This is a genomic window from Paracoccus onubensis (assembly GCF_003591515.1).
In the GTDB taxonomy this organism is placed as follows: domain Bacteria; phylum Pseudomonadota; class Alphaproteobacteria; order Rhodobacterales; family Rhodobacteraceae; genus Paracoccus; species Paracoccus onubensis.
Genome location: NZ_QZCG01000017.1, coordinates 55,016 through 109,004, shown reverse-complemented (window position 1 = coordinate 109,004; position 53,989 = coordinate 55,016). Strand labels below are relative to the sequence as shown.

General features: G+C 61.7%; 56 protein-coding genes (1 of these 56 only partly in view). 17 read left to right on the top strand and 39 right to left on the bottom strand.

What is annotated here, in order from left to right; genetic code table 11:
- Positions 1–85: 85 nt before the first annotated feature.
- Positions 86–616, bottom strand: coding sequence for a DUF1697 domain-containing protein (locus D3P04_RS20810; RefSeq protein ID WP_119751785.1), 531 nt, complete (start codon positions 614–616; stop codon positions 86–88).
- A gap of 193 nt (positions 617–809) precedes the next feature.
- On the opposite strand from D3P04_RS20810, the gene D3P04_RS20805 reads away from it, so the two are divergent.
- From D3P04_RS20805 to D3P04_RS20795, 3 genes are all read left to right on the top strand, one after another.
- Entirely contained in the window at positions 810–1,712 is a 903-nt protein-coding gene (locus D3P04_RS20805) for a DMT family transporter (RefSeq protein WP_119751784.1), read from the top strand.
- Between the two features lie 84 nt (positions 1,713–1,796).
- Positions 1,797–2,675 carry a phosphoserine phosphatase SerB gene (gene serB / locus D3P04_RS20800; protein WP_119751802.1) on the top strand — a complete coding sequence of 293 codons (879 nt, stop codon included), beginning with the start codon at positions 1,797–1,799 and terminating at the stop codon, positions 2,673–2,675.
- Between the two features lie 171 nt (positions 2,676–2,846).
- Positions 2,847–3,605, top strand: coding sequence for a TSUP family transporter (locus D3P04_RS20795; RefSeq protein ID WP_119751783.1), 759 nt, complete (start codon positions 2,847–2,849; stop codon positions 3,603–3,605).
- Positions 3,606–3,732: 127 nt separating this feature from the next.
- On the opposite strand, the gene D3P04_RS20790 is transcribed toward D3P04_RS20795, so the two are convergent.
- Entirely contained in the window at positions 3,733–4,719 is a 987-nt protein-coding gene (locus tag D3P04_RS20790; RefSeq protein ID WP_119751782.1) for an asparaginase, read from the bottom strand.
- A gap of 151 nt (positions 4,720–4,870) precedes the next feature.
- On the opposite strand from D3P04_RS20790, the gene D3P04_RS20785 reads away from it, so the two are divergent.
- A complete protein-coding gene (locus D3P04_RS20785) occupies positions 4,871–5,395 on the top strand; it encodes an invasion associated locus B family protein (protein ID WP_182912953.1) in 525 nt (174 codons plus the stop codon).
- 181 nt (positions 5,396–5,576) lie between these two features.
- Entirely contained in the window at positions 5,577–6,749 is a 1,173-nt protein-coding gene (gene rlmN / locus D3P04_RS20780) for a 23S rRNA (adenine(2503)-C(2))-methyltransferase RlmN (RefSeq protein WP_119751781.1), read from the top strand.
- 142 nt (positions 6,750–6,891) lie between these two features.
- On the opposite strand, the gene D3P04_RS20775 is transcribed toward rlmN, so the two are convergent.
- A complete protein-coding gene (locus D3P04_RS20775) occupies positions 6,892–7,716 on the bottom strand; it encodes an LOG family protein (protein ID WP_119751800.1) in 825 nt (274 codons plus the stop codon).
- Positions 7,717–7,831: 115 nt separating this feature from the next.
- Between D3P04_RS20775 and dapD the strand changes: the two genes are divergently transcribed.
- Positions 7,832–8,653 (top strand): 2,3,4,5-tetrahydropyridine-2,6-dicarboxylate N-succinyltransferase, encoded by an 822-nt coding sequence (gene dapD / locus D3P04_RS20770; RefSeq protein WP_119751780.1) that lies wholly within the window; start codon positions 7,832–7,834, stop codon positions 8,651–8,653.
- A 119-nt stretch (positions 8,654–8,772) separates the two neighbouring features.
- Here dapD and D3P04_RS20765 read toward each other — a convergent pair whose 3' ends face one another.
- The 9 genes from D3P04_RS20765 to purC form a co-directional block, all read right to left on the bottom strand.
- The gene (locus tag D3P04_RS20765) at positions 8,773–9,402 is read right to left on the bottom strand and encodes a DsbA family protein (RefSeq protein WP_119751779.1); all 630 of its coding nucleotides are present in this window, start codon (positions 9,400–9,402) and stop codon (positions 8,773–8,775) included.
- A 198-nt stretch (positions 9,403–9,600) separates the two neighbouring features.
- Positions 9,601–11,256: an energy-dependent translational throttle protein EttA gene (ettA, locus tag D3P04_RS20760; protein ID WP_119751778.1), complete on the bottom strand. Its 1,656-nt coding sequence runs from the start codon at positions 11,254–11,256 to the stop codon at positions 9,601–9,603.
- 282 nt (positions 11,257–11,538) lie between these two features.
- Positions 11,539–12,873: a glutamine synthetase family protein gene (locus D3P04_RS20755; RefSeq protein ID WP_232845111.1), complete on the bottom strand. Its 1,335-nt coding sequence runs from the start codon at positions 12,871–12,873 to the stop codon at positions 11,539–11,541.
- Positions 12,874–13,698 carry an ABC transporter permease gene (locus D3P04_RS20750; protein ID WP_119751776.1) on the bottom strand — a complete coding sequence of 275 codons (825 nt, stop codon included), beginning with the start codon at positions 13,696–13,698 and terminating at the stop codon, positions 12,874–12,876.
- Positions 13,699–13,795: 97 nt separating this feature from the next.
- Positions 13,796–14,671: an ABC transporter permease gene (locus tag D3P04_RS20745; protein ID WP_119751775.1), complete on the bottom strand. Its 876-nt coding sequence runs from the start codon at positions 14,669–14,671 to the stop codon at positions 13,796–13,798.
- Positions 14,672–14,733: 62 nt separating this feature from the next.
- Positions 14,734–15,456, bottom strand: coding sequence for a transporter substrate-binding domain-containing protein (locus tag D3P04_RS20740; RefSeq protein ID WP_119751774.1), 723 nt, complete (start codon positions 15,454–15,456; stop codon positions 14,734–14,736).
- Positions 15,457–15,485: 29 nt separating this feature from the next.
- Positions 15,486–16,286 (bottom strand): ABC transporter ATP-binding protein, encoded by an 801-nt coding sequence (locus D3P04_RS20735; RefSeq protein WP_119751773.1) that lies wholly within the window; start codon positions 16,284–16,286, stop codon positions 15,486–15,488.
- Positions 16,287–16,418: 132 nt separating this feature from the next.
- On the bottom strand, positions 16,419–16,658 hold the full coding sequence (purS, locus tag D3P04_RS20730; protein ID WP_119751772.1) for a phosphoribosylformylglycinamidine synthase subunit PurS: 240 nt from the start codon (positions 16,656–16,658) through the stop codon (positions 16,419–16,421).
- 11 nt (positions 16,659–16,669) lie between these two features.
- Positions 16,670–17,431 (bottom strand): phosphoribosylaminoimidazolesuccinocarboxamide synthase, encoded by a 762-nt coding sequence (gene purC, locus D3P04_RS20725; RefSeq protein WP_119751771.1) that lies wholly within the window; start codon positions 17,429–17,431, stop codon positions 16,670–16,672.
- A 128-nt stretch (positions 17,432–17,559) separates the two neighbouring features.
- Here purC and D3P04_RS20720 point away from each other — a divergent pair, with 128 nt between their 5' ends.
- Positions 17,560–17,877, top strand: coding sequence for a DUF1476 domain-containing protein (locus D3P04_RS20720; RefSeq protein ID WP_119751770.1), 318 nt, complete (start codon positions 17,560–17,562; stop codon positions 17,875–17,877).
- Between the two features lie 54 nt (positions 17,878–17,931).
- Here D3P04_RS20720 and D3P04_RS20715 read toward each other — a convergent pair whose 3' ends face one another.
- The 5 genes from D3P04_RS20715 to fepB form a co-directional block, all read right to left on the bottom strand.
- Positions 17,932–19,221, bottom strand: a complete 1,290-nt coding sequence (locus D3P04_RS20715; protein ID WP_232845109.1) for an NtaA/DmoA family FMN-dependent monooxygenase — start codon at positions 19,219–19,221, stop codon at positions 17,932–17,934.
- 7 nt (positions 19,222–19,228) lie between these two features.
- Positions 19,229–21,316 carry a TonB-dependent receptor gene (locus tag D3P04_RS20710; protein ID WP_119751769.1) on the bottom strand — a complete coding sequence of 696 codons (2,088 nt, stop codon included), beginning with the start codon at positions 21,314–21,316 and terminating at the stop codon, positions 19,229–19,231.
- A 169-nt stretch (positions 21,317–21,485) separates the two neighbouring features.
- The gene (locus D3P04_RS20705) at positions 21,486–22,520 is read right to left on the bottom strand and encodes a FecCD family ABC transporter permease (RefSeq protein WP_119751768.1); all 1,035 of its coding nucleotides are present in this window, start codon (positions 22,518–22,520) and stop codon (positions 21,486–21,488) included.
- Positions 22,517–23,530 (bottom strand): FecCD family ABC transporter permease, encoded by a 1,014-nt coding sequence (locus tag D3P04_RS20700; protein WP_119751767.1) that lies wholly within the window; start codon positions 23,528–23,530, stop codon positions 22,517–22,519. Before D3P04_RS20700 ends, D3P04_RS20705 begins: the two co-directional genes overlap by 4 nt.
- 8 nt (positions 23,531–23,538) lie before the next feature.
- Complete coding sequence (fepB, locus tag D3P04_RS20695; RefSeq protein WP_232845108.1) at positions 23,539–24,561, bottom strand: Fe2+-enterobactin ABC transporter substrate-binding protein; 1,023 nt, start codon at positions 24,559–24,561, stop codon at positions 23,539–23,541.
- A 155-nt stretch (positions 24,562–24,716) separates the two neighbouring features.
- On the opposite strand from fepB, the gene D3P04_RS20690 reads away from it, so the two are divergent.
- Together D3P04_RS20690 and D3P04_RS20685 are read left to right on the top strand one after the other, a co-directional pair.
- Positions 24,717–25,502 carry an ABC transporter ATP-binding protein gene (locus D3P04_RS20690; protein WP_119751766.1) on the top strand — a complete coding sequence of 262 codons (786 nt, stop codon included), beginning with the start codon at positions 24,717–24,719 and terminating at the stop codon, positions 25,500–25,502.
- A 98-nt stretch (positions 25,503–25,600) separates the two neighbouring features.
- The gene (locus tag D3P04_RS20685; protein ID WP_119751765.1) at positions 25,601–26,887 is read left to right on the top strand and encodes an O-acetylhomoserine aminocarboxypropyltransferase/cysteine synthase family protein; all 1,287 of its coding nucleotides are present in this window, start codon (positions 25,601–25,603) and stop codon (positions 26,885–26,887) included.
- Between the two features lie 199 nt (positions 26,888–27,086).
- Here the strand turns inward: D3P04_RS20685 and D3P04_RS20680 are convergent, their stop codons facing one another.
- The 7 genes from D3P04_RS20680 to D3P04_RS20650 all read right to left on the bottom strand — a co-directional run bounded on the left by D3P04_RS20680 (position 27,087) and on the right by D3P04_RS20650 (position 35,199).
- Positions 27,087–27,530 carry an SRPBCC family protein gene (locus tag D3P04_RS20680; protein WP_119751764.1) on the bottom strand — a complete coding sequence of 148 codons (444 nt, stop codon included), beginning with the start codon at positions 27,528–27,530 and terminating at the stop codon, positions 27,087–27,089.
- A 304-nt stretch (positions 27,531–27,834) separates the two neighbouring features.
- Positions 27,835–28,155, bottom strand: coding sequence for a phage holin family protein (locus D3P04_RS20675; RefSeq protein ID WP_182912952.1), 321 nt, complete (start codon positions 28,153–28,155; stop codon positions 27,835–27,837).
- Positions 28,156–28,185: 30 nt separating this feature from the next.
- Positions 28,186–28,512 carry a DUF883 family protein gene (locus D3P04_RS20670; protein ID WP_119751762.1) on the bottom strand — a complete coding sequence of 109 codons (327 nt, stop codon included), beginning with the start codon at positions 28,510–28,512 and terminating at the stop codon, positions 28,186–28,188.
- Between the two features lie 155 nt (positions 28,513–28,667).
- Complete coding sequence (locus D3P04_RS20665) at positions 28,668–30,383, bottom strand: OFA family MFS transporter (protein ID WP_119751761.1); 1,716 nt, start codon at positions 30,381–30,383, stop codon at positions 28,668–28,670.
- Between the two features lie 226 nt (positions 30,384–30,609).
- Positions 30,610–32,577 carry a sensor histidine kinase gene (locus D3P04_RS20660; protein WP_119751760.1) on the bottom strand — a complete coding sequence of 656 codons (1,968 nt, stop codon included), beginning with the start codon at positions 32,575–32,577 and terminating at the stop codon, positions 30,610–30,612.
- Between the two features lie 3 nt (positions 32,578–32,580).
- Complete coding sequence (locus D3P04_RS20655; protein WP_119751759.1) at positions 32,581–33,933, bottom strand: sigma-54-dependent transcriptional regulator; 1,353 nt, start codon at positions 33,931–33,933, stop codon at positions 32,581–32,583.
- Positions 33,934–34,056: 123 nt separating this feature from the next.
- Positions 34,057–35,199, bottom strand: coding sequence for an alpha-D-ribose 1-methylphosphonate 5-triphosphate diphosphatase (locus tag D3P04_RS20650; protein WP_119751797.1), 1,143 nt, complete (start codon positions 35,197–35,199; stop codon positions 34,057–34,059).
- A gap of 49 nt (positions 35,200–35,248) precedes the next feature.
- On the opposite strand from D3P04_RS20650, the gene D3P04_RS20645 reads away from it, so the two are divergent.
- A complete protein-coding gene (locus D3P04_RS20645; protein ID WP_119751758.1) occupies positions 35,249–35,923 on the top strand; it encodes a DUF1045 domain-containing protein in 675 nt (224 codons plus the stop codon).
- Here D3P04_RS20645 and phnN read toward each other — a convergent pair.
- Genes phnN through phnG form a run of 7 tightly spaced genes read right to left on the bottom strand, consistent with a single transcriptional unit; the run spans position 35,905 to position 40,874 of the window.
- Entirely contained in the window at positions 35,905–36,447 is a 543-nt protein-coding gene (phnN, locus tag D3P04_RS20640) for a phosphonate metabolism protein/1,5-bisphosphokinase (PRPP-forming) PhnN (RefSeq protein WP_119751757.1), read from the bottom strand. The two genes, D3P04_RS20645 and phnN, sit on opposite strands and share 19 nt — an antisense overlap.
- The gene (gene phnL, locus D3P04_RS20635) at positions 36,447–37,130 is read right to left on the bottom strand and encodes a phosphonate C-P lyase system protein PhnL (RefSeq protein ID WP_119751756.1); all 684 of its coding nucleotides are present in this window, start codon (positions 37,128–37,130) and stop codon (positions 36,447–36,449) included. Before phnL ends, phnN begins: the two co-directional genes overlap by 1 nt.
- A gap of 1 nt (position 37,131) precedes the next feature.
- Complete coding sequence (gene phnK, locus D3P04_RS20630) at positions 37,132–37,902, bottom strand: phosphonate C-P lyase system protein PhnK (protein ID WP_119751755.1); 771 nt, start codon at positions 37,900–37,902, stop codon at positions 37,132–37,134.
- Positions 37,899–38,759 (bottom strand): alpha-D-ribose 1-methylphosphonate 5-phosphate C-P-lyase PhnJ, encoded by an 861-nt coding sequence (locus D3P04_RS20625; protein ID WP_119751754.1) that lies wholly within the window; start codon positions 38,757–38,759, stop codon positions 37,899–37,901. Before D3P04_RS20625 ends, phnK begins: the two co-directional genes overlap by 4 nt.
- A complete protein-coding gene (locus tag D3P04_RS20620) occupies positions 38,756–39,853 on the bottom strand; it encodes a carbon-phosphorus lyase complex subunit PhnI (RefSeq protein WP_119751753.1) in 1,098 nt (365 codons plus the stop codon). Before D3P04_RS20620 ends, D3P04_RS20625 begins: the two co-directional genes overlap by 4 nt.
- Positions 39,853–40,416 (bottom strand): phosphonate C-P lyase system protein PhnH, encoded by a 564-nt coding sequence (gene phnH / locus D3P04_RS20615; RefSeq protein WP_119751752.1) that lies wholly within the window; start codon positions 40,414–40,416, stop codon positions 39,853–39,855. Before phnH ends, D3P04_RS20620 begins: the two co-directional genes overlap by 1 nt.
- A 2-nt stretch (positions 40,417–40,418) precedes the next feature.
- Complete coding sequence (phnG, locus tag D3P04_RS20610; protein WP_119751751.1) at positions 40,419–40,874, bottom strand: phosphonate C-P lyase system protein PhnG; 456 nt, start codon at positions 40,872–40,874, stop codon at positions 40,419–40,421.
- 83 nt (positions 40,875–40,957) lie between these two features.
- On the opposite strand from phnG, the gene phnF reads away from it, so the two are divergent.
- The gene (gene phnF / locus D3P04_RS20605) at positions 40,958–41,689 is read left to right on the top strand and encodes a phosphonate metabolism transcriptional regulator PhnF (protein ID WP_232845107.1); all 732 of its coding nucleotides are present in this window, start codon (positions 40,958–40,960) and stop codon (positions 41,687–41,689) included.
- Positions 41,690–41,767: 78 nt separating this feature from the next.
- Here the strand turns inward: phnF and D3P04_RS20600 are convergent, their stop codons facing one another.
- Positions 41,768–42,355, bottom strand: a complete 588-nt coding sequence (locus D3P04_RS20600; RefSeq protein ID WP_119751750.1) for a hypothetical protein — start codon at positions 42,353–42,355, stop codon at positions 41,768–41,770.
- 200 nt (positions 42,356–42,555) lie between these two features.
- Between D3P04_RS20600 and D3P04_RS20595 the strand changes: the two genes are divergently transcribed.
- The 3 genes from D3P04_RS20595 (at position 42,556) to D3P04_RS20585 (ending at position 45,136) form a co-directional block, all read left to right on the top strand.
- Complete coding sequence (locus D3P04_RS20595) at positions 42,556–43,308, top strand: response regulator (RefSeq protein ID WP_119751749.1); 753 nt, start codon at positions 42,556–42,558, stop codon at positions 43,306–43,308.
- Entirely contained in the window at positions 43,305–44,666 is a 1,362-nt protein-coding gene (locus tag D3P04_RS20590) for an ATP-binding protein (protein ID WP_182912951.1), read from the top strand. Before D3P04_RS20595 ends, D3P04_RS20590 begins: the two co-directional genes overlap by 4 nt.
- Positions 44,667–44,749: 83 nt before the next feature.
- Entirely contained in the window at positions 44,750–45,136 is a 387-nt protein-coding gene (locus D3P04_RS20585) for a DUF6157 family protein (protein WP_220475382.1), read from the top strand.
- Between the two features lie 157 nt (positions 45,137–45,293).
- On the opposite strand, the gene D3P04_RS20580 is transcribed toward D3P04_RS20585, so the two are convergent.
- The 6 genes from D3P04_RS20580 to D3P04_RS20555 all read right to left on the bottom strand — a co-directional run bounded on the left by D3P04_RS20580 (position 45,294) and on the right by D3P04_RS20555 (position 50,818).
- The gene (locus tag D3P04_RS20580; RefSeq protein ID WP_119751747.1) at positions 45,294–45,893 is read right to left on the bottom strand and encodes a superoxide dismutase; all 600 of its coding nucleotides are present in this window, start codon (positions 45,891–45,893) and stop codon (positions 45,294–45,296) included.
- A 414-nt stretch (positions 45,894–46,307) separates the two neighbouring features.
- Positions 46,308–47,009 carry an ABC transporter ATP-binding protein gene (locus D3P04_RS20575; RefSeq protein ID WP_119751746.1) on the bottom strand — a complete coding sequence of 234 codons (702 nt, stop codon included), beginning with the start codon at positions 47,007–47,009 and terminating at the stop codon, positions 46,308–46,310.
- A complete protein-coding gene (locus D3P04_RS20570) occupies positions 46,996–47,781 on the bottom strand; it encodes an ABC transporter ATP-binding protein (RefSeq protein ID WP_119751745.1) in 786 nt (261 codons plus the stop codon). The genes D3P04_RS20575 and D3P04_RS20570 overlap by 14 nt, the downstream gene beginning before the upstream one ends.
- The gene (locus D3P04_RS20565; protein ID WP_119751744.1) at positions 47,778–48,737 is read right to left on the bottom strand and encodes a branched-chain amino acid ABC transporter permease; all 960 of its coding nucleotides are present in this window, start codon (positions 48,735–48,737) and stop codon (positions 47,778–47,780) included. The genes D3P04_RS20570 and D3P04_RS20565 overlap by 4 nt, the downstream gene beginning before the upstream one ends.
- Positions 48,734–49,606, bottom strand: coding sequence for a branched-chain amino acid ABC transporter permease (locus tag D3P04_RS20560; protein WP_119751743.1), 873 nt, complete (start codon positions 49,604–49,606; stop codon positions 48,734–48,736). Before D3P04_RS20560 ends, D3P04_RS20565 begins: the two co-directional genes overlap by 4 nt.
- A gap of 66 nt (positions 49,607–49,672) precedes the next feature.
- Positions 49,673–50,818: an ABC transporter substrate-binding protein gene (locus D3P04_RS20555; RefSeq protein WP_119751742.1), complete on the bottom strand. Its 1,146-nt coding sequence runs from the start codon at positions 50,816–50,818 to the stop codon at positions 49,673–49,675.
- Between the two features lie 460 nt (positions 50,819–51,278).
- On the opposite strand from D3P04_RS20555, the gene paaI reads away from it, so the two are divergent.
- From paaI to D3P04_RS20535, 3 genes are all read left to right on the top strand, one after another.
- Entirely contained in the window at positions 51,279–51,719 is a 441-nt protein-coding gene (gene paaI, locus D3P04_RS20545; RefSeq protein ID WP_119751794.1) for a hydroxyphenylacetyl-CoA thioesterase PaaI, read from the top strand.
- 24 nt (positions 51,720–51,743) lie between these two features.
- Positions 51,744–53,051: a phenylacetate--CoA ligase PaaK gene (gene paaK, locus D3P04_RS20540; protein ID WP_119751793.1), complete on the top strand. Its 1,308-nt coding sequence runs from the start codon at positions 51,744–51,746 to the stop codon at positions 53,049–53,051.
- A 96-nt stretch (positions 53,052–53,147) separates the two neighbouring features.
- On the top strand, positions 53,148–53,747 hold the full coding sequence (locus tag D3P04_RS20535; RefSeq protein ID WP_119751740.1) for a TetR/AcrR family transcriptional regulator: 600 nt from the start codon (positions 53,148–53,150) through the stop codon (positions 53,745–53,747).
- A 130-nt stretch (positions 53,748–53,877) separates the two neighbouring features.
- Here D3P04_RS20535 and D3P04_RS20530 read toward each other — a convergent pair whose 3' ends face one another.
- Positions 53,878–53,989, bottom strand: partial view of a PhoX family protein gene (locus D3P04_RS20530; RefSeq protein WP_119751739.1) — the end only. It continues 1,883 nt past the right edge of the window; 112 of the gene's 1,995 nt are visible here — the last part of the coding sequence; the start codon falls outside the window, past its right edge; the stop codon is at positions 53,878–53,880.

Genomic DNA, 53,989 nt, shown 5'->3' with positions numbered 1-53,989 from the left:
CCCTTCTTCTTTGCGGTAAATACCTCGGGGGTCCGGGGGCAGCGCCCCCGGCCATCGCGGGACGCAATTAACCGGCGTTTCCGATTCAGCGCGACAGGCTCCGGGCATCCTCGGACGCCATCGCCGCAAGTTTCGCGACCGTATTCAGATTGCGGGCGGTTCCCTCATTCATGGCCGGCAATCCAAGCCGGGACCGTCCCATGCCGGATGGGTAATGGATAAAGATCTCGGCCCCGCTCGGAACGATCTCTTCGTCGGCCAGTCGTTTGGCGGTAGCGGCGATCCTGTCCGGCGCGGTGTGATCAAGGAAAAGAACCGAAACCTTATTGGGCGCCGCATCGGGAAATGGGTTACGCTCAAGGATGCTGCGCATCTGCGCGCTATCCCGGATCATGACGCCGACCGGTTTTCCCATATGCTCGGCCAGCCGCCGCTCAAGCTTGGACTTTACGGTTCCGTCCGGCAGATTGGTATCGAAAACGACATTCCCGGACTGGATATAGGTCCGTACATTCCCGAAACCGGCTTGCTCACAGATCATGCGCAGGGCGGCCATCGGAAGCTTGCCGGTTCCTCCGACATTTACGGCGCGAAGCAGGGCAACAAGCGTCTTCATGAGGGGAGCTTAAACCAGACCGTTTTCGCCGACCATAGCCGTCATCTTCGAATCGCCGGACAGGAAGGATCGCTTCAGCCGGCATGCCCCGCTTCCGGCCCGCGCCCCTCGCGGATACCCGGCGTGTTTTACGCCTTCCTGCACTCTTCATGATCTGCTAGCCGTTCTGCATTATCTGCAGGAAAGGCCGGTCATGGATATTCGCGCGATCCTGATGGGGGTTAGCTTCGCGGTCATGTGGGCCTCGGCCTTCACCACCACGCGGATGATCGTCACCGAAGCGCCGCCGCTTCTTGCCCTGTCGCTGCGCTTTGCGATTTCCGGCGTGATCGGCATTGCGGTCGCGTGGCTCATGGGCGAGACATGGCGCAATCTCAGCCGGGTTCAGTGGCGCGCCGTGATCGTGCTGGGACTGTGCCAGAACGCGATTTATCTGGGGCTGAACTGGATCGCCATGCAATGGATCGAGGCCGGGCTTGCCTCGATCATCGCCGCGACCATGCCGCTGATGGTGGCGGCAATGGGATGGGTCTTCATGAAGGAACGGTTGCCGCCAATCGGATTCGCAGGGCTGCTGTTGGGGCTGATCGGGGTGGTTATCATCATGGGCGCAAGACTTCAGGGCGGCAGCGACCCGCTTGGGATCGTCCTTGGCTTCATGGCGGCCTTTGCGCTTGCGGTGGCGACACTCTCGGTTCGTGGCGCAAGTTCGGGCGGCAATGTAATGATGATCGTCGGGTTGCAGATGCTGGTCGGCGCCCTGATGCTTGCCATCATCGCCCCGTTCTTCGAAAACTGGAATGTCACACCCGACGGGCGGCTGATCTGGGCCTTTCTTTACACCATTCTTGTTCCGGGGCTGGCCGCGACCTGGATCTGGTTTCTGCTGGTCAAGCGGATCGGAGCGGTTCGCGCCGCGACATTCCATTTCCTCTCGCCGTTTTTCGGAGTCATGATCGGTGCTCTGGTGCTGGGCGAGAAACTCGGCGCAAGCGATGTGTTGGGCGTCGGCATCATCATGGTGGGAATCCTTGCCGTTCAGCTTTCCAAGGCGCCGGCGAAACTGCCGCAGGTCAAGCGGCCGCCCCCTGCCTGATCACTCGCCGGTTAGGAGGCATAACGGATTCCCTTCCTTGCCGATCTGGTCTAAAGCATGTCGGGAATGCTGTGGAGGCTTGCCATGTTTACTGTTTCCTTGATCGCCGCTCCGAGACTCGCCAATCTGCACGAGGAATTGCTGGATGAATTGGCAAGCCGGTGGAAAGGCGCGCATCTGAAATGGCTTAATCCCGGCATCGCGGGCGAATTCGAGATTCCCGCCATTCCCGAAGATTTCGATCAGGTCCGGACGGATTTGCAGACCATCCAGCTTGATCTGACTTTCCAGCCTGCCGAGGGGCGGCGCAAGGCCGTTCTTCTGGCCGATATGGACTCGACCATGATCGAGCAGGAATGCGTCGATGAACTGGCCGAAATGGCAGGTGTCGGCACAAGGGTGGCCGAGATTACCGAACGCGCGATGAACGGCGAGCTGAATTTCCACGAGGCGCTGGTCGAACGGGTCGGACTTCTGGCCGGGCTGAAGGAAAGCGTTATCGGCGAGGTTCTGAAAACCCGGATCACGCTGGCGCCGGGCGGGCGGGAACTGGTGGCGACAATGCGGGCAAACGGCGCTTATACCGCCCTGGTTTCGGGCGGTTTCACGGCCTTTACGCAGGTTGTGGCGGAATGGCTGGGCTTTGACGAGAACCGGGCGAATACGCTGCTGGTTGAAGACGGTCTTCTGACCGGCCGTGTCGCCCTACCCATTCTGGGGCGCGAGGCAAAGGTCGAGGCATTGGAACAGATCACCACCGAACGCGGGATTGCCTTTGCCGATGTCATCGCGGTCGGGGATGGCGCGAATGATCTGGGCATGCTGCAGATCGCCGGCGCAGGGGTCGCCCTGCATGCGAAACCCGCAGTCGCCGAGCAGGCGAAACTGCGCATCAATCACGGCGATCTGACCGCGCTTCTGTATCTTCAGGGCTATTCCGTCGAGGAATTCGTCACGGGCTGATCGCGCCCACGGGTAACGCCCGGGAAACACAGGCCCGGGATCAGGCGCCGTGCCATATGCAAGAGACCATGGCGCTTTACATCGCCCCGGCAAAAGCGCATTGCCGTGGCGGCCGCGTTTTCGGTCAACCGCCGATAACCGCGCCGCCATTCACCTTTGCCGGAATATCCGATGTTCGAGATAAGTCTTGATCTTGTGCTGATCCTGATTGCCGCGGGTTTCGCGGCAGGTTTTATCGACGCCATTGCCGGGGGCGGAGGGCTGATCACGGTGCCTGCACTGATGCTGGCCGGTGTCTCGCCTGCGCAGGCATTGGCGACCAACAAGGTGCAAGCCGTCTTCGGTACGGCAACGGCGATCATCAGCTATGCCCGACGCGGGCTGGTCGATCCCAGGACACAGTGGCGGGCGGCGCTGGTTGCCGGAGCGGGCGGCGTTCTTGGGGCGGCACTGGTCAGCTATCTGCCGACCGACAAGTTGCGGCTGATCCTGCCCGTGATCCTGATCGGCGTTGCCGCTTTCTTCGCCTTGAAACCCGGCCTGAACGATCTGGACCGGCGGCAAAGGATCGTTCCGGCGATTTTCACCGCCTGTATCGTGCCCTTCATCGGCTTCTATGACGGCCTTCTCGGACCGGGGGCCGGATCATTCTACATGATCGCCTTTGTCACGCTTGCCGGTTACGGCGTGCTCAAGGCGACCGCGCATACCAAGCTGCTGAATCTGTTTTCCAATCTGGGCGGCCTGCTGAGCTTTGCACTGATCGGGCACCCCCTGTGGCTATTGGGCGTGACGATGGGAGCGGCGCAAATTCTGGGCGCCGCACTGGGCGCAAGACTGGCCGCACGGATCGGCGCAAGGCTGATCAAGCCGCTTCTGGTCGGGACATCCACCATACTTGCGCTGCGTCTGCTTTGGGACATGTTCTGAAGCCGTTTGCGGGCCGACACCCGCTCTGCCAAGGGGTGTCGGCCGAACGGTAATACAGAGGGTCGATTGGGGGCGTGGCCCTCTCAGCCGTTATCAAAACAGAAAATTGCGTCGGATTCGTGACGAATCAGTCGGGGAACCCCTTCGCGGTCCGCATTTCCCCGGTCACGATCCCGCGCCAGTTCCGCACTGGCCCCGTCAGCAGGGCTGAAACCACCGGATCCTTCGCGTCCAGAACTCCCAGATGCACCAGCAGCGCGGTAATCGCCGCCTCGCTGGCACGGGTGGCGCCGTCCAGCGCCTTGACCGCAACGCCCAGTCCCTGCTCGGGCAGAATGGCGACGAACACGCCCTCGGCCCCGGTCTTGACGGCGACGCGGCCCCGCATTGCCCGCATGAGCGTGGTGCAGGCCCGCCCCTCGCCCGCGACCATCTCGGGATATTTCCGCATCGCCTCGACCAGCCGCCGCATCGCCTGCCCACGCCGGTCGCCGCCCGGATCGGCGAAACGGGCCATGCCACGAGCCAGCCCCTGAAGACTGCATGCGTGATTGGGCGCCGAGCAGCCATCGATGCCAAAACCCGGACTGGTTTCACCCGTCACCTCTTCAAAAGCGGCTTTCGCGGCGATCTGGACCGGGTGATCCACCTCGACATATTCCGCGCCGCCGCCCAGATGCCGGTTCAGCGTCAGGAAGCCCGCATGTTTACCCGAACAATTATTATGCCTCTGATCCGGCTCGGTATCCGAACAGGTCAACCGTCGGTTCTCATCCTTGTCTCTCGGCATGTGACAGCCACAGCGCAGATCCTCCTCGCCCAAATCCAACGCCTTCAGCCAGTCGCCGACGGCCTCGACATGCATGGCGGCCCCGCTATGACTTGCGCAGGCCAGTGCAAGTTGCCGCTCGGACAGCCCCGCTGCATCCGCCGCGCCGCTTTCGACAAGAGGCAGAGCCTGCACCATCTTGCAGGACGATCGGGGGAAGATCACCTCGTTCGGCGCCCCCCACGCCTCGACGACGCCATCCGTATCGCAAACCACGGCATGGCCGAAATGAAGGCTTTCACAGCGTCCACCGCGCCAGATTTCGATCATTTCCGCTGCCTGCATCGATTTTCTCCCTGACAATTGCGCGATTTTACGCATGCTCCCCTTTTTCATGCCGCGTTTTTCGGTATCCTGTCCACAGAAGGTTGAAAAGGCCGACGCAATCAGCAAAAACGTCGAACCAAGCGGCGAGAGTATGGCAGGAGATCAGAGCATGGGAAAATTCACGCTACGCGGGATGACCGCAGTTGCGCTCCTGATGGCCGGGCTGGGGACAGCGGGCGCACAGGAATCCAACAATGTCGTGGCAACCGAAGGGGACTGGACGGTATTCGCAGCCGACAATCCCAAGGAATGCTGGGCGGTATCACCCCCGAAATCGACGGTGAACGCCGATAGCGAGGGCAACGAGAAAGAGGTGACCCGGGGCGATATCCGCCTTTATGTCGCCTATCGCCCGGGAAATAACGGCGAAGCCTCCTTTACCGGCGGCTATCCTTTCGCACCCGACTCAACAGTCGAAGTCGATGTGGGTGGACAGAAATTCAATCTGTTCACCGAGGGTGAAAACGCCTGGACCGGCAGCCCGGACGAAGATCAGAAGCTGATCGCGGCGCTGCGCGCAGGATCCGAGGTCGTGATCACCGGCCGCTCCTCGCGCGGGACGGTCACCAAGGATACGTTCAGCCTGTCGGGCATCACGGCAGCCACGAATACCGCGAAAGAGCGTTGCCAGTAGCGATCGGCGACGCTTGATCCTTGCCATCATGGTGCGAAGGCTGATGCTTTCGTGCCATAGTGGCGTTTTAACACACAATGTCACAGGCGCCCCGACAATCGCGGGACTCCTGCGTGAGCGGTTGATTTACGGCCTGGCTTCGCTTATGTCCGGGCCTTCAATCAATTCTCCGGTGCCCCTCATGTCTGCTCCGATCACGCAGGATGTTCTGACCATCCCACGAAAACTTCCCGAAACCGGGCGGACGAATATCGTCGGCCTGACGCGCGGGCAATTGCGCGAGGCATTGATCGCCGCCGGCACGGCCGAGAAACAGGCGAAGATGCGCGTCGGGCAGATCTGGCAATGGATCTATCACTGGGGCCTGCGCGATTTTGCGCAGATGACCAATCTGGCCAAGGATTACCGCGCCCTGCTGGCCGAGCATTTCGAGATTTCACTGCCCGAGATCGTCTCGCGGCAGGTCAGTGCCGATGGCACGCGCAAATATCTGCTGCGGATCGCTGGCGGGCATGAGGTCGAGGCGGTCTATATCCCCGAGGAAGGCCGCGGCACATTATGCGTTTCATCGCAGGTCGGCTGTACGCTGACCTGTTCCTTCTGCCATACCGGCACGCAGAAGCTGGTGCGCAACCTGACCCCGGGCGAAATCGTCGGGCAGGTGATGGTGGCGCGGGACGATCTGGGCGAATGGCCGGTTCCGGGCGCGCCCAGGGATGAAACCCGGCTGATCAGCAATGTCGTCCTGATGGGCATGGGCGAACCCCTGTATAATTTCGACAATGTGCGCGATGCGATGAAGGTGGTGATGGATAACGAGGGGCTTAGCCTGTCGCGCCGCCGGATCACGCTTTCGACCAGCGGCGTCGTTCCCGAAATCGCCCGCACCGCCGAAGAAATCGGCTGCCTGCTGGCGGTCAGTTTCCATGCCACCACCGACGAGGTGCGCAATACATTGGTACCGATCAACCGCCGCTGGAATATTCAGGCATTGCTGGACGCGCTGCGCGAATATCCGCGCCTGTCCAACAGCGAGCGGATCACCTTTGAATATGTGATGCTGGACGGCGTGAACGACAGCGATGAGGATGCCCGCCGTCTGGTCCGCCTGATTCGCGGCATCCCGGCCAAGATCAACCTGATCCCCTTCAACGAATGGCCCGGTGCGCCCTATAAACGTTCAGGCTGGGACCGGATTCAGGCTTTCGCGGATATCGTCCACAAGGCTGGCTATGCCAGCCCGATCCGCACCCCGCGCGGAGAGGATATCATGGCCGCCTGCGGCCAGCTTAAATCCGCGACCGAGCGTGGCCGCAAGAACCGCGCACAGATTGCAGCGGAAGCTGCCGGGTAAGGCGGCGCTACGGATTTCGTGAAAAGCGGGGGCGCTGCCCGTCGCCGGCCGGTCTCTTGAACCAGTGGCGCGACCCGCAAACAGCCTCCGGAATATTTGAGTGAAGAAGAAGGGGCATTGGCCGGGCCGGGCCGGGCCTGTTTCAACCCGCCTCGTCCCATTCGTCGATGATCTTCACGGCCTCATCGGCGGTTTCGACATAGCGGAACAGATCCAGATCCGAATCGCTGATGGTGCCTGCCCGCGCCAGTGCCTTCCAATTGATGACCTCATCCCAGAATTCACGGCCGAACAACAGGATCGGAATGCGTTTCATCCGTCCGGTCTGGATCAGGGTCAGCGTTTCGAACAGCTCGTCCATCGTTCCGAAACCGCCGGGGAAGACGGTGACCGCGCGGGCGCGCATCAGGAAATGCATCTTGCGGATGGCGAAATAATGGAAATTGAAACACAGCGCCGGGGTGACATAGGCATTCGGCGCCTGCTCATGCGGTAGCACGATGGACAGGCCGATGGACTGGCCGCCGGCCTCTTCGGCGCCCTTGTTACCGGCCTCCATCACGCCGGGGCCGCCGCCGGTGCAGATCACATATTCGCGCCCATAAGTCTGCATGCTGCGCTCTGTCATGATATGGGCGAAACGGCGGGCCTGTTCGTAATATTTAGCCAGTTCACCCAGGATCGGGGTTCGCGCCTCATCCGCATGTTCAGGCGCGGGAATCCTTGCGCCGCCGAACAGGACCACAGTGGACTCGATCCCGCGTTCATCCATGATCATCTCGGGCTTCAGCAATTCAAGCTGCAAGCGCACCGGCCGCAATTCCTTGCGCAGAAGAAACTCCCGATCCATATAGGCCAGCCGATAGGCCGGAGCCCGGGTCTGGGGCGTATCGGGAATACGTTCCGCGCGGGCCGCATCTTCATCGCTATGGGGCATGGAATGGGTAGTGTCTTCCTTGTCGGTCATCTGGTCCTCGTGACGGGAATGGCGGCCGCTGCGCATTGCACAGGGCTTTTCCTACGCTTATAGCCGTGAAGGAACAGTTTCCACCCGAAGCCGACAGATCAGGAAAATCGCCGACATGACCCAAGCTCTGGAAAAAGCCATCGAAGCCGCATGGGAAAAGCGCGCAGATATCACCCCCGCCACGCAAGGGGAAGCCCGCGAGGCCGTGGAAGAGGCGCTTAACCGGCTGGATAACGGCGCATTGCGGGTTGCCGAAAAGCGCGGCAATGACTGGCATGTGAACCAATGGGCGAAGAAAGCCGTTTTGCTGTCCTTCCGGCTGAAGGATATGGAAGAAATGGCCGGTGGCCCGCAGGGCGCGAACTGGTGGGACAAGGTCGACAGCAAGTTCAAGGACTGGGGCGACAACCAGTGGCGCGCCGCCGGTTTCCGCGCGGTGCCGGGCGCGATCGTGCGCCGCAGCGCATTCATCGGTAAGGGCGCGGTGCTGATGCCATCCTTCGTCAATCTTGGCGCAAATGTGGGCGAGGGCACGATGGTCGATACCTGGGCCACGGTGGGGTCATGCGCGCAGATCGGCAAGAATGTGCATCTGTCCGGCGGCGTCGGCATCGGCGGTGTGCTTGAGCCCCTGCAGGCCGGACCGACCATCATCGAGGATGATTGCTTCATCGGCGCCCGCTCCGAGGTGGTCGAGGGCTGCATCGTCCGCGAAGGCTCGGTTCTGGGCATGGGCGTCTATATCGGCCAGTCCACCAAGATCGTGGATCGGGAAACCGGCGAGATCATGTATGGCGAGGTGCCCGCCGGTTCGGTAGTGGTGTCGGGTTCGCTGCCATCGAAGAACGGCGTGAACCTGTATTGCGCGGTGATCGTGAAGCGAGTGGATGCGAAGACCCGGGCCAAGACCTCGGTCAACGAATTGCTGCGCGACTAGGGCGCGGCGCATACCAACCTGCGGCGCTTCGGCATTCGGTTGAAGCGCAGGGGCGCCGCGATCCATCCGTTGAGGGAAAGCAGACGCTATTGCGTCCGCACTCGCCCCACCGGGGGAATTTATCCCAGCGTCTTGCGGCCCCGGGCAACGAGTTCCTGCATCTCCTTCAGGGTCATTTCACCGAACATGCCTTCGTCGCCGATGATGAAAGTCGGCGTCCCCATCAACCCCATATGTTCGGCAAGTTCGCTGCTGTTCCGGATATGCTTTTCCACTTCGGGCAATTTCATATCGGCCCGCAGTTTGTCCTCGTCCAGGCCGACCTTGCGCGCGGTACGCATCACGGTCGCCTCGACCGCACGTTCTTTCAGGCCCATGAGCGCGGCGTGAAACTGCCAGTATTTCCCCTGTTTCAGCGAGGCCAGCGATGCCTGCGCCGCGAAATACGATCCCTCGCCGAAAACCGGCCATTCACGGTAAACCACCCGCAATTGCGGATCGGAAGAGATCAGCTTCTGCACCGTGCCAACCATCTTGCGGCAGAACGGGCAGTTATAATCGAAAAATTCGGTCAGGGTGATATCGCCCTTGGGATTGCCCAATACCGGCGCGGTCGGATCGCGTTCCAGATCCTTGCGCAATTCCTCGGGCATGGGATTGGGGCGATCGGCGGATTGCGCGAAAGCCGAAACCGGCCCCAGACCGGCAAAGGCGGCTGCACTGACAAGAAAAAGACGGCGGCTTGGCATCGGTAATCCTTTCACACGATCAACGCGAAATCCTTTTCAGGATAGAGGAGGCCGAATACTGGCGGCCAATCACGCTCTTGTGGGGCGGGCGGAATATATGGCCAGGTGATGCCAAAATGTCCGCCCCCCGCCCCTTTTCCGGGCGCCAGAGGGCGCGGGTATGGGAAGCCGTCACCCCGCGCCCGCGATATCCCGGCCTCAGCGGGTGAATTTCTTGTACTTCACCCGTTTCGGCTCGATCGAATCCGGTCCAAGGCGGCGGATCTTGTCTTCCTCATAGGCCTCGAAATTGCCCTCGAACCATTCGACATGCGCATCGCCCTCGAAGGCAAGGATATGGGTACAAAGACGGTCAAGGAAGAAACGGTCGTGGCTGATGATCACCGCGCAGCCCGCGAAATCGTCCAGCGCGGCCTCCATGGCCTGCAGGGTCTCGACATCCAGATCGTTGGTCGGTTCGTCCAGCAGCAGCACATTGCCGCCGGTTTTCAGAAGCTTGGCCATATGCACCCGGTTGCGCTCACCGCCTGAAAGCTGGCCGACCTTTTTCTGCTGATCGCCGCCCTTGAAATTGAAGGCGGAAGCATAGGCGCGGCTGTTCATCTGCACGTCGCCAAGCTCGATCTGCTCGGCCCCGCCGCTGATTTCCTCCCACACGGTCTTGTCCCCGGCAAGCGCGTCGCGCGACTGATCGACATAGGAAAGCTGTACGGTATCGCCATAGGTGATCTCGCCCTCGTCGGGTTTTTCCTGCCCGGTCAGCATCCGGAACAGGGTCGATTTACCCGCGCCGTTCGGGCCGATCACGCCAACGATGCCGCCGGGCGGCAGGCTGAAATCAAGCCCCTCGATAAGAAGTTTGTCCCCCATCGCCTTTTTCAGGCCCGAGACCTCGATCACCTTGTTGCCCAAACGCTCGCCATTCGGAATGATGATCTGGGCACGCGACAGCTTTTCGCGCTCGGATTGGCTGGCCATTTCGTTATAGGCATTGATCCGCGCTTTCTGCTTTGCCTGACGCGCCTTGGCGCCGGCCCGGATCCATTCGAGTTCGCGTTCCAGCGTCTTTTGCCTGGCCTTGTCCTCGCGGCCTTCCTGCTCCAGCCGCTTGGCCTTCTGTTCCAGCCATGCGGAATAATTGCCCTCGTAAGGGATGCCCCGGCCGCGGTCGAGTTCCAGGATCCAGCTGGTGATGTCATCAAGGAAATAACGGTCATGGGTGACGGTCAGGATCGTGCCGGAATATTCGATCAGGTGCTTTTGCAGCCATGCGATCGTCTCGGCGTCCAGGTGGTTGGTCGGTTCGTCCAGCAGCAGCATGTCTGGCGCTTCAAGCAACAGCTTGCACAGCGCCACCCGGCGTCGTTCGCCGCCCGAAAGCGTCTCGACATCGGCATCGTCGGGGGGGCAGCGCAGGGCCTCCATCGCGACATCGATCTGGCTGTCCAGATCCCACAGGTTCTGGGCGTCGATCTCGTCCTGAAGCGCGGCCATCTCATCGGCGGTTTCGTCCGAATAGTTCATCGCCAGTTCGTTATAGCGATCAAGCTTGGCCTTCTTGGCTGCCACGCCCAGCATGACATTCTCGCGGACATTCAGCGAAGGATCGAGTTGAGGCTCCTGCGGCAGATAACCCACGGTCGCCCCTTTGGCCGCCCATGCCTCACCGCTGAAATCCTTGTCCAGCCCGGCCATGACCCGCAGCAGCGTGGATTTACCGGCGCCGTTCACGCCGACAACGCCGATCTTGACGCCGGGAAGAAAGTTCAGGCGGATATTCTCGAACACTTTCTTGCCGCCGGGATAGGTCTTGGACACGCCGTCCATGTGATACACGAACTGATAGGACGCCATCGGAATCTCCTGCTGGTTTTGCCGCTATGTAGGATATTGGGACGGCGCTTGAAAGGGTGCTTGCTTATTGATCCGTGCAATCCCTTCCTGACAAGAGCCGGGCAAGTGCCCGACCGCGGGTGGGCGCACCGGCATCTGTGGATCGCACTTTCTGGTGCAACGCCGCACGACGCTTGACCCGCAGGACAACTCCGCCAAAGCGCCCATAGGGGCGGTCGGGCACTTGCCCAGCGGGCCTTTCAGGCCCTTGATTCCGGTCGGGGGTTTAGGCGACAGCCCTGATTACACCGTATCGAGATACAGCTCCACCGTTTCCTCATCGGTCAATTCCGCCATGTAATGCAGTTCCTGACGCTTGGTCATCAGGTAATTCTCGATCAGGTGATCGGGAAAGATGCGGCGCATATCGCTGCATTTGTCGAATGCGTCGATCGCCGCGCCCCAATCGGTGGGAAGCTGGTCGAGATTCTTGTCATAGGCATTGCCCTTGAACGGAGCGGGTGGATCGATGCGGTCCTCTATCCCGTTAAGAGCCGCGCCCAGAATGGCTGCCACTGTCAGATAGGGATTCACGTCCCCACCCGCCACGCGATGCTCGATCCGCCGCGCCTTGGGGGAAGAGGACGGGATACGGATCGCCGCCGTCCGGTTCTCATAGGCCCAGCCGATCCCTGTGGGAGCATGGGCATTCGGCACCAGCCGGTCATATGAATTCTCGTGCGGCGCGAACAGCAAGGTCGAGCCGGGCATGGCGCGCAGGCAACCCGCCACGGCATGGCGCATCACATCGGTGCCCGCTTCCCCGCCATCATCGAAGATATTGCGCCCATCCCCGGTCAGGATCGAGAAATGCATATGCATCCCGCTGCCCGGCCAGGCGTCATAGGGCTTGGCCATGAAACTGGCCGCAAAGCCGTAGGAGCGCGCCACGCCCTTGACCAGCATCTTGAACAGCCATGTGTCATCGGCGGCCTTCATCGGATCGGCCTGATGCATCAGGTTGATTTCGAACTGCCCCGGCCCGGCCTCGGAAATAGAGGTATCGGCGGGGATATCCATCATCTCGCAAGCATCATAAAGCGCCGAAAAGAACTGATCGAACGCATCGAGGGCGCGCAGGCTGAGGACCTCTCCGCCGGTGCGCCGCTTGCCCGAGCGGGGGCTTGGCGCGACGCGAAGCTGGCGGCCGGAATCGTCGATCAGGAAGAATTCCAGCTCGGTCGCCACCACCGGCACCAGACCTGCCGCCTTGTAGCGTTCGACCACGCGGGCCAATGCCTGCCGCGGATCGCCCGCATAGGGGCTGCCATCGGGATGGAACATCCATAGTGGCAGAAGCGCGGTCGGCGCATCCAGCCACGGCATGGGCAGAAAGCCGCGCTCGGTCGGCAGCAGAAGCCCGTCGGGATCGCCGGATTCGAACACCAGCGGGCTGTCATCGATATCCTCGCCCCAGATATCGAGATTCAGCACCGAATAGGGAAACTTGGTCCCTTCCTCCATCAGTTTCTGGGCAAAGCGGGCCGGCATCCTCTTGCCCCGCGCCACGCCATTCAGATCGGCCGCGGCCACGCGGATGGTCTTGACGTCGGGATGCTGTCGCAGCCATTCCATGATTTATCTCATAAGTTGCGGACGATAGCGCAGCCGTCTTGCCGCTCCCGGCAGGTGCCGGTTCAGATAGCGGTTCACGATGCCGAACAGTCCGATCAGGATCAATGTGCAGATAATGAAATACCCTGCAACGATGGGATAGGCCACAAACGGGTTGAAGGTCTTGTCCGCGAAATAATTGGCGTAATAGAGACTGTCGCCATTTTGCCGGAATGCCGGGAAGCTTGAAAAGAAAACCAGCGTCGTGGCATGGAACAGAAAGATCGCCTCATTCGTATAGGATGGCCATGCCAGTCGCATCATGGTGGGCCAGATCACCCGGCGGAATCTGGACCAGCCGGCAAGACCATAGGCATCCGCGGCCTCGATATCGCCTCTGGGGACCGACATGAGCGCGCCATGAAAGATTTGCGCCGCATAGGCCGTGGTGTTCAGGGTCAGCACGATCAATGCCCCGGCCCATGCCTTGGTCAGCCAGCTTGTCTCGACGGTAAATCCGAAGATTTCGATCCCGGCCCGGGGCAGCATCACCAAAGCCTGATAGGCCAGAAACAGCTGGATGAATAACGGGCTTCCCCGGAACAGGAAGATGAACCATTCCGCAGGTTTGCGCAGCCACGGATTCCGGCTTGCCTTGGCCAGGGCAAGCCCGTTGGCAAGGAAGAAGCCGAAGAAAAGCGCAAGAAAGGCGAAATACAGATTCCAGATCAGGCCCGAACCGATCAGTGTGAATTGCTGACACAGGGTGAAATCGGTTCGCGGCAGCAACCGCTCGCCAAAGCCGATCGACCGCAGGGCATAATCAGCTATGGTTTGCGCGCAGCTCATGCGGTTCCTCTCGGCGGCATGCCGGTAGCGGGATGGTCGCTGCTTGCCCTCCGGGCGGCGATCCTAGCAATTTGTGGCATCCCGAAACGCATTCCCGTCACGCTCCCTTGCGGATTGCTTCGCCGCCCAAGGTCGCCTGCCCGCGCGACAGCCGCCAGGTCAGACGGGCAAGGATTTTCTCCGAGCACCATGTCATCAGCAGATAGAAAACAAGGATCACAAGGAAATAATACAGCCGCCAATCGGAATGCGGATAGGTGAAGGCGCTTGACTTGGCGCCGCCCAGCTCGCGCGCCCAATACACGATATCCTCGACTCCCAGCAGAAACAGCAATGGCGTCGCCTTGATCAGGATCATCCACAGATTGGACAGGCCGGGCAGTGCATAGACCCACATCTGCGGGATCAGGATGCGCCGCGTCACCTGCCGGGAATTCATCCCGTAGGCTTCGGCGGTTTCAAGTTGCGCGTGGGGCACGGCCTGCATCGCGCCATAAAGGACATTGGCGGCAAAGGCGCCGAACACGATGGCAAAGGCCACGACAGCCAGTATGAAGCCATAGGTATCATGCACCCAGCCCGGGCTGGAGGACAGCGGCAGCTTGGCCGCCGCGCAGACGATAAACTCGTTGCCCTGCCTGACCGGAGCGTCACTGTCGCAATAAACCTGATGCCGCAGCCATTCCAGCCCCTGATCGAGCGCGATAGGCACGAACAGGAAGAAAATGATATCCGGCACGCCCCGCACCATCGAGGTATAGATCTTGCCGAACCACCTGAGTGGCGGAATGCGGGAACGGGATGCGACCGCTCCGCCGAAGCCGAACAGCAAAGCGATCGGTGCGGTAATCGCCAGCAGGGCCAGCACCGTCAGGAAACTGCCATAAAACAGCATATGCTTGCCCGATGTGAGATAACACATCAGCCAGGAAAGCCCCTGAAGCGAGCCGGGTTCAGCACATTGCGCAAGCATATCCGCCACCGAATAGCCGCCTCCGACCGGACGTTTAAGTCAGGCCGGAGACAGAGATCACATCATTCCCAGGTCCGCGCATCCTCGCCGAACCATTTGACGATCAGTTCATTCAGCTTGCCGTCTTCCTTGACGGCGGCGATGGCGGTGTTGAATTTCTCACGCAGCTCATTGTCGGACTGACGGACACCGATGCCGATGCCTTCGTCCAGCTCGACCTGCTCGCCCACGAACATCAGATCGTCACCCTCATCGACATAGGGCTTCACGACCTCATGGTCGCCAAAGGCGGCGTCGGCTTCGCCATTGCGAACGGCGGCCAGAACTTCGTCGATATTGGCGAATTCCAACAATGTCGCGCCGCTTTCGGCGACATAAGAAGATTGCACCGTGCTGGTCTGCGCGGCAATCACCCCACCTTCCAGATCAACGCCTTCCTCAAGCGCGACATAGGATGACGGCGCGGGCGGCAGATAGGGATCGGTAAAGGCGATGACCTTCTTGCGCTCGTCATTGATGCTCATCGCGGCAAGGATCGTGTCGTAATTGCCCGAGACGAGGTTCGGAATGATCGAGTCCCAGTCATTCGTGACCCATGTGCATTCCAATTCGGCACGCTTGCACAATTCGTCGCCCAGTTCACGCTCGAACCCGCCGACCTCGCCCTTGTCGTCGATCAGGTTATACGGAGGATAGGCGCCTTCGGTCCCCATCCGGACAGTATCGGCCCAGCCCATTCCGGCGGTCAGGGCCAGAGCGGCCGCAGTCAAGATCAGTTTTTTCATTTTACTCTCCTGTTGGATAGTTACATGGCCTATGCGGCCATCGTGGCACTAAGGAACTGGCGCAACCTTTCGGTCTGCGGGTCGCCGAACAGCCGGGCTGGCGGGCCTTCTTCGCAGATCACGCCCTGATGCAGGAAGATCACGTGATCGCTGACATCCGCGGCAAGGCGCATGTCATGGGTGACGATGATCATCGTCCGATGCTCTGCCGCCAGGGTCTTGATGACGCGCACGACCTCTTGCTGCAATTCTGGATCAAGCGCGCTTGTCGGTTCATCGAACAAAAGCGCGCGCGGCTGCATGCACAGTGCGCGGGCAATCGCCGCACGTTGCTGCTGGCCGCCCGAAAGCTGCGCAGGCCATGCATCCGCCTTGTCGCCGATGCCGACCTTGGCCAGAAGCCCCCGCGCCCTTTCCTCAACCTGCGCCCGGCTCTCGCCCAGAACGGTGACGGGGGCTTCGCAGACATTCTGCAGAATCGACATATGCGACCACAGGTTGAACTGCTGGAACACCATCGACAGATTGGTGCGGAACCGCGTCACCTGCGCCCGATCGGCAGGTTGCCGGCTCGCCCCCTGCCCTTTCCACCTGACCGCCTCGCCATCGAAAAGGATGTCGCCCTGCTGGCTGTTCTCCAGCAGGTTGCAGCAGCGCAGAAGCGTGGATTTTCCCGACCCGGACGATCCGATCAGGCTGATCACATGACCCCGTGGCGCCGTCATCGAAACGCCTTTCAGCACTTCGAGATCGCCATAGGCCTTGTGCAACCCCGAAATCTGGATGACGGGAGGAGCATCTGCAGATGAAGGATCAATCTGGCTATTCATACATCCATTGGGCGACAATTATGCGGCGAATGCAACGGGGCACGCACTCAAACCATCAAGATTATGGATGAATCGTGATGGTCGTCCCGTTGCGATTCCCGGTGGACCGGATCACAACCGCCGCAAACGCGCTCAAACGATCTCGATCGAATATTTTTCGATCACGGTATTGGCCAGAAGCCCCTCGCACATCTTCACCACTTCGGCCTGCGCGGCATCGGTATCGGTGGCGTCCAGATCCAGTTCGATCAGCTTGCCCTGACGCACGCCGCCGACACCCTTGTGCCCCAGCCCGCCAAGCGCGTGGCGGATCGCCTCGCCCTGGGGATCAAGGACCCCGTCTTTCAGCATGATGGTGACACGGGCTTTCATGGGTTAACCTTTCAGTTGATCGCGGTCGGTTTCAAGCTGGTGGTATTCGCGGGCATCAGGCCAAGACGCCGCGCGACCTCGGTATAGGCATCCGTCAGGTTGCCCAGATCGCGGCGGAACACATCCTTGTCCAGCTTCTGCCCGGTTTTCGTGTCCCACAGCCGGCAGGAATCGGGACTGATCTCGTCGGCGACGATCAGGCGCATGAAATCATTGTCCCAGACCCGGCCGATCTCGATCTTGAAATCGATCAGCTTGATGCCGACGGCAAAGAAAACGCCCGACAGGAAATCGTTCACCCGCAGGGCAAGGCTGACCATATCGTCCAGATCCTGCTGGCTGGCCCAGCCGAACGCGGCGATATATTCCTCGGAGACCATCGGATCGCCCAGTTCGTCATTCTTGAAACTGTATTCAATGATCGGACGCGGCAGCAGCGTCCCTTCCTCGATCCCCAGCCGCTTGGACAGCGAACCGGCAGCGAAATTGCGCACGATCACCTCAAGCGGGATGATCTCGACCTGCCGGATCAGTTGCTCGCGCATATTGATGCGGCGGATGAAATGGGTCGGCACGCCGATATTCGTCAGCCCGGTCATGAAGAATTCGCTCAGGCGGTTGTTCAGGACGCCTTTTCCCTCGATCACCGCCTTCTTCTGGGCGTTGAACGCGGTTGCGTCATCCTTGAAATACTGAACCAGTGTTCCCGGCTCTGTGCCTTCATAAAGGATCTTGGCCTTGCCTTCGTAAACTTTCTTGCGCCGCGGAGCCATGATGGACCGTCCTTTCGCCTTCTGACTGCACGCCCTTAGCGCAGAAAGGCATCCGGGGGCAATAAGTCTTGCGGTGCGGGACGGCGATGGGCATATCATAAACCATAGCAAAACAGGGAGGCCGAAGAATGACCACCTTTGACGACCGTGAACACGCCCACGAGGCCAAGTTCGCCCTTGATGCAGATCTGCGTTTCAAAGCCGAGGCCCGTCGCAACCGTCTTCTGGGCGAATGGGCGGCCGAGTTGCTGGGAAAGACAGGTGACGGCATAAAAATCTATGCTCAGGCCGTCGTGGCATCGGATTTCGCGGAACCGGGCGAAGAGGACGTGTTCCGCAAACTTGCCGGCGATCTGGAGGGGCAGGTGGATGCCACAACGATTCGCGCAAAAATGGCCGAACTGATGGGTGAGGCGAGGCGGCAGGTGATCGACGAAGGCAGGTAAATCGGGCCTTAACCTTATCGCAAGCCGGGCGGAAAGGCCGCCATTCCGCCCACGTCACACGATCCCAAGATGTCCGCGCAATGTTGTGCTGTCATAAGCCGCGCGGAACAGCTTGCGGGTGGCAAGTTTCGGCATCAGTTCATCGAAGAACAGCCGCATCGACTCTGTCGATCCTCCGGGCAAGGCGATAAAACCGTCGATTGCTTCGGCATCGAACCAGCGGATGATATCGGCCAGCACATCATCCACCGTCCCGACCGACACCCAATGCGCCGAACCCACGACCTCGGGACGGGCCAGAAGAACGCGCAATGACGGCTGATTCTGGGCGATGTAGCGGCGCAGCAGATCCGCATGGGTCCGGCTGCGCACCGGCTGATCGCCATCCGGCAGCATGGCCGGAACGACAGTTTCATCATCCCGCATCGCGGACAGATCGGCGCCAAGGATCGCCCTGACCTTGTCCAGCCGCGTTTCGCGGCTCAGATGTTCATGGGCGCGGCGATGCAATGCCCATGCCTCTTCCCGGGTCCGGGCGATGAAGAAATAGAGCCCCGGCAGCACCCTTACGGCATCGGGCGCGCGGCTGGCATCAACCGCCCTGCGCCGCAGATCGGCCCGCAATTCCCGCGCCGCCGCCATATCCGGCGTTGCCGCGAATATCGCATCGGCCACAGAAGCGGCAAAGCCGCGCCCCTCATCCGAGGCGCCGGCCTGAAACAGGGGGATCTCGCCCGCGGGATGTTCCGGGATATTCAGCGGACCCCTGACCTGAAAGAACTCTCCGGCGTGACCGACCGGCTGCAGCTCTGCTCCGTCGGCTGAACCGGGCGCAGGATGGCTGCGCCATAACCGGCGCACGGTTTCGGTGAACTCGACGGCCTTGCGATAGCGGGTCGCAGGGTCGGGCATCCCCTGCTGCCCGAAATTCTCGGCCCCCTCGATCGAGGTGACGATATTCCAGCCGGCGCGGCCATTGCTGACCCAATGCAGCGATTGCAATTGCCTTGCCGTCACGAAAGGCGGATTGAAGCTGGTCGATACGGTCGTCACCAACCCGATCCGTTCGGTTTGCAGCGCGACTGCCGTCAGGGCGATGGTCGGATCAAGCTGGGCCATGCCTCTGGCCTGCGCAGCCGGCGGCACCGACAGCGTATCCGGCTTGAATACGAAATCCAGCCCGGCACGCTCGGCCATCTGCGACAAACCGACATCGAAACTCACCGGATTCGCCGTGATATCGCCCGCCCGGGACCGGCCCTTCAGCCAAGTCGCCGTCAGGCTGAGCCCGATGACCAGATGACGCTTCGGCGGCGCATCGGCATCTGCTTCTTCCACCGTCACGAGCGTCTCAGAACGTCATCTTCATGCCGACGCCGATCTCGCGCGGCTCGACCACGGTGGCTTCATATCCGCCGACCGAGGCCGAAGGCCGTACGAAAGTCACGGAATCGTCGTCGAAGATATTGTTCACATAGGCGAATATTTCCATATCGTCGCGCGGCGTGTAAGCGGCGCGGGCGTTAACGATCGTATAGCTGCCCACCTTGCGATCACTGGAATTCGCGTCATCCGAATAATAGCCATCCGTATGACGCACATCACCGCTCAGCCGGAGTTTCGGGGTCACATCCCAATCCGCCCCCAATGTTAGCGTATGGCTGGGCGCGCGGGCGAAATCGGTGCCCTCGTAATCGCCAAGCGCGTCCGAGAATTCGGTGATCTCGGTGCGCAGCAAACCTGCGCCGGCCTTCAAACGCAGATTATCCGTAACGCGATAATCCATCGCCAGTTCCAGCCCGTAGGATTTCGCCTTTTCCGCATTGATCGTATAGGATGACCAGTCGCCGCTGCCCGCGATCTCGGCGAAGACATAACGCTGCGCATCGCGGAAATCGCTGTAGAACAGATTGCCCGACAGGAACAGCCGGTCATCCATCAGATGGGTCCGGGCGAACAGTTCGTAATTCCAGACTTTCTCGGCGTCATAGGTCTTGTATTCGCCGGTATTGAGATTCAGAGAAACACCGCCGGGATTATAGCCCTTGCTGACCAATGCGCCGATGGTGGTGTCCGGCGTGACCTCATAGGCCAGCGACAGCTTGGGCAGCCATGCATCGAATTCCTCGTCGTAATCCAGTGGCGTCGGAGACAGGTTCGACTCGCCCTGCCGCTGAATATGATCACGCTGATAACGCAACCCCGCCGACAGGGTCCAGCGATCCGCGAAACGCCAGTTGACCTCCGAGAAGATGCCAAGGCTGTCTTTCTCGTCATCATAGGTGGTGGTGCCACGCTGATACAGGATCTCGTCGGATTTCGTATGCGACGCATAGATCCCGACGACACCGCTGATTGGATCGCCCTCTTCGCCGAATGTCGCGCGGGTCTCGTTCGACAGGTTCTCCTGATCCAGTATGGCGGTGCCCAGATCTGCGGGATTCGTATCGCGGAATGTATGCATGTCGGAATATTGAAGCTGATTGGTCAACACGACACCATTACCCATGTCATAGCGCAGATCAGCCACCGCGACATTGCTGCGCTGCGACCATGCCGGATTTGAGATGGTCATGCTTTCCATATCCTCGAACGGCTTGGTCGTCGCTTCCCAGGTGGGGCGGTTCGTGTTCAGATGCGAATAGGTCAGCTTGGCCGAGAAGCCCGGCAGGTCAGCGGGTTCCCATAACAGCTTGAACCGGGCGTTCTTGCTTTCATAATCCTCGCCGGTCGCGGTCGGGGCGAATGCCGGATTGGTGTAGTCGATGAACGTGTCCCGGGCGGAATAATCCAGCGCCACCCGCGCCGCCAGATCCGTGGCCACCGGGCCGGAGGCCATCAGCGAGACCCGCCGTTTCGACCGGCTGCCATATTCAAGCTGCACCGCGCCTTCGGGCTGGAAGGTCGGATCCTTGGTGTTCACGATGATTGCGCCCGCGATCGAATTGGCGCCCTGCGTCACGGTCTGGGGACCGCGGAACACCTCGATACTTTCGACATCCCAAAGCGAGGAAGCACTGAAGACCAGTTCGTTATAGCTCAGGTAATGGCCATCCAGATTGATCGAGGTTCGCGGTTGCGTGCCGCCGAAAAATGCGGTTGCGCCGGAATTCGGACCTTCGCTGTCCTGCCCCCGGATCGTCGGCGCACCGCCCAGCCCGCCCTGATTGGCATAGCTGATATTAGGCACGTTCGAGATCGCTTCCGAAATGGTTTCCGTCTGCGGATTGTCCTCGATATCGCTTGTGGTGACGACCGCGGCGGATGACGCCGTCTGGTCAAGGCTGCGCGCGGTCTTTTCCCCGGTCAGAATGATTTCCTTCAGCAGGGTGGTTTCCTGAGTGCCGGCATCCTGCGCCGCTGCCGGAATGGCCCCGGTGACCGTGAAGGCCGCAAGGGCCACGCTGCCCAGTAGATATCCCGTAAAACGCCCGTTCATATGCATCTTCCTGACCATGCTGATGGTTTGCGCTGGCGGAAGTGCTGGCGGTTGAGATCAATGCTGCATCACCAGGACCGGGATGCAGTCAGTTTGACCCGCTATTACAGCATATCGCCTGTTTTTCAAGGGGCAGGAAAGAGGAAACCCGCCTTGTGGTCCAATTGTATCACCGTCTGGTCAGCAGCCACAGCATATACAGCCCGCCAAGCATTCCGGTGGTCAGACCGATGGGCATGTTCAGCCTGAAGGGCGCATTCTGGCTGACCAGATCGGCGGCCAGCAGCAGCACCCCGCCCATCAGGGCGCCCGACAATAGCGGTAATGCCGGCGCGCGCGTCAGGCGGCGCGCCAGTTGCGGCGCGGCCAGGGCGATGAAGGCGATCGGACCGGCGGCAGCCGTGGCGATCGAGGTCAGCCCGACAGCCGCCAGAACCGTGACCAGCCGCGTCATCTCGACCCGGATGCCAAGCTGACGGGCGATATCGTCGCCCATCTCCATCAACGCAAGGCGGCGGGCATGCCAGAATGCAACCGGTGCGATCATGGCCAGACCGCAAGCGGCGGGCAGGACGTGCCACCATGTCCTTGTATTCAACGACCCCGCCAGCCAGACCTGCGCCGACATGGCCTGATCCAGATCGCCCTTGACCAGAAGAACGGTGTTCACCCCCGACATGATCGCTCCGAAACCGATCCCCACGAGAATCAGCCGGTATCCCCCGCCGGCCCCGCGTTTGCGCGACAACAGAAACACCGCAGCCGCCGTTCCCATGCCGGCGATCACCGCGCCAAGCGCGGTCTCCAGCGGTCCGGCATTGAACAGCACGATCTGCGCGATCGCCCCGGTCGCGGCGCCGGTGGTGAAGCCGATCACATCGGGCGAGCCAAGCGGGTTGCGCGAAATCGACTGGAAGATCGCGCCCGCCATACCCAGCGACGCGCCCACCAGCAGAGCCGTCAGCACCCTTGGCAAACGTATCCGCCAGATCACCTGACCGGCCGGCGAAGCATCGCCCGTTCCCGCCCGGGTCAATGCGCCCAGAACCTCGGCCGGGGAATAGTGAAGCGTACCGGTCCCCAGCAGCACGATCCCGAACCCGAAGGCGCATAGCAGCAGGATCACGCAGATCACCGCCTCGCGCGGGCGCCACAGGACCGAGCGGCTGCCGATACGCAGGACATTGCTGCTGATCACGCTCATATCCGGGCCAATCGGAAGCGCCGGACCAGAAGGATAAAGAACGGCCCGCCCAGAATCGCGGCAACGATCCCGGCGGCCACCTCGTCCGGCGCGATGACGATCCGGCCAAGGATATCCGCAAGCAGCAGCAGGATCGCCGCGAAGACCCCCGACACCGGCAGGATCCAGCGATAATCCGGCCCGCAGACCATCCGCGCCGCATGCGGAGCGACAAGCCCGACGAAACCGATCGGCCCCGCTCCGGCCGTCGCGCCCCCCGCCAGTAGCATGACCGCGATACAGGTCAGGCCCCAGACCCGGCCCGGCCTGACCCCAAGCGCCTGCCCCATCTCCTGTCCCAGTGACAGGATGTTCAGGCTTCCCGCCAGTGACAGCGCCAATAACCCCGCAGGCAACAGCACCATCGCCAGAATCACGGCAATCTCTGCCTCCCGGTCCGAAACGGATCCCGCGGACCAGTTCCGGAAGGTGTCGAATTCCTGCAAAGGCGCGTTCAGGATGACGATCCCGGTCATCGCGCCCAGCACCACGGCGATACCGGCCCCCGCCAGCACAAGACGCACCGGATCCGTTCCCGTCTCATGCGCGCGCCCCAGCGTGAAAACCGCCACACCTGCCAGCCCGGCGCCCAGAAACCCGAACCAGACATATTGCGCCATGCTTGTCAGGCCCAGAACCATGATGGCCAGCACCACGGCCACCGCGGCCCCGGCATTGATCCCCAGAATCCCCGGCTCTGCCAGCGGATTGCGCGTCACCGCCTGCATCATCGCCCCGGCGATTCCCAATGCGGCCCCGGCCATGACGGCCAGCAGCGTCCGGGGAACCCGCAGGACCCGCACGATCAGATGCAAATCATTTCCGGGATCGGGGGCCCATAAGGCCGCCATCGCCTCGGACCATGGAACCGCACGGAATCCGATGCCAAGGCTCAGCACCATTGTCAGAACCAGCAGGACAAGCGCGCCACACAGAATCCGGAGCCTCTGCCCCCTTCCGTGCAGGTCCATGCCATCGCTCATGGTGTTCCGAATTGTCCGGCCACCTTGTCGATCATCTGGAGGCCGGAATAGTAATCGATCCGGAACGAGCTTCTGCCCAGCGGATAGACCCGCCCGGCCTTCACCGCCGGATGGTTCGCCAGCACCGGATCATCCATGAATGCCTGCACATCCTCGTCCGAGCCGGACATCAGGAATACCGTCTCGCCGGGGATCGCCGCCGAAAGGTTTTCGCGCGAGACGAAGTCGAAATTCGACGAGCGCGTGATCTCGCCCTGCATATCGTCGGGTATCGGCACAATGTCGAAGCCAAGCGCGGTCAGGACCTGCGCCTGCGGGCTTTCGGGTCGTCCGACGGAATAGCTTCCGGCGATATTGTAGCCGACGATCGTGGCCTTGCCCTTCGGCAAGGTCATGTTCGCCGCAGCCTTGGCGGCATGGCTGTCGAACCGCTTGATCGCCGCCTCTGCCTCGGCTTCATGCCCTGTGGCCCGGCCCAGTTGCCGCGCGATGTCCTGCCAGCTATGGGTCGAGTAATCCACGACCAGCGCAGGAAGCCCCAGCGCCTCGATCTCGGGATAAAACTGCATCACGCTGTCCCCGCCATTCGCGGATGCGATCAGCAGATCCGGCGCAGCGCCGATGATCGCCTCGATATCGAATTGCAGATCCGGGTAAAGCGGCTGAACCCCACGCTGATCCGCGACCTCGGCCCATTGCGAAAAGAAGCCCTTGTCATCGGTCAGCGGGCCCTGCGCCGTCGCGGCACTGGCAATCACCGGAGCATCGATGGCCAGAAGAATCCCGGTGACGCTGGGCGTGGTCGAAACGATACGCTCCGGCACCTGCTTGAGCGTCAGTTCACCGGCCTCGTGCGGGACAGAGCGTGGCCAGCCTTCGGCCCCTGCCACAAGGGGCAGCGCCGACAGGGCCGCACAGATCACCGCCCGTTTCCAGACATGCGATATTCCAAAGCTGCGCGAGTTTCTGCGATATTGGTCGGGATGGCTTCGGTCTTTTGCCATTTCGGTGACGGTCATGGTCTGCTCGTATCGAAAGCCGTTTCACTTTGCCCGCATCCCTGCGGTTGATATTGGCTTTCGCGCCCGGCATGACCGGGTCGCATGGCTGCGACCATATTGCAGAACACGTCCTGCAATGCAACACAGCGGAAAGAACCAAGCCGGAGAGACCGATGGGGCACCGCCTGAAAGCTGATGCCGTCACGCTGCGCTATGACGACCGGACCATCTCGGAGAACCTGTCGGTCGAGATCCCGGACGGCTCCCTTACCGTCATCGTCGGGCCGAACGCATGCGGGAAGTCGACGCTGCTCAGGGCCCTGTCCCGGCTGATGACACCTGCCAGGGGGCAGGTCGTGCTGGACGGCAAGCTGATCGGCAGCTACCCGGCACGCGAAGTCGCCCGCAGGCTTGGCCTGCTGCCGCAAAGCCCGGCCGCCCCTGACGGCATCACCGTGGCCGATCTTGTCGCGCGGGGCAGATATCCGCATCAATCCTTTCTGCGCCAATGGTCCCCGGAAGACAGGCAGGCGGTGACAGAGGCTTTGACCGCAACGAAAATGCTGCCATATGCGCGGCGTCTGCTTGGCGAATTGTCTGGCGGGCAGCGGCAAAGGGTCTGGATCGCCATGGTGCTGGCGCAGGAAACGCCGCTTCTGCTGCTGGACGAACCGACGACCTTTCTGGATATCGCCCATCAGGTGGAACTGATGGAACTGCTGTCCGAACTGAATGCGCAGGGCCGCACGATCATCGCCGTGCTGCACGATCTCAATCAGGCCAGCCGCTATGCCTCGCATCTGATCGCCATGCGCAGCGGCGCGATCGTCGCGAAAGGCGCGCCGGCGCAAATCCTGACGGCGGAACTGGTGCAGGAAGTCTTCGGGCTGAATGCGATCGTCATCCCCGATCCGGTTTCGGGCACGCCGATGGTCGTGCCCGGAAAGGTCACCGCCTGAGCCTGTCAGGGAGGCCGTCGACCGGATGAGACCTATTCGGGATTGCCGTTCTTGCCATGCAACGCTTAGGTTGTATCCGAACCGATCAGGAGGAAACCATGTCCAGGGACCAATCGCTTGATACGCTCGTGATCCATGCCGGCACCGGGCCCGATCCGGCAACCGGCGCGCGGCAGGTACCGATCTATCAGACCACTTCGTATCAGTTTCGTGATGCCGAGCATGCGGCCCGGCTCTTCAATCTGGAAGAGGTGGGTTACATCTATTCGCGCCTGACCAACCCGACCGTAGCCGCCCTGCAGAACCGGGTTGCCGCGCTCGAGGGCGGCGCGGGGGCGGTCTGCTGCTCGTCCGGTCACGCCGCGCAGATCCTCGCGCTGTTTCCGCTGATGGGGCCGGGCAGGAATATCGTCGCCTCGACCCGGCTTTACGGCGGCACCGTCACCCAGTTCACCCATGCGATCAAACGCTTCGGCTGGTCGGCGAAATTCGTCGATCTCGACGATCTGGATGCCCTGCGGGACGCCATCGACGACGATACCCGCGCGATATTCTGCGAATCGATCAGTAATCCGGGGGGATATGTCACCGATATCCCGTCAGTCGCAGAAGTTGCCGACGCGGCGGGCATTCCGCTGATCGTGGACAACACGCTTGCCACACCCTGTCTGTGCCGTCCCATCGAGATGGGCGCGACGCTTGTTGTCCACTCGCTGACCAAATTCATGACCGGCAATGGCACGGTCACCGGCGGCGTGGTGGTCGATAGCGGCAAGTTCGACTGGTCGGCCAGCGACAAGTTCCCCTCGCTTTCGGAACCCGAGCCCGCCTATCACGGCCTGAAATTCCACGAGACCTTCGGCGCGCTTGCCTTTACCTTCCACGGCATCGCCATCGGGTTGCGCGATCTGGGCATGACCATGAATCCGCAAGGGGCGCATTACACGCTGATGGGAATCGAGACGCTGGCGCTGCGCGTGCCGCGCCATGTGGAAAACGCCGTGAAGGTGGCCGAATGGCTGGAGAATGATCCACGGGTCACCTCGGTCACCTATGCGGGGCTGCCGTCATCGCCGTGGAACGAGACCGCGAAACGGCTTTATCCCAAGGGTGCCGGTTCGCTGTTCAACTTCGCGATCAAGGGTGGCTATGACGCGGCGGTCAGGATGGTCGATGCGCTTGACCTGTTCAGCCATGTCGCCAATCTGGGCGATGCGCGGTCGCTGGTGATCCATTCGGCCTCGACCACCCACCGGCAGCTGACCGAAGAACAGCAGCGCGCCGCAGGTGCCGCGCCCGAACTGGTGCGGCTGTCCATCGGGATCGAGAATCCCGACGATCTGATCGCCGATCTGGATCAGGCACTGGCGAAAGCCACCAGCTAGGAATTTTCACGGCAGGAGGGGCGTCCCCGCGCCCGCCCGGCTCCCCTCCCTTTGCTTCTTCTTTGTCCAAATACCTCTGGGGCCGCCGGCGGGTCGCGCCACTGGTTCAAGTGACCAGCCGGCGACGGGCACCGCCCCCGGCCGTCGCGGGACGCAGGTAACCGGCATTTCCAGTTCAACCCGACACGCTCTGGCGCGGCTATTCGTTGATTTCGGGTTCAACCAGCTTTGCAAGCTTGCGCAGGGATTCCTGCCAGCCCAGATAGCAGGCCTCGGCCGGGATCACGTCGGGCACACCCGCCTGTTCTATATTGACCTCGGTGCCGACCGACACCGCCTTCAGCACTATCGTCGTCTTCATCTCGCCGGGCAGGTTCGAATCCTCGAAACTGTCGGAATAGACAATTCGCTTGTCGGGGACGAGTTCCAGATAGGTGCCGCCGAATGCATGGCTGCGCCCATTGGTGAAATTGCGGAACGACATCCGGTGCTTTCCCCCCTCTTTCGCGTCCAGTTCATGGACGGTGCAGACAAAGCCGAATGGCGGAAGCCAGCTTGCGACGGCATCCGGTTCAAGGAATGCACGGTAAAGTTTCTCTGGCCGGGTGGCGAATACGCGGTGAAGTCGGATCGTATTAGGCATGTTTTCCTCCCTGAAAACAGATGTCGGCCGGGATGTCCGGCCTTTGGCGGAAGAGCAACCGGAATTGAGCCCGGATGGCCGTTGGCGGAATGAATGACACCGCCTTTAACCCGACTGTTGAGCTGTCTTTCCGGAACATGTTGCATCTTCTTGCAACTAACATACCGACTGGTTGGTATCTAATCAAGCAAAAAATTCCCCAAAGAAAAAACCGGCGAATGAAGAGCACTTCATCCACCGGCGGACGCCTTATAACCAACTGTAAAAACGTTTAAATCTTAACTCTCACCGCCCCGGGCGCATGCTATCGCCGGGGGCCCCTTTTGCGCCGCGCGGCCTCGAACCCGCTGAAAAATGCCTCGACCAACGCCAGAGGATCGCTTGCGGAACGGGGCGGCGGCGCGGGCGGCCGGGATGCAGGACGGCGGCTGCCGCGCATGGCAAGGATGGCCAACAGCACAGAGGACAGCGCGACAAAGACGCAGCCAAGGACCAATGCCGCAACAAGCGTATCATACCGGTCCGCAAGCGCGATCCATGCCGCGGCTGTCAGAAAGGCAAGCCCGATGATCAGGGAGATTCCCCCGATCATGCCAAGCATTGCCGCCCCGACAATCCTTTTCATCTGTCTTTCAAGAAAACCGGCCATCCCCGATCAGCGCCGCGAACTCACAAGACCGACAAGGAATCCCAGCGCAACCGCCAATCCGATGGTCGTCGCCGGACGCTCATGCATGAAATTTTCCGCATCATGAGCAATGTCACCCGCACGGGCGCGCAGACGCTCTACATCCTGTCCGGCCCGCGCACGCAGTTCCGCAGCGCGCTGCATGGTGCTTTGACCAACCTGCTCTGCCCGGTCGCGACCGTAATCCGCCAATAATTCAGTTAATTGGGACATATCGCCGCGCAGCGTATCAAGCTGGGCTGCCAGATCATCAACCGTCGGAGTATCTTTTTTGCTGGTTGTCGTCGTCGCCATACCAGTATCTCCTTTGAAGTATATCCAATTACATCATCGTTGATAACAAACGCATTTGACAGAAAATTGTTCCCGTGCCGGGATTCGCAAAAAGGCGGTCACGACCGGATCGTGACCGCCCTGGCCTGATTTCAACAAGGGTTCCGCGCCGGTAATTATTCGGCGGGTTGCGCCGCTTCGCGGTAATGGTGACGCGCATTGACCGGGCGCAGCAACAGATTGGCGAAAAAGGCGATCACCAGAAGTCCGGCCATGGCATACATGGTGGTATTGTAAAGGCTCGGCGTCGGGTCGATCGTGCCTTCCGGCGCGATCTCCATCAACCGGGCCACGGTCACGGTCTTTGCCGCCACCAGTTGATCAAGCTGATCCATCGGCGCACCGAATTTCTGCGCGAAAGTCTCGGGATCGACCCTGCCGGCCAGATCGGAGATCGCGCGCCCTACCGACCTGTCGCGCAGCGAGGTGATGGCAAGCGGTCCCAGCACGCCCGCCGCCGACCATGCCGTCAGGATCCGGCCATGGATGCCGCCGACATGCATGGTGCCGAACATATCCGCCAGATAGGCCGGAATGGTCGAGAAGCCGCCGCCATACATGGAAAAGATGATCATCGTGGCAACATAGAACCCGGCCAGATAAATGACGTTGGGGCTTCCTGCCCCGGCCGATGCGAAGAACGGAATGGACAGATACAGCAAGGTGCCCAGCACGAAGAAACAATGATAGGTGTTCTTGCGCCCGATATAATCCGAGGTCGAGGCCCAGAAGAACCGCCCGCACATGTTGAAAACCGAGATCATCAGCACATAGGTCGAGGCGAAGGCGGCCGTCACAATGGTCGGCATGGTCGTGCCGAAGACGTCGGTCATCATGGTCTTGGCCACCGCAAGCACCCCGATCCCGGCGGTGACGTTCAGGCACAGCATAAGCCACATCTGCCAGAATTGCGGCGTTTTCAAAGCCTGATCGATATCCACATGTTCGCTTGTGACCATGCTTCTGGTCTGCTCTTTCGGCTGCCATCCCTCGGGCTTCCAATCAGCCGGGGGAACACGATACAGGAAAGCGGCGATGATCATGACGCAGAAATACACGATGCCCAGCGTCAGGAAGGTCGCCGACGCCCCGGTATCGCCCGTGCCGACGACATAGACGCCCGCTTCACCGCCATATGAGGCGGCCTGCGAGGCAGAGGCGACGACGACCTCTGCCTTGCCCGTCGCGGTTTCGGCAAAGCGGCGGCCGCCTTCGGTGATGACATTGACCGCATTGTCCGCGCCCAGATATTCAGGCGCCCTGGCATAGACCGACAGCAGCCAATCCTTGACCGGCGCGGCGATCATCGCGCCGCCGCCGAAGCCCATGATGGCCATGCCCGTCGCCATACCCCTGCGGTCCGGGAACCAGCGGAGCAGCGTCGAGACCGGCGAGACATAGCCAAGACCCAACCCACAGCCGCCCAGAACCCCATAGCCCAGATAGATCAGCCAAAGCTGATGCAGCGCGATCCCGGCCGATCCGATGATGAAGCCACCGCCCCACAGGAAGGCGGCGACAACGCCGACCATCCGCGGGCCGACCTCTTCCAGCCATTTTCCGGCGAAAGCCGCCGAAAGGCCAAGGAAAACGATCGCCACCGAGAAGATCCAGACGATTCCGGACAGGCTCCAGTCATCCGCGGCGGCACTGACCACGCCCAGTTCCCGCGACAATGCCGGGTTGAACACCGACCACGCATAGACCGAGCCGATACACAGATGGATGGCGATTGACGCTGGCGGCACCAGCCAGCGATTGAAACCGGGCTTGGCGACGATGTTCTCTTTGCGCAGAAATGCGAGAGCGCCGCCGGGCTTGGCGTTATCCATAATTTCTCCTCCCATGGTCGCGGCCGGCACCGAAAACGCTTGACGCCGCCGCATGTTACTGCGGGGATTGTGGTTAGGAGAACCTTATGGGTCAATTGATTTTTTTAATTGATTTCAATATCTTATGTGCATTTTGTCCATCGCGGGGGAATAGCTTTCGGATAATCGGGACATTCCGTCCGCGGCCCCGGCAGGACAACCGTCAAACCGGGACATTCTGTCCATTTCACTGATCGGCGGCGACGGGCAGAACAATTTCGAAACAGCTTCCCTCACCCGGGCTGGAACTGGCCGAAATGCGCCCGCCGATTCGGCTGACAAGCTGCTGGCTGATCGACAGGCCCAGCCCGGTGCCCTGCGCCAGCTTGGTGGTGAAGAACGGATCGAAAATGCGCTTCAGAGTCTCTGCCGGGATACCGGTGCCGGTATCCTCGACACGGATGACGACCTGCTCATCCTTATCCACCACGCTCAGGGTCAGGATCCCGCCATCGGGCATGGCATGGACCGCATTCAGCAGCAAGTTGACGATGACCTGCTGAAGCTCGGTCCTTTCCATCAGGACCGGGGACAGCGACGAGAAATCCGTGCGCACCTCGATCTGCGCGTTCTCGATCTGCCTGCGGGTCAGCACCAGACAGTCGCGCGCGACTTCCGAAGGCAGGATCACATTTGCCGCCCCCGAATACTCGGCCGGGCGGGCGAATTGCAGCAGTTTCGAAACGATCACACCGACACGGTAAACCTGATCGTCGATCAGCCGGAACTCGGTTTCAACCTTCCTGACATCATCGCCCAGCAGATCCCGCGCGACATCCAGATTGCCCTGAATGACCGCGATGGGATTATTGATCTCATGCGCGACCCCGGCGGTGATCTCGCCCACGGCGGCCAGTTTTTCCGACATGATAAGCCGCTCGGTCGCGCGTTCCAGCTTGGTATTGGCCTCTTGCAGATCCCTTGTGCGTTCCTCGACCTTCTGTTCCAGGCTTTCGCCCCAGCCGCGCAATTGCCGGTCGCGCTCCTGCACCGCATCCAGCAAGCCATCGAGATGCTGCGCCACCTGCGCAATCTCGCCACTGCCATCTGACAGCCCGTTGCGAGCGTTCAGGTCGCCCTCTTCGACCCGGGTGATGGTCTGGGTCATCCGTTCGAGCGGCAGGAAAATCCGGCCTGCCCAACGCAGGAAGATCGGCACCGAAAGCCCCGCGACCAGCAGGAAAACCAGCGTCAGCACGACAATCGTATTGGTTTTCTGGCGCTGGAAAGGCGCTTCCAGAAAACCGACATACAGCATCCCGACCTTCTGACCCTTGCTGTCGATGATGGGCTGATAGGCCGAGATATACCAGTCATTGACCACGAAGGCGCTGTCGAGCCATGTCGCGCCCTCGCCCAGCACACGGCTGCGCACCTCGGCCGAAACCCGGGTACCAAGAGCGCGAAGGTTCTCGAACAGGCGCACATTGGTCGAGATACGGACATCGTCCAGAAACAGCGTCGCGGTGCCCTGGCTGCCCTGCGGCAGCGACCGTTCGCGATAAACAAGCGCGTTGATCGTATCGATGAAATCAAGGTTGCGGTTCAGCAGCAGCCCGCCGACAAGCGCCCGGCGCGATCCGTCGGGCATGATCACCGGGGCGGCGGAATGAATGACCATGCCGCGATCCTCGGTGCTGCGATCCGTTGGCACGGCGGCGCGGGTCGGTACAAGCCGGACAGTGGCGCGTTCCGACAGCCCTTGCGACAATGCATCAAGCTGATCGGGCAGGAATATGTCTATGGCGCTGTGCGGCTCGCCGGCAAGCGCGTCCTGCACAACCGGCCAATCGCCCGAAACAAACCCGCCGGGCGTCCTTCCGCCATCCGACAGGTAAAGAAAATCCAGCTCCAGCCGCTTTTGCAGCTCCGTAATGAAATCGTCCTGCTCACCCAGGCTCAGCGCCGTCTGGAAGGCAACCGAATGCGCCGCAGCATCCAGACGCTCCCCCGAGTTTTCAAGCAGATGCTGCAGATATTGATCCGCAATCGTCAGATCGCTGTTGACCTTGACGATCAGCAGATTGTCCATCTTTCCCGACCAGCGCAGCATCGCGCCGCCAAGAATCACCGGGAACAGCACCAGCATGGGCAGCAACGCGATCACCAGAAGCCGCACCCGGACCGAGCGAAACAGACGGCCAAGCCCCGACATGGGTCACAGCCCCCAAGAGGCGCATTTGCGGTCGATGGTCTTGCGGGACACTCCCAGCCGCCGCGCCGCCTCCGAGCGGTTGCCATCGGTTGCATCAAGCGCCCGCAGGATCTCGCGCCGCTCGACCTGTGCCAGCGGCGCGATCTCATCCTGTTCACCCCTCGGTGACAGGGTTTCCAGCGGGAAGCGCCCGAAAATCAGCGATCTTTCGATGAAATTGCGCAATTCCCGAATATTGCCCGGCCAGTCGTGCCGCAGCAGCGCCGCACGTGTCGCGTGGTCGATCTCAAGCGTCGGCAATGCCAGCCTCGAAGCAATTTCGCGCAGGAACAGTTCGGCCAGTTCGATGATATCCGTTTCACGTTCCGCCAATGTGGGCATCCGCAATTCGACGACATTGATACGGAAGAACAGATCTTCGCGGAAACGGCCTTCGGCAACCTCACGTTCCAGTGCCCGGCTGGTGGCCAGCACGAAGCGCAGATCAAGCCGTATCTCGCGCTCTGCCCCGACCGGACGAACCGTGCCGTCCTCGATCACGCGCCGCAGCGCCGATTGGGCAGATGGGCTAAGCCCCGTGACATCATCCAGAAACACCGTGCCGCCCTGCGCCGATGGCAAAAGCCCTTCGCGTGCATGGCTTGCGCCGGGAAACGCCCCTGCGACATGGCCGAACAATTCGCTTTCGATCAGTTCCGCCGGTATGGCGGAACAATTGATCGGCACGAATGGCGCCTCGGCCCGTTTCGAGGTGGAATGCATATGCCGAGCCACCACCTCTTTGCCGGTCCCCGACGCACCGGTCAGCAGAACCGGGGTCGAGACATCGCGGATCCGGGCCAGCATCGCGCGGGTGGCGGAAACCGCGGCAGAGGATCCGATCAGCTCGCGGCGCTGCTGGCCGATATCCTGCCCCTCCAACTCGCGCTTCAGCAGCATGTTCTCGCGCCGCAACTGCGCCATCTGGATGCAGCGGCCCACGGCGTTCAGAAGCTGGTTCGAACGGAACGGCTTCAGCACGAAATCCGTCGCCCCCGCCCGCATCGCCTCGATGGCGGTTTCCAGATCGGCATAGGCGGTGACCATGATCGTATCGGTGAAGCCGCCGCTGTCCCGCTGTTCCGCCAACCAGTCGATGCCCTTTTTCCCCGGCATCATATTGTCGAGGATCATCACGTCGAAATGCCGCTGCGCCAGAAGCGCGGCGGCCTGATCGGCGTTCCCGGCCTCGGCCACATGCAGGCAATAGGGCGTCAGCGTCTTGACCAGGAAATTGCGCATCCCCGGCTCGTCATCGACGACCAGCACGCTGGCCCGCTCGAGCCGCCGGACGAGTTGTATATTGCCGCTATCCATTCCCGATTCCGTCACTCCGCCCCGGCTCATCGTGGCGCGAGATCGACAGGAATGCCAGAAATTCCCGCATAAGGTCAATGCAGGCAGGGATGGCCGCCTGCAATAGCGACGGCTCCCAGAAGTCTATGCGATCCGTTTACCCTGACTCCAGCCTGCCCGTACGATCGGATTGCCGTTATACGTCGCCACCCGCGCAAGATCGGCGCGTTTCCCCTCGGCCAGAGTTCCGCGATCCTCCAGCCCGCTCACCTGCGCCGGTGCCAGCGTGACGGTGCGGATGGCACGGGGCAGATCGCCCCATATCTCCGCCAGACGGAAGGCCGCCAACAGCAGCGCGGCAGGCACGTAATCCGATGACAGAATGTCCAGCAGATCGTGATCGGCCAGTTCCCGCGCCGAGACATTGCCGGAATGCGACCCGCCGCGCACGATATTCGGGGCGCCCATCATCACGGCGATCCCGGCCTCCCGGCAGGCTTCGGCGGCTTCCAGCGTGGTGGGAAATTCCGCCAGCCGCACGCCATGCCGCGCGGATACCGCGACCTGCGCCGCAGTCGTATCGTCATGGCTGGCCAGCAGCACGCCCAGTTTATGCGCAGCCTCGACCGCGGCGGATTCGTGCCGCGTTCCATTGCGGTCATGCAACTCCTTCAGCATGGCGATATGGTGCTGAAACTCCTCCTCGCTCATGCCGCGTTTGCCCTGCATATATTCGCGCAGCTTGTCGATATCCCGGAACTGCCGCTGTCCCGGCGTGTGATCCATCAGGCTGATCAGGCCGATGCGGTCCTGCGGCGTGAATTCGGCAAGCTCCTCAAGCAGCGTTTCCGAGCAGATCTCGGCCCGCAGATGGATGAAATGCCCGATCCGCAGCGCCCCCGCCTCGCGCAGCGTGATCAGTTCCGAGGCAAGCTGCCTTGCATAACGGCGGTCACGCCCCTTGCCCGACACGGTCGACCCGATCCGCAGCGCGTCGAACACCGTGGTGATGCCGCAGGATGCAAGTTCGGCGTCATGGGCGATCAGTGCCGCCTCATGCGGCCACGAGACTTCGGGGCGGGGCTCGAGATGCTGTTCAAGATTGTCGGTATGCAATTCGATCAGGCCGGGGATCAGGTAATCGCCCTCTAGATCGACTGCGCCACGCGGCACGGCGGCGGTTTCGACGATCCGGGCGATATGGTTGCCGCCGATGATCAGCTGCCCGGTAATCTCGCGGGTTTCCAGCACGATCCGGGCATTGGCAAGGCAAGTTTCTTCTGTCATGGGATCATCATGCTCAGCAGTTAATTCGGGGGAAACAAGGGGCGTGTCCATGTCATCTCATATCCGGTTTGCAATCTATTATCTGCCGCCCGAAGGCGCATTGGCGCAATTTGGCGCCCAGTGGCTTGGCTGGGATTGTCTGACGGGCGAATCCGCTCTGCAACCCGACCTGCCGAAAATCGCCGATGCGACGGAAGCGCCGCGCAAATACGGATTCCACGCGACGCTGAAACCGCCTTTCCGCCTGGCGGCAAAGGAGACGACTGACGGATTGCGGGCCGCGATTGCGCAACTGGCCGCCAATCAGCCCCCGGTGGTTCTGGAGGGGTTGACCCTTGATCGGCTGGGCAATTTCCTGGCGCTGCGTCCGATCGGCGACACGACCGCTCTGAATGCGCTTGCCGGGGAATGCGTGACGGCGCTGGACCGGTTCCGCGACGCGCCCGGACCTGCCGAGCTGGAACGCCGCCGCAAATCCGGCCTCAGCCCCCGGCAAGACGAGTTGCTGCGCGAATGGGGCTATCCCTATGTGCTGGAGGAATTCCGCTTTCACATGACGCTTAGCGGCAATCTGGACGATGGCGATCTGACCCGGTTCCAGGATGAAATCGCCCGCCGCCTGCCCGCGCTGCCGCACCCCTATATGATCGACAATATCGCATTGGTGGGGCAGCGTCCGGACGGGATGTTTCAGTTGATCCAACGCTACGCCCTCACCGGATAAAGCGCCAGAAGCGCCTGCCGCACAGCGTCGTTAAACGAGCCGTCATTATCGATCTGCGCCAGTTTCAGCCCCGGCGGAAACGCCCCGGCATCACGCGACAGGCGAAGCGCGATCTGTGCCTCATCCTCGCGCCCCCGGCCGCGCAGACGCGCCGCCAGCGTCTCGGGACGGGCGGTGATGTTCAGAACCAGAATATCGGGGAATTGCGCCTGCGCCGCGTTCAGCACCCCGCGCGACAGGTTCACCAGCATTTCCGCGCCTGCGGCGATCCGCTGCGAAATATCGGCAGGGATGCCGTAAAACAGGCCATGCGCCTGCCATTGCAGACAGAATTCGCCCGCATCCGCGCGGCGATGGAATTCGGCCTCACTGACCGGTTCGTAATCCTCGCCGCCGCTTTCCGGCGCGCGGGTGATTACGCGGCGAACAAGTGCCAATTCGGGTTGCGCCCGCACAAGCGCACGCATCACGCTGTCCTTGCCCACACCCGAGGGGCCAACAACGCCGATCAGTCGCCCCGCCATCACGCGGCCTTCGCGGGGGTGAAACCCGAAACATCGATCTCGCGGTCGCAAACCCTGTTCCGCGCCGCCTCATCATGGAAAATCCCGACTATGGCGGCCCCGCGCGCCTTCGCCTCTTCGATCAGCGACAGCACGGTTTCGCGATTAGCAGCGTCAAGGCTGGCGGTGGGTTCATCCAGCAAAAGGGCCGGATATTCGTGGCAGAAGCCCCGGGCGATATTCACCCTTTGCTGCTCGCCGCCCGAAAAGGTCGTGGGCGACAACTGCCACAGGTTTTCCGGAATGCGCAGCCGCCGCAACAGGCTCGCGGCACGGTCGCGGGCCTCATCCGGACCCGCGCCCAGCATCAGCAATGGCTCGGCCACGACATCCAGCGTCGGCACACGCGGCACCACGCGCAGGAACTGGCTGACATAGCCCAGCACCTCGCGCCGCATGGCAAGGATCTCGCGAGGTTCGGCCCGTGTCACATCGGTATCGCCGACCCGGATCATCCCGCCAGCCGCCAGATAATTGCCATAGATCATCCGCATCAGCGTGGATTTCCCCGCACCCGAACTGCCAGTCAGTGCAACGCATTCGCCGGGGGCGACCTGCAATGCCGCGCCCGCCATCACGGCAATTTCGGTACCGCCCTGATTATGCAGGGTAAATGTCTTGAGGACGTCTGAAATCCGTATCATCTTACACCTGCAAAACCGAAGAGACCAAAAGTTGCGTATAGCCATGCTGCGGATCGTCCAGCACCTGATCGGTCAACCCGCTTTCCACCACATGACCGTCCTTCATGACCATCAGCCGATGCGCCAACAGGCGCACCACCGCAAGATCATGAGTGACGACGATGGCCGACAGTCCCATATCCCGCACTAGCCCGCGCAGCAGATCCAGAAGCCGCGCCTGAACCGAAACATCCAGCCCGCCCGTCGGCTCGTCCATGAAGATCAGACGCGGACCGGTGACCAGATTGCGGGCGATCTGCAAACGCTGCTGCATCCCGCCGGAAAAGGTCGAGGGGCGGTCATCGATGCGGCTTTCGCTGATCTCGACCCGGCCCAGCCAGTCGCCTGCCGCCGCGCGGATCGTGCCATAGTTGCGCCCACCGACCGCCATCAGCCGCTCGCCGATATTGCCGCCGGCACTGACGCCCATGCGCAAGCCATCGCGGGCATGCTGATGCACGAAGGCCCAGTCCGTGCGCGACAGCATCCGGCGCGCGGCCTCTCCCATTTGCAGCGTGTCGCGGGGGCCATCCGCACGGGTGTCGAAAATCACCCGCCCGTCATCCGGGGGGATATGGCCCGCGAGGCAGTTCAGCAGCGTCGATTTGCCGGAACCGGATTCGCCGACGATTCCCATCACCTCGCCGGGATACAGATCGAACGAGATATCGCCGCAGCCCAGATGCGGGCCGTAGCGCTTGGTGATATTCCTGACACTCAGCAAGGGCGTCATGCCGCATCCTCCGCCAATTCGCCGCGATGCCCGTTAGCGCGGCGGGTTTCGCAGTAATCCGTATCCGAGCAGACGAACATCCGCCCCCCTTGATCGTCGGTGATCACCTCGTCCAGATAGGCATCCTCGGCACCGCAAAGCGCACAGGGATGCTCGGCCTTGGACGGATCGAAAGGATGATCCTCGAAATCCAGCGAGACGACACGCGTCCAGGGCGGCAGCGCATAGATCCGCTGTTCCCGTCCGGCGCCGAAAAGCTGGATCGCGGCCATCTCCATCTTCGGATTGTCGAATTTCGGGATCGGCGAGGGGTCCATCACGTAACGCCCCTCGACCTTGACCGGATAGGCATAGGCGGTGGCGATATGACCGTGGCGGGCGATATCCTCGTACAGCTTGACATGCATCAGCCCGTATTCCTCAAGCGCGTGCATCTTGCGCGTCTCGCTTTCGCGCGGCTCCAGAAAGCGCAGCGGCTCGGGGATCGGCACCTGATAGACAAGGATCTGATCGTCGCCCAGGGGTTCCTCGGGGATGCGGTGACGGGTCTGGATGATGCTGGCCTCGCTGGTAGAGGTCACGACCTCGACCCCTGCCGTCCGCTCGAAGAACTTGCGGATCGAGACGGCATTGGTGGTATCGTCCGCCCCCTGATCGATCACTTTCAGCCGGTCATCCGGCGTCAGGGTCGCGGCAGTGACCTGCACGCCGCCGGTGCCCCAGCCATAAGGCATCGGCATCTCGCGACTGGCGAAAGGCACCTGATAGCCGGGGATCGCAAGCGCCTTGAGGATCGCGCGGCGGATCATCCGCTTGGTCTGCTCGTCCAGATAGGCGAAATTGTAATCGTCGCTCATTCGGCGGCCTCCATCTGTTCGGGGGTGTCGCCCGCCCCCGCCTCGCGCCGCAGCTTGCGCACCAGTTCCAACTCGGACTGGAAATCGACGTAATGCGGCAGCTTGATATGTTCGAGAAAGCCGGTCGCCTGAATATTATCGGCGTGATACAGGACGAATTCGGTATCCTGCGCCGGAGCGCCGGTGAAATCCTCGCCCAGTTCCTCCCATCGCAGCGCCCGGTCGACCAGCGCCATCGAGATCGCCTTGCGCTCGGACTGGCCGAAAACCAGACCATATCCGCGGGTGAATTGCGGCGGTTCGGTCTTCGAGCCCTTGAACTGGTTCACCGTCTCGCATTCGGTCAGAGTCACCTCGCCGATCTCGATGGCGAAACCCAGTTCAGGGATGTCCATCTCGACGGCGACCGCCCCGATCCGCAGCTCACCCACAAAAGCGTGATTGCGGGCATAGCCGCGCTGCGTCGAATAGGCGAGCGCAAGCGTGAATCCTTCATCCGCGCGGGTCAGAGATTGCAGGCGCAGCGGACGGCTGGCGGGCATCTCCAGCGGCTCGCGCGTCAGATCGGGCGGCGGGGTCTCATCCGGCGCGGCTTCTTCGATCAGACCCTCGCGGTTCAGAAAACCGGTGACATGGGGAACCGGCTGCGGCTCGGCGGGTGGCGCGGGCATCCGGGGCGCTTCGCCGTCGGCGGCCAGTTTGAAGTCAAGCAACCGATGCGTGTAATCGAAAGTCGGCCCCAGCACCTGCCCGCCCGGCAAATCCTTGAACGTCGCCGAGATCCGCCGCTCGCAGCGCATGGCGGCGGTATCGACAGGCCGGGCATGACCGAACCGGGGCAGCGTCGTGCGATAGGCGCGGATCAGGAAAACCGCCTCGATCAGATCGCCCCGCGCCTGCTTGATCGCCAGCGCCGCCAGATCGGGATCGTAAAGCGACCCCTCGGCCATCACCCGGTTGACGGCAAGCGCCAGTTGCTCGCGGATCTGTTCCGTCGAGAGTTCCGTTACCCCGGCATCGCCACGCCGTTCCTCGGCCAGCCATGCATGGGCATTGTCGATGGCGCGTTCACCACCCTTGACGGCAACATACATCAGACGACCTCCGTACTGCGCGGCAGGGCGGCAAGCCGATCCCCGCAGGTGAAAATGAAATCCAGTCCCAATGGAAAGACACGGGCATTCTGCTGGAACGCGGCGATCTCGGGCAGCGACAATTCGGCAGTATCGCGAATGCCGGGACCGCGCAGCGTCGCGCCCCTTGCCTCCAGCAGCGGGGTTTCGACGAGCAGGGTGGCCGAACGGTCAGGATATTCGGAACAGCCCTGCCGGAAACGATCCAGTGGCAGCAATTCCTCCCAAGGGCCAATCGCAAAACTGCATTCATCGGCACCGACGATCGGCGCACCGGCATGAAAGCCGATCCATTGGCGCAGCGATGGCAGATCAAGAGAGGGCGTCAAGTAAACCGGCGTCTCGGGATCGCACAGGGTCAGCAGCACCACGCCTGCCGCCTGCGACAGCGGTGCGGGCGGTTCCGCGCCCCGCACCGCCTCGATCCGCCCGGGCCGGGCCAATGCCGACATCACCGCGCGGAAGGCTTGCGCGGATTGCTGGGCCGGATCGGAAAAGCCTCCGGCAAGGGTCAGGTCATCCATGCTCAATCCTCCCCGCGCACCATGGTGAAAAACTCCACTTTCGTCTGCGCCGCCTTCCCGGCCCGCGCTGTGCGGCGGGTCTGCTCATCGGCGGAAAGCGGGTCCAGAACATCGCGCCGGATTCTGGCCGCCATTCCGGTCTGCATCAGTGCATCGACCAAGGCCGCTGCCTGCGCGTCGTCCCGGCGGCGCCCCTGCACATAGCCATGCCCGACTTCGCCCGAAGCCAGCTTCAGCGAACAGCGTGTCACTGTCATCTCACCCAGATTGAAGGGGCCGCCGCTCCCCCCCATACGCCCGCGCAGCATGACACTGCCGATCTCGGGCGGGCGCAGATATTCGAATTCAGGCGCCAGACCGGCCAAGGCCAGCAATTGCGCAGCCCGGCCTTCGGGCGCACGGGCCAGACAGCCCAGCCAATCGCGGCGCGCGCCATTCTCGGGAGTGTTCAGAGGCATCTCGACAACTTCCAGGTAATCCTATACAACTAGACATATCCTGCCATAATCGCGCCGAAACCGCCACCGGAGTTTTGTGAATTTTGGGTAACAACATAGGGAAAACCCCGCTCTGGCAGGCAATCGCCGCCAGTCTGCGTGACGATATCGCCGAGGGTCGCTATGGCCCCGGCGATAAAATGCCGGGTGAACTGGCGCTGGCCGAGCGGTTCGGGGTCAACCGTCATACGGTCCGCCACGCATTGACCCTGCTGAAGGAAGAAGGGCTGGTGCATAGCAGGCGCGGTTCGGGCGTCTATGTGCTGGCGCGACCGATGGATTATCCGCTGGGACGCCGGGTCCGGTTTCGCCGGAATCTGCTTGCCGCAGGCCGCCTGCCCGAACTGCGGATCCTTGGCATTGAAAGCCGGGAAGCCACGGCCGAGGAAGCCGCACCGCTGGCGCTGGCGCAAGGCGATATGATCTGCGTTTTCCACGGCTATTCATTGGCCGATGCACAACCGATCTCGCTAAGCGAAAGCCTGTTCCCGCAAACCCGCCTGCCCGGAATCGCCGAGGCCCTGCGCGACGGCAAGGGCGTGACCCATGCGTTGCAGCAGGCGGGCGTGGCCGATTACACCCGCGCCTCGACCCGCATCAGTGCCAGACTGGCCACCGCGACTCAGGCGCTGCATCTGCGGCTTCGCGAAGGCGCGCCGCTGATCTATGCGACCTCGATCAATGTCGATCCGGACGGCAAGCCGGTGGAATTCGGCCGTACATGGTTCGCAGGTGACCGCATCACCCTGACACTGGAAAATGACGGCCTCGCATAAGCCGTCACCACTTTTGCATAGAAGATCGGGGGCAAGGCGTCCCAGAGCCGAAACACCCCGCCCCCTCTGCGACCGGGCTTATCTGCCCTTGGGGCCGCGTTTCAGGGACAGCGTGCCGTCTCCGTCATGGTCAAGACGCTCGACCATGCGGTTGACCCGCTTGTCCATTTCCTCGGCACTGATCACGCCATCGCCGTCATGATCCAGCGACTGGAACGCATCGACCATGCGCGAACGGGTCAGTTCACGGTAAAGCGTGTCGAATTCCTCGATCGACAATGCGCCGTCGTCATCCGCATCGACCGCAGAAACACGGTCCGCGCGATAGGCGTCAAGCTCTTCGCGCGTGACCGTGCCGTCCTTGTCGGCATCCGCCGCCTCGAACACATCGCGGAAGATTTCACCGCCCTTGCCGGGGCCAGACCGGTGGTGTTTCCCATGATCCGGACGGAAATGCGCCTGGTGAAACCGTTTACCCTCCATCGGCCCATGCGCCTTATCCGCACCGGGCTGGCGCGGGGCGGCTTGTTCCGGGGCCGATTGCTCTGGTGCGGCCTGATCCGGGGCCGGCTGGTCCGGCGTGGATTGTGCTGTCGCGACCATGGCGCCCGCGCCGATCATGACAAGCGCTGCGAAACCGGCAGGGAGAAATTTCGAGGTTTTCATAGAATCATCCTTTGATCTTGAATTTCCGAAGGCCGCGCCTCCGATATCCCTGATCTAGCCGGATCGTGGCCGAAATGTTTGTCAGCCCCGGCGCTCGATTGTCGTGGATTGTCGCAACGCGCCGCACTGATACAAATTGCGACAAAAAACGCCCGCCGTGGCTTGGCCTGCTATGGGAATTGCGGCGAAACTGGCAGTAAATGAACCCAACCGACCCCAGAACCGAAAGGCCCGACAAATTGGAGGCTGCCGAACCCCAGATCCTGATCGTCGACGACGCCCGCGATATCCGGGAATCGCTGGGCCAGTATCTGCGCAAGCAGGGATATCGCACGCAGCTGGCCGCGAATGGCATCGAGGCGCGGCGGATCATCGAGGAAGCCAGTCTCGCCCTGATCGTGCTTGACGTGATGATGCCGGGCGAGGACGGGCTGAGCATCTGCCGGTGGCTGACGGGTCGCGGCGGCCCTCCGGTCATCCTGCTGACGGCGATGGCCGATGAAACCGACCGGATCGTCGGGCTGGAACTTGGCGCCGACGATTACGTGGTCAAACCCTTCAACCCGCGCGAATTGCTGGCCCGGATCCGTGCCGTGCTGCGCCGCGCACCGATGCCCGCACCCACCATAACCGGAACACAGCGCCGCTTTGCCGGATGGGAGCATGCGCCCGCCACGCAAGAACTGCGCCACGCGGATGGGCGGCATGTGGTGCTGACCTCGGGCGAGAACCGGCTGCTGACGGTTTTGCTTGACCACGCGCAGACGGTTCTTTCGCGGGACCGCCTGCTTGACCTGACCGCCGGGCGCGATGCCAAAGCCTATGACCGCGCCATCGACAACACCGTCAGCCGCCTGCGCCGCAAGATCGAGGACGATCCCAAATCCCCCCGCCTGATCGTCACGGAATGGGGCGGCGGCTATATGCTTGCCGCTCCGGTGGAAACGCTGTGAAAATTGTGCAGCGCATCTTGCCCGACGGTCTGGCGGGCCGTTTCGCGGTGCTGCTGATCACCGTCCTGCTGGCGGCCGGCATCGCGGCTACCGCGCTCCTGTTTGTTCAACGCGGACAGTCCGAGCGAAATCTTCGCGAAGCGCGCGAGATCGAACGGATCGCCTCGATCGTTCCCGCGCTTGAATCCGCCGCGCCACCGCTTCGCAGGCAAATCGCCCATGACGCATCCAACAGGCTTACGCGATACATGATCGCCCCCCGTCCGATCGTTCAGGACAGACGGGAGGCACCGCGCCCTTTGCGCAATCTGACCGCATCCCTTGCCGAAGCCCTGCCCGGCCGCGAAATCCGCGGCGCCGTCCTGTCGCATCGCATGAGCGGGCCGCCTCCGATGGGGCCGCGTTTCGAAACACTTGCCATCTCGGTCCAGCTTGCACATGCCGATGGACAGCCGCCGCTATGGCTCAACGTGATGTCGCGCGGGAACTGGTTTCGTCCGCCCGGCGCGCGCGGAACGGTTGTACCGGCGTTCCTTGGCCTGTCGCTTTTATCCGTGCTGGGCGTGGGCCTGATCTTCGTCAGACGGCTGACCCGGCCGCTGACCGGACTGGCCCGGGCCGCACGCGCGGCAGGACATGGCGATCGCAATATACGAGTCAGCGAAACGGGCGCACGCGAACTGCGCGAAGCCGCGCGGGCCTTCAACGAGATGCAGGACCGCATCGCCCGTTTCGACGCCGATCGTATGCGCATGCTTGCCGCCGTCGGGCACGATCTTCGCACGCCGATCACCTCCTTGCGGATTCGCGCCGAGATGCTGGACGAAGAAGAGGCCGTCCCGATGATCCGGACGCTTGAGGATATGACGGTCATGGTAAACGGCCTCGTCGCCTATGCCCGTGGCGCAGGAGACGGCGAGGAAAGCGAGATGCTTGACCTTGGCGCCCTCCTTTCCCGGCTGTGCGATGAGCGGGGCGCGAATTTCCTGTGCCGGCGAAACGCATATGTCACGGGCCGCCCGGTCGCGCTGGGCCGGGCCATCGGGAATGTGGTGGATAATGCGCGGCGTTTCGGCACATCGGCGCAGGTCGCGCTTTCGCGCGATGCGGAGACCGCGATCATCACGGTCGAGGATAACGGGCCCGGAATACCGCCCGACCGGCTGGACGCGATGTTCGAGCCCTTCGTGCGCGGCGACGAAAGCAGGAATCAGGAAACCGGAGGCGCGGGGCTGGGCCTTGCCATCGCCAGAAACATCATCGCAGCCCATGGCGGTATGATCACGCTTGAGAACATGCCGGAATGCGGATTGCGGGCAACGGTCAGGCTGCCGCTATCCACCAGGCCGCATGACTGAGACGGCGGGTACGCGCGAAACCAACATATATCTGCCGGCCAGTGGCATCCCGTGTTACCTTCTTTCTCGCAGAGGAAAGAAGCATGATGCATACGACAAATTACCACAATACGCTGATCACCGTCTCACCTGATTGCCCGGCCGCAACCGCAGCCCCACCGGCCAGACAGGACACAATCGCGGGGCGGCAATATGCGATGCTGAATGACAGCCCCTATGGGCTGACTTCGGACGAATTGCTTCTTGCCGTCGAGAATGAACGCAAAGGGCCAATCGATGCCGTCACCTTCTTCTCGACACCCAAAGCCTGCTTGCGCGCCTCGCCCCTGGTGAAAAGGCATGGTTATGGGCTGTATCACGATGCCGGGGGCAAGATCGCTCTGATTCCCGTGGAAAGCGTTGAATACGCGCGACTTCTGGCCGCGCCCGATGTGGAAAAACGCCCCGGCATGCGCAATTCCCGACGTTGATGCGCCGTTAAAGCGAATCCGCGCGACATGGAATGGCAAACAGTTTGTCGTTCCCCCAAGACCCGCAGGATTGCCGTGAAAAAGGGCCGGATCGGCATCCGGCCCCTGATCTTGCCGATATCACGCGGCTTCCATCCGAAAGCCGCGCGGATCCGGGTCACAGACGCGACGCGACGTTTTCCCAGTTCACCAGATTGTCGAGGAAGTTCGACAGGTATTTCGGGCGGGCATTGCGGAAATCGATGTAATAGGAATGCTCCCAGACATCGCAGCCCAGCAGCGCCGTCTGATCGAAGCATAGCGGGTTGACGCCGTTCTCGGTCTTGGTCACGGCAAGCGAGCCGTCGGCATTCTTGACCAGCCAGACCCAACCCGAGCCGAACTGACCCACACCGTTTTCGCTGAACGATTTCTTGAACTCATCGACTGAGCCGAAGGATTCGGTCAGTGCCTTTTCGAGTTCCGAGGGAATGGCGCCCGGATTCGGAGCCATCATTTCCCAGAACTGGGTGTGGTTCCAGTGCTGGCTGGCATTGTTGAAGATACCGTTCTGAGCCACGGCGCCCTTGCTGTAGGTGCCCTTGACGATGTCTTCCAGCGACTTGCCTTCCCACTCGGTGCCGGCGACCAGCTCGTTCAGCTTGTCGACATAGGCGTTGTGGTGCTTGTCGTGGTGAAATTCCAGCGTTTCTTTCGACATGCCCGCACCGCTCAGTGCATCATGGGCATAGGGAAGATCGGGAAGGGTGAAAGCCATAGTCCTCTCCTTTTCATACAAGGCCGAAGCCGTCGTTCCGGACGCACAGTCACGTATTTGAATGGTTAACGCAAGGGGCTGCCGCCTCAATACGCCAGTCTGCGGCCAGTTCATGCTTGCAGTGATGGAGATATGAGATCGGATCCATTCACGGCTCATCGCCCGGTGCGATTCCCGCGATCATACCCGCTCATTCGCCGACCGGAATGAAAGCCGGACGCATCGCGCCCGATCGGTAAAAGCTTATCCGGGCAACAGGATGCTTCAATGGCCGACGAACAGCCCGTTTCACAACCGGATTTGGTCCGGCGGCACACGCAGGCGCCCTGCCGACCAGCCGTCAAGCGCCACGGATCCCCGTGAACGAACACCATGCAGCAGCATTACCCACCCATGCAAAAGGACGGCTTTCCTTCACGTTCCCAGATAAGCCTCGCGGATCCGCGGATCGGTAATCAGGTCCCCGGCGGGACCGGCTATCGTGATCCGCCCCGTCTCCATGACATATCCCCGATCGGCGATTTTCAACGCGCCATAGGCGTTCTGCTCGACCAGCAGCACCGTGACCTGCCGGTCCCTGAGGCTTGTCACGACCTCGAAAATCTGCGCGACCAGCAGCGGCGCCAGCCCCATAGACGGTTCGTCCAGCAGCAGGCAGGAGGGCCGCCCCATCAAGGCGCGGGCAATCGCCAGCATCTGCTGTTGTCCGCCCGACAGGCCTCCAGCCGGCAGATTTCGCTTTTCCTTCAGAACCGGGAACATTGCGAAAGCATCGCCCATATCCTGCGCGACCCGGTCATCGGTATAAAGGAACGCGCCCAGCCGCAGGTTTTCTTCGACAGTCAGGTTGGAGAAAATCTGCCGTCCCTCGGGAGATTGCGCCAAACCCAGTTTCAACCGCCCATGCGCGGGTACGGAGGCAAGGCTTTGGCCGCGAAAACTGATGCTGCCGCCACTGACCGGCTGCGTTCCCGAAAGGCATTTCAGCAATGTCGTCTTGCCCGCGCCATTGGCGCCGACGACAGTGACGATCTCACCCGGTTTCACTTGCAGGTTGACGCCATGCAGCACCTCGATCCGACCGTAACGCGACCGCAGCCCCTCAACCGTCAGCATCGGCGGCCTCTGTTTCTTCCCTGCCCAGATAGGCGGCGATGACCTGCGGATCACGGCTGACCGTGGCGGGATCGCCCTCGGCGATCTTTTCGCCATGATCCAGCACGACGATATGATTGGAAATGCGCATCACCAGCTTCATGTCATGCTCGACCAGCAGAATGGCGATACCAGAGGCCGCAAGCTCCGCGATCAGCCGGTCGATCTCTTCCGTTTCGACGGCGTTGCAACCCGCTGCGGGTTCGTCCAGCAGCAGGATCCTGGGGTTCAACGCCAGAGCACGGGCGATTTCCAGCCGTTTGAGCGCGCCATAAGACAGGTTTCCGGCCTTCTGCCCCTGTTCCCTGTCCAGCCGCACCCTTGCCAGCAGCTTGCCCGCTTCGTCCCGCGCATTCGCCGCGCGGCGGCGCATTCCGGGCAGTGACAGCAGATCCGCAATCACCGATCCGCGCTCTTGCAGGTGGAAACCGGCCAGAACATTGTCCAGCACGGACATCTCCTGAAAAATCTGCAAATTCTGGAAAGTGCGGGACAACCCCATTTCCGCCAGCTTGTGCGGAGCAATACCGGTCACATCCGTCCCGTTCAGCCGGACCGAGCCGCGCCCCGGCAGATAGATGCCGGAAATCATGTTGAACAGCGTCGTCTTGCCCGCCCCGTTCGGGCCGATGACCGAAACGATCTCGCCCGGTTTCACCGAAAAGCTGACGTCATTCACCGCTTTCAGCCCGCCAAAGCTGATCCCGAGGCCGTTGATCTCAAGAAGGCTCATTCGCCCCTCCCCCGGATACGGCGCATGATGGATGGCAACAGCCCCTGCGGCATGAAAATCATGACGATGATCATCACCGCACCCAGCACCAGTTGCTCATATTCGGCGAAAACCGTCAGGACCTGCGGCAGCAATGTCAGGATCGCCGCACCCAGTACCGCCCCGATGACAGAACCGACACCGCCCAATACCGCCATCGTCACCATCTCGATGGAATGCATGAACCCGGCGATATCCGGTGTGACAAATCCGTTTTGCAGCGCCAGCAGCGACCCCGCGACCGAGGCGTAGACGGCGGATATCACGAAGGCCCGCAGCTTCTGTCTTGCCACGTCGATGCCCACGGTCGAGGCCGCAACTTCGGATCCGTGCAACGCGCGCATGGCGCGGCCCGTCGGGCTGTCCAGCAGGTTCAACGCCATCCACGCGCCGATCAGCAACGCGATTCCGCTGATCCCATACCAGAATTCACCCCCCGAAATCCGCCAGCCGAGATCGCGCAGCAGCGGACGCAGGCCAATATCCTCGACGGCCATGCCATCGGGGCCTCCGGTCAAAGCGCGTTCATTGGTCAGCACCATCGACACGAGGATCCCGAAACCAAGCGTCGCCACCGCAAGGTAATAGCCCTTCAACCGCAGGATCGGCCGCCCGATCAGCAGCGCCAGCAGGCCCGAAACCACCGCGCCAAGAACCAATGCCAGCCCCGGATGCAGGCCCAGATGCGCAGGCGCAAGAGCGCAGGCATAGGCCCCGATCCCCGCGAATCCCGCATGTCCAAGGCTGATCTGCCCGGCAAGGCCGATCAGGATCACCAGCCCCACGACCGACAGCGCATTAACGAAAATCAACGCGCCAACCCGGTAGTAATATCCCGACGGAAAGATCAGCGGCAAAGCCGCGATCACTATCGCCAGCACCGCGAGTTGCAGCCATTTCCCGCGCGCCGCTGTCATACCCGTTCGACCGGTTTCTTGCCGAAGATACCCTGCGGCATGACAAACAGCACCGCAAGGATCACGATGAAGGCGACCGCGTCCTTGTATTGCGAACTGAGATAGCCTGCCGTCATCGACTCCAGCAGGCCCAGCAGAATCCCGCCCAGCAATGCCCCTCTGGGATTGCCCATCCCGCCCAGCATGGCGGCGGCAAAGCCCTTCAGTGCAAGGGCCACACCCACATCATAGCTGACCAGCGTGATTGGCGTGACCAGCACCCCGGCCAGCGCGCCGATAGCGGCAGACAGGCCGAAGGACAGGGTCATGATCCAGCGTGTGTTGATGCCGACCAGTTGCGCGGCGATGCGGTTATTCGCCGTGGCCAGCACCGCCTTGCCGGTCAGCGTGCGCGAAAAGAACAGCCACAGCCCGATGAACACCGCGACGGCGCCGCCCATCACCCACAGGCTTTGCGGCAGGATCGTGGCACCCATGATCCGAATCGGCGTATCGCCGGAAAAGGACGGCAAGCGGTGCAATTGCTTGTCAAAGATCAGTCGCGCAGCGCCCCGGATCAGGATCGATGCCCCGATGGTAATAATGATCAGCGACACGACCGGCGCGCTGCGGGCAGGCTCGATCGCCAGCCGGTTCAGGGCCACGCCGCCCCCCGCCGCCGCGACGACGGCCATCGCCGCCGCCAGAGGCAGCGGCATCCCCGCCTGATGAGCGAAAACCGTGATCATGCCGCCCAGCATGACGAATTCGCCCTGAGCGAAATTCACCACATCCGAAGCGTTGTAGATAATGGTAAATCCAAGCGCGACGAGCGCGTAGACCGCCCCGACGGTCATGCCTGAGAAGATGAATTGCAGAAGGGCGTCCATCAGGGTTCCCCAGCATCAGTTGCCTGGACAGAAACAGGCCGGGGGCGTCGGTCCGGCCAGCACGGCTTAATCAAGCTGCTTCCAGCCACCATCGGCGATTTCCAGCATCCTGAAGGCGCTCAGATCGAGGCCAAGGTGATCTTCGGGCGTGAAGCTGTAAGTTCCCGTCGTCCCGACAAAGCCCGAGGTCTCTTCAAGCGCATCCCGGATCGCGTCGGGTTCAGTGCTACCCGCCCGCGCAATCGCATCCGCCAGCAGCGCCACCGCATCATGCGCATAGCCCGCGAAGGTCGAGGGCTCCTCGTTGTATTTCGCTTGATAGGCGGCGGTATATTCGGTCACGACCTTGTATTGCGGATCATCCTCGGCCAGCAGATCGCCGATCAACAGCGCCGTTCCGGGCAGGCGGATCCCTTCGGCGGCGTCTTTTCCGGTCAGTTCGATAAAGGCGTTCGAGGCAACCCCGTGGCTTTGATACATCGGGATCTCGAAACCAAGCTGCGCATAGTTGCGTGTCACGATGGCCGGCCCCTGCCCAAAGCCCGGATTCAGCACCGCCTGCACGCCCTCTGTATCCCGGATACGGGTCAGTTGCGGGGTCATGTCGGCATCCTGCGGGCCATAGGTCTCATCGGCCAGAATCTCGATCCCCTGATCGCCCGCGACCTCCTTGCACTCGGCCTGCATCGAGGCGCCGAATCCGTCGGTGCCCGAAATCATGCCGATCTTCGTGATGTCCTGCGCCTTCATATCGGTAAAGATCTTCTCGCAGGCCATGCGGTCGGTATGCGGGGTCTTGAACACATATTCCCGGACCGGATCAACGATCGAGATCGCGCCCGCCAGCGAGATGAAGGGAATGCCCTCATCCTCGGCCATGTCAAGGATCGATATCGTGGTGCCGGTGGTCGAACCTCCGATGATCGCCACGACCTCGTCATCCTCGATCAGGCGAGTGGCGAAGGTGCGCGCCTTGTTCGGGTCGCCGCCATCGTCATACAGCGTCAGCACGATCTCCTCGCCATCGATGCCGCCACCGGCGTTGATCTCTTCGACCATCATTTCGATGGTCTTGGCCTCGGGATCGCCCAGAAACGCCGCCGGACCGGTGGCAGATACGCTGGCTCCCAACCTGATCTCGGCCTGCGCCGCGCCGGACAATGCGCCCATGCCGAGCAGCACTGCGAAAGCGGTCCTTGTCGTGGTCTTCATTGTTTTCTCCTCCCACAAGAGCGATTCCCCCTCCGCTCTCTTTCCTGTATCATTGACCGACCGGACGGTTTATGCAACAAATAATCTCATGGACATCGTTGGAGGGGTCCGGAGGGTCAGATGACATTAGCAGATATTCAGGTGGACGTGCCCGAGTTTGCTTGCCTGCGGGTGATTCGCTTGTGGGTTGGCTATCGTGGCTCTGACAGAAACACCTGCAACCATTCAGAGCCGCGCAGCGCCCGTCCGTCGGGTGGGCGACTGCGGGTTGTGTTTCTCACTTTATGGCGCAACCTCCGCATGACGTCCGGCCCGCAGGATGACGTCACCCAAGCGCCCGCCCAGAGGGGCGGACGGGCGCTGCACGGCGGCCCCATGGGCCTTGATTCCACGCGGGGGCGCAGCCACAGGCATCCGTTTCTTCAGGCAAAGCCGCTCTGACATGCAAAACCCCAACGACATGACCCCGCAAGAACTGGCCGAAGCCTGCGCCCGCCAGATGTGGTCCGATGACCGCGCTTCGCAGCAATTGGGGATGAAGCTGACCCATATCGCCCCGGGCGAGGCCAGTATCCAGATGACCCTGACCGAACGGATGACCAATGGCCACGGCAATGCGCATGGCGGTTTTCTGTTCACGCTGGCCGACAGCGCCTTTGCCTTCGCCTGCAACAGCTACAACCAGATGACCGTCGCGCAGCATTGCTCGATCACCTATATCGCGCCCGGCACGCTTGGCGACCGGCTGACGGCCACGGCGCGGGAAGTATCGCGCAAGGGCCGCTCTGGCATCTACGACATCCGCGTCATCCGCGAGGACGGCACGGTCATTGCCGAGTTTCGCGGCCATTCGCGCAGCTTCAACAAAGCGCTGCTGCCCGATGGCGATGCGGCTGGCTGAGCGGATTTCTTTGGGAGGAACATGATGAAAGACCTGACACCCGGAAAGGATATCCTCGACCCGATCGAGATTGCCAGCCGTGACGAGATTACCGCCTTGCAGGAAAAGCGGATGGCATGGTCGCTGCGTCATGCCTATGAGAATTCGCCCTTCTACCGCAAACGCTTCGATGAACATGGCGCGCATCCCGGTGATTTCACGACATTGGCCGATCTCGCCCGCTTCCCCTTCACCCTGAAGCAGGATCTGCGCGATACCTATCCTTTCGGCATGTTCGCGGTCCCGCGCGAAAAGCTGGTGCGTATCCATGCGTCATCGGGCACGACCGGCAAGCCGACCGTGGTCGGATACACGAAGAACGATATCGACATCTGGGCCGATATGATGGCCCGCTCGATCCGGGCCAGCGGCGGCCGTAGCGGTGATATCGCGCATATCGCCTATGGCTACGGTCTGTTCACCGGCGGGCTTGGCGCGCATTACGGCGCCGAACGGCTGGGCTGCACCGTGGTCCCGATCTCGGGCGGCATGACCGCGCGGCAGGTCACGCTGATACAGGATTTCAAGCCGCGTATCATCATGGTCACGCCATCCTACATGCTGTCCATCCTTGACGAATTTCACCGTCAGGGGCTGGACCCGCGCGAAAGCTCTCTTGAGGTCGGCATTTTCGGTGCGGAACCTTGGACCAATGCGATGCGCGCGGAAATAGAACGGGCCTTCGACATGCACGCCGTGGATATCTATGGCCTCAGCGAAGTGATGGGGCCGGGGGTGGCGAATGAATGCGTGGAAACCAAGGACGGTCTGCACGTGTGGGAGGATCATTTCTACCCCGAGATTATCAGCCCCGAAACCGGCGAGGTGTTGCCCGACGGCGAGATGGGCGAACTGGTTTTCACCACGCTGACCAAGGAAGGTCTGCCGATCATCCGCTACCGCACCCGCGATCTGACCCGGATATTGCCGGGCACCGCCCGCTCGATGCGGCGGATCGAGAAGATCACCGGCCGCAGCGATGATATGATCATCCTGCGCGGCGTGAACGTGTTTCCGACCCAGATCGAGGAGCAGATCCTCAAATGCAAAGGCCTTGCCCCGCATTTCCAGATCGAACTGACCCGCAAGGACCGGATGGACGTCATGACGGTTCATGTGGAATGCACCGCCGACCGGGGCACCGGCGAGGCGCGGCAGGCATCCGCGCATGAACTGACGCATCACATCAAATCGGTCATCGGGATCTCGACGAAGATCGAGGTCCATGATCCCGACGGTGTCGCCCGTTCCGAAGGCAAGGCCAGGCGGGTGGTGGACAACCGATCAGATTAGGCCCCGCCTCCTGCGGGCTGGCAAAATCCGTAACCCGGGGATAAGGGTACTCATTTTCCCTCCCCGGACCTGACATGTGAAGGAGCCCTGTCGCCGATGGCACGGACGCGAGCAGAGGATTTCGAGGAAAAGCAGCATCAATTGCTGCTGACCGCCGCGCATGTCTTTGCGACACAGGGCATGGACAAGGCATCGATGTCACAGATCGCCTTGGAAGCGGGCGTCTCGAAGTCATTGCTGTATCATTATTATCCGTCCAAGGACGCGTTGATATTCGCAATCATCCATACCCATCTGAACGAATTGGAGACAGCCTTGCAGCGGGCAACGGATCCCGATCTGCCGCCCGGTCCAAGGCTGGAGAAACTGGTTCTGACGATGCTTGAGCAATATCGGGGCGCGGATGATCAGCATATCGTGCAGCTGAATGCCGGACAGGCTCTGTCCGACGATCAGCGGGTCCGGCTTCTGCAGCTGGAGCGGCGGATCGTCAGGCATTTCTCGGCCGTCATCTGCGAGATCCATCCCATACTCGACCGGCCCGAACGCCCGCTTCTGATGCCGGTCACCATGTCGCTTTTCGGCATGCTGAACTGGGTCTATATGTGGTTCCGCGACGGGGGTCCGGTCAGCCGCGAAGATTACGCCAAACTTGCGACGACGCTGATTCTGGAAGGCGTCAAGGCGGTTCGCTGAAAGGATTGCGGCCCGCGACGGCGGGGAGCTTCACGCCCCCCACCCCCGCGGGATATTTGAGTAAAGAAGAAGCAGCCGGCGATTCCGCGTTTTTCGGGCAGAGCCGGCGCTTTTCCCCGGCATCGCCCTTTCAGGCGCCGATCTTGCCGCCATCCTGTTTCGTGATTACGACGACCGCGGGACGCACCGGCATATCGTCGCTGAAATCCGGCCAGCGGGTCGAAAGATCTTCGTAATAGGAC

Bases quoted from the DNA above. Each gene is read 5' to 3' on its own strand.
- D3P04_RS20810 (WP_119751785.1), bottom strand. From the start codon at position 616: ATGAAGACGCTTGTTGCCCTGCTTCGCGCCGTAAATGTCGGAGGAACC.
- D3P04_RS20805 (WP_119751784.1), top strand. From the start codon at position 810: ATGGATATTCGCGCGATCCTGATGGGGGTTAGCTTCGCGGTCATGTGG.
- serB (WP_119751802.1), top strand. From the start codon at position 1,797: ATGTTTACTGTTTCCTTGATCGCCGCTCCGAGACTCGCCAATCTGCAC.
- D3P04_RS20795 (WP_119751783.1), top strand. From the start codon at position 2,847: ATGTTCGAGATAAGTCTTGATCTTGTGCTGATCCTGATTGCCGCGGGT.
- D3P04_RS20790 (WP_119751782.1), bottom strand. From the start codon at position 4,719: ATGCAGGCAGCGGAAATGATCGAAATCTGGCGCGGTGGACGCTGTGAA.
- D3P04_RS20785 (WP_182912953.1), top strand. From the start codon at position 4,871: ATGGGAAAATTCACGCTACGCGGGATGACCGCAGTTGCGCTCCTGATG.
- rlmN (WP_119751781.1), top strand. From the start codon at position 5,577: ATGTCTGCTCCGATCACGCAGGATGTTCTGACCATCCCACGAAAACTT.
- D3P04_RS20775 (WP_119751800.1), bottom strand. From the start codon at position 7,716: ATGACCGACAAGGAAGACACTACCCATTCCATGCCCCATAGCGATGAA.
- dapD (WP_119751780.1), top strand. From the start codon at position 7,832: ATGACCCAAGCTCTGGAAAAAGCCATCGAAGCCGCATGGGAAAAGCGC.
- D3P04_RS20765 (WP_119751779.1), bottom strand. From the start codon at position 9,402: ATGCCAAGCCGCCGTCTTTTTCTTGTCAGTGCAGCCGCCTTTGCCGGT.
- ettA (WP_119751778.1), bottom strand. From the start codon at position 11,256: ATGGCGTCCTATCAGTTCGTGTATCACATGGACGGCGTGTCCAAGACC.
- D3P04_RS20750 (WP_119751776.1), bottom strand. From the start codon at position 13,698: ATGAGCTGCGCGCAAACCATAGCTGATTATGCCCTGCGGTCGATCGGC.
- D3P04_RS20745 (WP_119751775.1), bottom strand. From the start codon at position 14,671: ATGCTTGCGCAATGTGCTGAACCCGGCTCGCTTCAGGGGCTTTCCTGG.
- D3P04_RS20740 (WP_119751774.1), bottom strand. From the start codon at position 15,456: ATGAAAAAACTGATCTTGACTGCGGCCGCTCTGGCCCTGACCGCCGGA.
- D3P04_RS20735 (WP_119751773.1), bottom strand. From the start codon at position 16,286: ATGAATAGCCAGATTGATCCTTCATCTGCAGATGCTCCTCCCGTCATC.
- purS (WP_119751772.1), bottom strand. From the start codon at position 16,658: ATGAAAGCCCGTGTCACCATCATGCTGAAAGACGGGGTCCTTGATCCC.
- purC (WP_119751771.1), bottom strand. From the start codon at position 17,431: ATGGCTCCGCGGCGCAAGAAAGTTTACGAAGGCAAGGCCAAGATCCTT.
- D3P04_RS20720 (WP_119751770.1), top strand. From the start codon at position 17,560: ATGACCACCTTTGACGACCGTGAACACGCCCACGAGGCCAAGTTCGCC.
- D3P04_RS20710 (WP_119751769.1), bottom strand. From the start codon at position 21,316: ATGAACGGGCGTTTTACGGGATATCTACTGGGCAGCGTGGCCCTTGCG.
- D3P04_RS20705 (WP_119751768.1), bottom strand. From the start codon at position 22,520: ATGAGCGTGATCAGCAGCAATGTCCTGCGTATCGGCAGCCGCTCGGTC.
- D3P04_RS20700 (WP_119751767.1), bottom strand. From the start codon at position 23,530: ATGGACCTGCACGGAAGGGGGCAGAGGCTCCGGATTCTGTGTGGCGCG.
- fepB (WP_232845108.1), bottom strand. From the start codon at position 24,561: ATGACCGTCACCGAAATGGCAAAAGACCGAAGCCATCCCGACCAATAT.
- D3P04_RS20690 (WP_119751766.1), top strand. From the start codon at position 24,717: ATGGGGCACCGCCTGAAAGCTGATGCCGTCACGCTGCGCTATGACGAC.
- D3P04_RS20685 (WP_119751765.1), top strand. From the start codon at position 25,601: ATGTCCAGGGACCAATCGCTTGATACGCTCGTGATCCATGCCGGCACC.
- D3P04_RS20680 (WP_119751764.1), bottom strand. From the start codon at position 27,530: ATGCCTAATACGATCCGACTTCACCGCGTATTCGCCACCCGGCCAGAG.
- D3P04_RS20675 (WP_182912952.1), bottom strand. From the start codon at position 28,155: ATGAAAAGGATTGTCGGGGCGGCAATGCTTGGCATGATCGGGGGAATC.
- D3P04_RS20670 (WP_119751762.1), bottom strand. From the start codon at position 28,512: ATGGCGACGACGACAACCAGCAAAAAAGATACTCCGACGGTTGATGAT.
- D3P04_RS20665 (WP_119751761.1), bottom strand. From the start codon at position 30,383: ATGGATAACGCCAAGCCCGGCGGCGCTCTCGCATTTCTGCGCAAAGAG.
- D3P04_RS20660 (WP_119751760.1), bottom strand. From the start codon at position 32,577: ATGTCGGGGCTTGGCCGTCTGTTTCGCTCGGTCCGGGTGCGGCTTCTG.
- D3P04_RS20655 (WP_119751759.1), bottom strand. From the start codon at position 33,933: ATGGATAGCGGCAATATACAACTCGTCCGGCGGCTCGAGCGGGCCAGC.
- D3P04_RS20650 (WP_119751797.1), bottom strand. From the start codon at position 35,199: ATGACAGAAGAAACTTGCCTTGCCAATGCCCGGATCGTGCTGGAAACC.
- D3P04_RS20645 (WP_119751758.1), top strand. From the start codon at position 35,249: ATGTCATCTCATATCCGGTTTGCAATCTATTATCTGCCGCCCGAAGGC.
- phnN (WP_119751757.1), bottom strand. From the start codon at position 36,447: ATGGCGGGGCGACTGATCGGCGTTGTTGGCCCCTCGGGTGTGGGCAAG.
- phnL (WP_119751756.1), bottom strand. From the start codon at position 37,130: ATGATACGGATTTCAGACGTCCTCAAGACATTTACCCTGCATAATCAG.
- phnK (WP_119751755.1), bottom strand. From the start codon at position 37,902: ATGACGCCCTTGCTGAGTGTCAGGAATATCACCAAGCGCTACGGCCCG.
- D3P04_RS20625 (WP_119751754.1), bottom strand. From the start codon at position 38,759: ATGAGCGACGATTACAATTTCGCCTATCTGGACGAGCAGACCAAGCGG.
- D3P04_RS20620 (WP_119751753.1), bottom strand. From the start codon at position 39,853: ATGTATGTTGCCGTCAAGGGTGGTGAACGCGCCATCGACAATGCCCAT.
- phnH (WP_119751752.1), bottom strand. From the start codon at position 40,416: ATGGATGACCTGACCCTTGCCGGAGGCTTTTCCGATCCGGCCCAGCAA.
- phnG (WP_119751751.1), bottom strand. From the start codon at position 40,874: ATGCCTCTGAACACTCCCGAGAATGGCGCGCGCCGCGATTGGCTGGGC.
- D3P04_RS20600 (WP_119751750.1), bottom strand. From the start codon at position 42,355: ATGAAAACCTCGAAATTTCTCCCTGCCGGTTTCGCAGCGCTTGTCATG.
- D3P04_RS20595 (WP_119751749.1), top strand. From the start codon at position 42,556: ATGAACCCAACCGACCCCAGAACCGAAAGGCCCGACAAATTGGAGGCT.
- D3P04_RS20585 (WP_220475382.1), top strand. From the start codon at position 44,750: ATGATGCATACGACAAATTACCACAATACGCTGATCACCGTCTCACCT.
- D3P04_RS20580 (WP_119751747.1), bottom strand. From the start codon at position 45,893: ATGGCTTTCACCCTTCCCGATCTTCCCTATGCCCATGATGCACTGAGC.
- D3P04_RS20575 (WP_119751746.1), bottom strand. From the start codon at position 47,009: ATGCTGACGGTTGAGGGGCTGCGGTCGCGTTACGGTCGGATCGAGGTG.
- D3P04_RS20570 (WP_119751745.1), bottom strand. From the start codon at position 47,781: ATGAGCCTTCTTGAGATCAACGGCCTCGGGATCAGCTTTGGCGGGCTG.
- D3P04_RS20565 (WP_119751744.1), bottom strand. From the start codon at position 48,737: ATGACAGCGGCGCGCGGGAAATGGCTGCAACTCGCGGTGCTGGCGATA.
- D3P04_RS20560 (WP_119751743.1), bottom strand. From the start codon at position 49,606: ATGGACGCCCTTCTGCAATTCATCTTCTCAGGCATGACCGTCGGGGCG.
- D3P04_RS20555 (WP_119751742.1), bottom strand. From the start codon at position 50,818: ATGAAGACCACGACAAGGACCGCTTTCGCAGTGCTGCTCGGCATGGGC.
- paaI (WP_119751794.1), top strand. From the start codon at position 51,279: ATGACCCCGCAAGAACTGGCCGAAGCCTGCGCCCGCCAGATGTGGTCC.
- paaK (WP_119751793.1), top strand. From the start codon at position 51,744: ATGAAAGACCTGACACCCGGAAAGGATATCCTCGACCCGATCGAGATT.
- D3P04_RS20535 (WP_119751740.1), top strand. From the start codon at position 53,148: ATGGCACGGACGCGAGCAGAGGATTTCGAGGAAAAGCAGCATCAATTG.